This window comes from Streptomyces specialis (assembly GCF_001493375.1).
Lineage (GTDB): Bacteria > Actinomycetota > Actinomycetes > Streptomycetales > Streptomycetaceae > Streptomyces > Streptomyces specialis.
Genome location: NZ_LN929896.1, coordinates 826,168 through 882,543, shown reverse-complemented (window position 1 = coordinate 882,543; position 56,376 = coordinate 826,168). Strand labels below are relative to the sequence as shown.

Here is a 56,376-nt window from a genome sequence, read left to right as displayed (position 1 = left end):
GCGCGGTACGCGTGCTGCTCACAATTGTCATGGTCGCGTCAGCAGCGCTGGCCGGCACGGTCACCACCGCCGGGACGGCGCACGCCGACAGTTGCTACACCTGGACCCGCACCCTCAGCCAGGGCATGCAGGGCGAGGACGTGCGCCAGCTCCAGATCCGGGTCTCCGGCTACCCCGGCTACGGCAACGTGCTCACGATCGACGGCGCCTACGGCCCGGCCACGGCGGCGGCCGTCCAGCGGTTCCAGTCGGCGTACGGGCTCGCCGCCGACGGCGTCGCGGGCCCGCAGACGTTCGACAAGCTCTACGCCCTCCAGGACGGCGACTGCACGCCGATCCACTTCTCCTACGCGGAGATGAACCGCTGCAACTCCGACTGGTCGGGCGGCGCGGTCAGCGCCTCGCAGGCGCGGGCGAACGCCCTGGTCACCATGTGGAAGCTGGAGGCGCTGCGGCACGCGCTGGGCGACGTGCCGATCACCACCAGCAGCGGCTTCCGGTCGTACGCCTGCAACAGCGCGGCCGGCGGCTCCTCCACCAGCCGCCATCTGTACGGCGACGCCGTCGATCTGGTCGGCAGCCCGTCGCTGTGCACGCTGGCCCAGCGGGCGCGCTACCACGGCTTCCGCGAGATCCTCGGCCCCGGCTACTCGGGCCACAACGACCACACGCACCTGGCGCACAAGTCCTCGCAGACCTGGTCCGCCCCGACCTGCGGCGTCTGACCGCGCACCCGGCCGGGGTCCGCCCCCGCCGTCGCGAGCCGGCGGCGGGGGCGGACCGTCGCACGCGGGCTCAGAAGTCGTCGTCGAACGAGACGCTGCCCTCGACCGCGACCTGATAGGCGGAGGCGCGGCGTTCGAAGAAGTTCGTCAGCTCCTGCACGTTCTGCAACTCCATGAAGGAGAACGGGTTCTCCGAGCCGAACACCGGCTTCAGGCCGAGCCGGGCCAGCCGCTGGTCGGCCACGCACTCCAGATAGGCGCGCATCGACTCGGTGTTCATCCCGGGCAGTCCCTCGCCGCACAGGTCATGGGCGAACTGGAGCTCGGCCTCGACCGCCTCGCGCAGCATCGCGGTGACCTCCCGCTCCAACTCGTCGTCGAACAGGCCGGGTTCCTCGCGGCGGACGGTGTCCACCACGGAGAACGCGAAGTCCATGTGCATGGACTCGTCCCGGAACACCCAGTTGGTGCCGGTGGCCAGCCCGTGCAGCAGCCCGCGCGAGCGGAACCAGTACACGTAGGCGAAGGCTCCGTAGAAGAACAGGCCCTCGATGCAGGCGGCGAAGCAGATCAGGTTGAGCAGGAAACGCCGCCGCTCCGCCGCCGTCTCCAGCCGGGTGATCTTCTCCACCGAGTCCATCCAGCGGAAGCAGAACCTGGCCTTCTCCCGGATGGACGGAATGTTCTCCACGGCGGCGAAGGCCGCCGCCCGCTCGTCCGGGTCCGGGAGGTAGGTGTCGAGCAGCGTCAGGTAGAACTGGACGTGCACCGCCTCCTCGAAGAGCTGCCGCGACAGGTACAGCCGCGCCTCGGGGGAGTTGATGTGCTTGTACAGCGTCAGGACCAGGTTGTTGGCGACGATCGAGTCACCGGTCGCGAAGAACGCCACCAGGCGGCCGATCATGTGCCGCTCGCCCGGGGAGAGCTTCGCCAGGTCGGCGACGTCCGAGTGGAGATCGACCTCCTCCACCGTCCAGGTGTTCTTGATGGCGTCCCGGTACCGGTCGTAGAACTCGGGGTACCGCATCGGGCGCAGCGTCAGCTCGAAGCCGGGGTCGAGCAGGTTCCTGGCCGTCGACGCGGGAGTCGACGCGGCGGTTGTCGAAGGGGCTGTCGCGGGGGTTGTCACTGGCACGCCTCGCAGGACTCGGGGTTCTCCAGGGAGCAGGCCACGGCGGCCTCCTCCGGAACGGGCGCCGCGACCCGGGCGGACCGCGCGATCCGCGTCGCGGGGCGGGAGCGCAGGTAGTACGTCGTCTTCAGCCCGCGCTTCCAGGCGTAGGCGTACATCGAGCTGAGCTTGCCGATGGTGGGCGCGGCCATGAACAGGTTGAGCGACTGGCTCTGGTCCAGGTACGGGGTGCGGGCGGCGGCCATGTCGATCAGGGCGCGCTGCGGCAGCTCCCACGCCGTGCGGTACAACGCCCGTACGTCGTCGGGCAGTCCGGGCAGCCCGTCGACCGAGCCGTTCGCCTCGCGCAGCGCCTCGCGGGTCGCGGCGTCCCAGCGGCCGAGCCGCTTCAGCTCCGCCACCAGGTAGGTGTTGACCTGGAGGAACTCCCCGCTCAGCGTCTCGCGCTTGAACAGGTTCGACACCTGCGGCTCGACGCACTCGTAGACCCCGGCGATCGAGGCGATGGTGGCGGTCGGGGCGATGGCGAGCAGCAGCGCGTTGCGCAGGCCGGTGCGGGCGACGCGGGCGCGCAGGGCGAGCCAGCGCGCGGACCAGGCGGGTTCGGCGTCGGGGTAGTGGTCGGGGTGGAGCACGCCCCGCGCGGTGCGGGTGTCGTCCCAGGCGGGGAGCGGGCCGTGCCGCTCGGCGAGGTCGGCGGAGGTCTCGTAGGCGACGAGCATGATCCGCTCGGCGATGCGGGTGGACAGCTCGCGGGCCTCGGGGGAGTCGAACGGCAGCCGGAGCCGGAAGAAGACGTCCTGGAGGCCCATCACGCCCAGACCGACCGGCCGCCAGCGGGAGTTGGAGGCGGCGGCCTGCCCGGTCGGGTAGTAGTTGATGTCCACGACGCGGTCGAGGAACGTGACGGCGGTGCGGACGGTGGCGTCCAGCCGGTCCCAGTCCATCGCGTCGTCGGCGCCGAGGTGCGCGGCGAGGTTGACCGAGCCGAGGTTGCACACGGCGGTCTCGCCGTCGTCGGTGACCTCCAGGATCTCGGTGCAGAGGTTCGAGGAGTGCACGACCGAGCCGGGCCGGGCGGTCTGGTTGGCGGTGCGGTTGGCCGCGTCCTTGAACGTCATCCAGCCGTTGCCGGTCTGCGCCAGGGTCCGCATCATCCGGGCGTACAACTGCCGAGCGGGCACGGTCCGCAGGGCCAGCCCCTGGGCCTCGGCCCGGCGGTAGGCCGTGTCGAAGTCGTCGCCCCACAGGTCCACCAGCGCGGGCACGTCCACCGGGGAGAACAGCGACCAGTCGGCGTCCGCCTCGACCCGGCGCATGAACTCGTCGGGGATCCAGTGCGCGATGTTCAGGTTGTGGGTGCGGCGGGCCTCCTCCCCGGTGTTGTCCCGCAGTTCGAGGAACTCCTCGATGTCCGCGTGCCAGGTCTCCAGGTAGACGCAGGCCGCGCCCTTGCGCCGGCCGCCCTGGTTGACCGCGGCGACCGAGGAGTCGAGGGTGCGCAGGAACGGGACGATGCCGTTGGACGTGCCGTTGGTGCCGCGGATCAGCGAGCCCCGGGCCCTGATCCGCGACCAGGACAGGCCGATCCCGCCGGCGTGCTTCGACAGCCGGGCGATCTGGTGGTACCGCTCGTAGATCGAGTCCAGCTCGTCGTGGGGGGAGTCCAGCAGGTAGCAGGAGGACATCTGCGGGTGGCGCGTCCCGGAGTTGAACAGGGTGGGGGAGGACGGCAGGTAGGCCAGCGAGCTGATCAGCCGGTAGAACGCGGCGACTTCGGCGAGCGCCGGCTCGTCGTCGCCGGCGGCCAGCCCGCAGGCGACCCGGAGCAGGAAGTGCTGCGGGGTCTCGATGACCTTGCGGGTGACCGGGTGCCGCAGCACGTAGCGGGACTCGACGGTGCGCAGCCCGAAGTACTCGAACCGGTCGTCGGCGCCGTCCGCGATCGCCTCGGCCACCAGGGCGTCGAGCCGGTCCGCGTGCCGGGCGGCGAACGCCGCGGTGCGGTCGGCGATCAGCCCCTCGCGGTGACCGACCGCGACGGAGGCGGAGAACGACACCGCGCCCTGCCCGGCGGCCTCCTCGCGGATGGCGAGGGTCAGCAGCCGGGCCGCGAGCCGTGAGTACGCCGGGTCCTCCGCGATGAGCCCGGCGGCGGCCTCGATGGCCAGGGCCCGCGTCGCGGTCTCCCCGGAGCCGGGCTGGAGCCCCCGCGCGACGGCCCGGGCCACCCGGCCGGGGTCGGCGGCGGGAAGGTCGGCGGTCAACTCGGCCAGCGTGCGCGACAACGCGGCTGTGGCCGGCTCCACGGGTGCGACGGGTGCGATGGTCACTCGGTCTCTCCCTCGGTTCGCGGTGGCCGCACGGGCGGCGGCGGTGGGGAGCGCGCGAGGGCATGCGAGGGCATGCCGGAACCGCCGCTGTGGCACAGCAAAGGCTTCGTCGCGCGTCGTCCACCGGCCCGACCCGCGAGGCCCGGACTTGTCCCGTGCCGCCCGCGGCGGGCCGGACACACGGCGGGCAGCGCGGAACAACCCGCCGCGCACCGGTGGGGAACCGTCAGGACGTGCGCCGGATCCCCTGGGGCGACAGCGAGTTGAGCATACATCTTGTGCTGGCGGATGCGAGAGCCCCTATATGTTGTGCCGTTGGTCTCGTCGGGGTGCAAGGTCAGGTGCAAGGTCAACTGCGAACGCGTGAAGGGGGTCCCCCGGAAGGTGCTCCCAGTCGCGCTCCGGCGCCCTGACGAACCCCAGCCGCCCGTACAGCCGGTGTGCCGTGTGCATCTGCGACGCACTGGAAATGACCACGCGGCGCAGCCCCCGCGCCCGCGCGCGTCGCAGGCACTCGCGCACCAGCGCCTCGCCCACCCCCCGGCCGCGTGCCCCGGGCGACACGGCCAGCATCCGGAACTCGGCCTCGCCCTCCCCGGCGAGGTGCGCCAACTCCCCGCCGTCGCCCACAAAGGTGACCGACCCGAGCGGCACCCGCCCGGCCGCGGCGACCGCCACCAGCAGCTCGGCGTGGACCGCGCGCCGCGCGGCGTCCCGCAGCTCCGTCAGATACGGGTCGGCCTCCCCGAACGTGAGCAGCCCGTCCGCGAGAAAGGCCCGGGCGGTCAACTCGCCCACCGCCCCGTACTCCTCCGGGCGGGCGTCCCTGATCACGATGTCCATGCACGCAGTGTCACCGACGGCACTGACACTCCCAAGGGTTCACCTCAGCGGTCCGCGCGCAGCACGAAGAAGCCGGCCTCCTCGGCGACGACCGTGTACCGGGCCTCCGGGTAGAGCCCCTGGGCGTAGTCGACCATCGACGCGGGGGTCTGGTGCGCGTCGTAGTAGGCGATGTACCGCGGCGGCCCGTCGTCGCCCTGCCCGATCCAGAACACCCGGCAGCGTCCGGTGAGCCGGGAGATCGGCCGGACGTTGGCCGCGACCTCGGCGCCGTCCGGCACCGCCGCCAGCACCCGTTCGCCCGCCTCGGCGGCCGGTCCCGCCCGGTAGGTGGCGGCGTGGGTCAGGGTGGCCACCGGCAGCGCCGTGCTCAGCGCCAGCGCGGCGGTCACCGCCATGGCGGGCGCGGGGGGGGCGGAGGCGCGCAGCCAGGGCCGCGAGGAATGCCGGCCCCGGTGGACGGCGTCGGCCAGCGCCAGGGCGGCGACGGGCATCAGGACGGCGCTGTAGTGCCAGTCGGTGCCCCAGTAGTGCGGCTCCTGCGAGACGAACCGCCACGCGAGGGTCGGCGCCGCGACGAGCAGCAGGGGCGAACGCAGCGCCAGCAGCCCGGTGGTGGGCACCAGCACCCACAGCAGGGTGCGGAACTTCTCCTCGCCGCCGGTCAGCACCTGATCGAGGGGCCCGCCGCCGTCCTCGCCGAGCTTGGTCCAGTAGTCGTACTCGCCCCCGGAGTTGAACGCCGGTATGACCACGCTGATGATCAGGCCGCAGGCGATCACGCAGAACGCGGCCACGCCCAGCGCGGCGGGCGCGACGCGGGCGTCCCGCCCGTGCCGGGCCCGGACGGCGACGACCACGGCGATGGCCGCGGCCGTCGCGCCCAGGTCCTCCTTGACCAGCAGCAGCGGCAACGCCCAGTTCAGGGCCGCGCGCCACCGTTCGCGCAGGATCGCCTCCAGCGCGAACGCGATCAGCGGGACGGCGAAACAGATCTCGTGGAAGTCGAAGTCCACCGCGCGCTGCACGCCCCACGACAGCCCGTACGCCACGCCGATCGCCGCGCCCCTGGCGCGGCCGAGGAGGTGGGCGGCGGCCCGGGTCACCGGGACGACGGCGAGGGCGAACAGCGCGGCCTGGGCCACCAGAAGCGTCACCGGGGTGGGGAACAGCCGGTAGAACGGGGCGATCAGCGCGGTGACCGGGCTGAAGTGGTCGCCCAGGATGGGGAATCCGGGCCCCTTGAGGTCGGCGACCGGGGTCTGGAGGTGGGCGTAGGAGCGGACGACCTGCTCGAAGATGCCCAGGTCCCAGGAGCGGTTGTCGAGGCGGTGGTAACGGGTCACCGACAGCGCCGTGTAGACGGCGAAGAAGGCCACGGCCAGCAGGGAGGGGTCGCGCCGGGCGCGGCGGGCGGCGGCCGTGGGCGGGGATATTCGCGCGGCCGGGGCGTCGGTCGCGGTCGGGGAGGTCATCGTCATCTGGGCACCGGGGGAGGAGGCGGTCACCGGACGGGGGCCGGGATCTCTGCTCGGAATACGCTCCAGACCCCGCCGCCGGTTGACAACCCCCGGGCGGAAATACCCTCGCCGACCGTCCCGTCACGCGCGGTGACGGCCGCGGGCGGTGGGGGCGCGGGCCCCCACCGCCCGGGTGCGGTCAGCAGCAGCCGCGGTGGTGGCCGCCGCGGGGATCGGCGTACCGCTCGTCCACGCGGCGGTGCTCGAACTCGCGGCGGCTGAGGACCCGCGCCGCCGGGTCCGCGCGGCGGGCCCGTTCCACGTAGCGGTCGTAGGCGTTCTCGCCGGTGAACTCGGTGACGTACCAGCGCAGCCAGGCGGCGGCCCGGCGCGGTGCGGTGGTCAGCTTCACTCCCGTACCTCCTGTGTCGGTGGCCCGGCGGGCGGCTCCTCGGGGATGCCGCCGCCGGGGCCGAGACCGGCCGCGGCGAGCGCGGCGCGTTCCTCCCGGGTGGGGACGAGCCCGGCCGGGGCGATCAGCCGCGACGGCGTGTACGGCGCCTCGCGCAGCGCCGTGGCCCCGGGGTTCCGTACCGCCTTGACGCATACCCGCAGGGCGTCGGCGAAGACCACCAGGACCAGCAGCGCGAGCGCGGCGGACAGGGCGGCGTCCACCGTGGCGTTGTTCACGATGGTCCGCATGTCGCCCATGTCCTGGGCGCCGGTGAGCAGTTCGCCCCGGTCGATGCCGTCCTGGTAGAGGTCGCGGCGGGCGAGGAAGCCGACGGCCGGGTCGCCGGAGAAGACCTTCTGCCAGCTCGCGGTGAGCGTCACCAGCGAGACCCAGGCCAGCGGCAGCAGCGTGACCCAGACGTGGCGCAGCCGGCCCGACTTCACCAGCAGGACCGTGCAGATGGCCAGGGCGACGGCGGCCAGGAGCTGGTTGGAGATGCCGAAGACGGGATAGAGCGTGTTGATCCCGCCGAGCGGGTCGTTGACGCCGATCCACAGCAGCGAGCCCCAGAGCGCCACCACGATGCCGCTGGTCAGCCACACCCCGGGCAGCCAGGCCGAGGAGCGCAGCCGGCCGAGCCGGGGGTGCACGCTGGCCAGCGCGTCCTGGAGGATGAACCGGCCGACCCGGGTGCCCGCGTCGATCGCGGTCAGGATGAACAGCGCCTCAAACATGATCGCGAAGTGATACCAGAAGCTCATCATGCTGTCGCCGCCGATGATGTCGGCGAGGATCCCGGCCAGCCCGAGGGCCAGGGTCGGCGCCCCGCCGGTCCGGGACAGCAGCGACTGCTCCTCCACCGACTCGGCGGCGGCGGTGAGTTGCTCCGGGGTGAGGGTGAACCCCCAGGACGAGACGGTCTCCGCCGCCGCCTGCACGCTGTCGCCGATGACGGCGGGCGGCGCGTTCATCGCGAAGTAGACGCCGGGGTCGAGCACACAGGCCGCCGTGATCGCCATCAGCGCGACCGAGGACTCCATCAGCATCGCGCCGTAGCCGATGGTCCGGATCTGGCTCTCCTTCTGGATCATCTTCGGGGTGGTGCCCGAGGAGATCAGCGAGTGGAAGCCGGAGACGGCGCCGCAGGCGATGGTGATGAAGACGAACGGGAAGAGCGAGCCGGCGAAGACCGGCCCCTCGCCGTTGCCCGCGAAGTCGGTGACGGCCTCCATCCGCAGGTCGGGCAGGGTGACCAGGATGGCCAGGGCCAGCAGCCCGATGGTGCCGATCTTCATGAACGTCGACAGGTAGTCGCGCGGCACCAGCAGCAGCCACACCGGCATCACCGAGGCCGCGAAGCCGTAGAGCATCAGCCAGATCACCAGGGTCCTGGGATCGAGGGTGAACGCGTCGGCCAGGCCCGACTCCGCGACCCAGCGGCCCCCGGCGATGGCCAGCAGCAGCAGCGCCACGCCGATGACGGTGACCTCCGCGACCCGGCCCGGCCGCAGATGGCGCAGGTAGAAGCCCATGAAGAGGGCGATGGGAACGGTCATGCCGACCGAGAACGCGCCCCAGGGCGACTCGGCCAGCGCGCTCACCACGACCAGGGCCAGCACCGCCAGCAGGATGATCATGATGACGAAGATGGCGATCACCGCGGCGGCGCCGCCGACCGGGCCGATCTCCTCGCGGGCGATCTGGCCCAGGCTCTTGCCGTCGCGCCGGGTGGAGAAGAAGAGCACCACCATGTCCTGGACGGCCCCGGCGAAGATCACACCGGTGACGATCCACAGGGTGCCGGGCAGATAGCCCATCTGCGCCGCGAGCACCGGCCCGACCAGCGGCCCGGCGCCCGAGATGCCGGCGAAGTGGTGGCCGAGCAGCACCCGCCGGTCGGTCGGGTGGTAGTCCAGCCCGTCGTCCAGCCGCTCCGCCGGGGTGGCCCGGGTGGCGTCGGTTCTCAGCACGCGGTGCGCGATGTAGCGCGAGTAGAAGCGGTACCCGATGGCGTACGAGCCGAGCGCCGCCGCGATCATCCAGGCGGCGGAGACGTCCTCGCCCCTGGAGAGCGCCAGCATGGCCCAGCCGATCGCGCCGACGACGGCGACGGTCGTCCACAGGGCGACGGACCGCGCGCGGGGCGCGCGGACGAGGTGTGGGGGTGGGGGTCGCACGGTTTCCTCCGGCCTGTCCTCCTTGACTGACAGAGCCGGAATCTAGGCCAGGAAGCGGCCCGGTGACCATGGGGCCCCGAGGGCTACCCCGCCGGCTTCTCCGGATGGCCCGGGTGCGGCCGTTCCAGGGTCGCCACGAACTTGTACCGATCGCCCCGGTAGACCGAGCGCACCCACTCCACCGGCTCGCCCCTGGTGTCCCGCGAGTGCCGGGAGAGCAGGAGCATCGGCAGGCCCACGTCCGTGCCGAGCAACCCGGCCTCGCGCGGGCTGGCCAGGGAGGTCTCGATGGTCTCCTCGGCGCGGGCGAGATGGACGTCGTACACCTCGGCCAGCGCCGTGTACAGCGAGGCGTACCGCGCCAGGCTGCGGCGCAGCGCGGGGAAGCGCTCCTGCGACAGATGGGTCGTCTCGATCGCCATCGGCTCGCCGCTGGCCAGGCGCAGCCGCTCGATGCGCAGTACCCGGCCGCCCTCCGGCAGGCCGAGCAGCCGGCTGAGCTGCTCGTCGGCGGTGACGTAGCCGATCTCCAGCAACTGCGAGGCCGGTTCCAGACCCTGGGCGCGCATGTCCTCGGTGTAGGAGGTCAGGTGCAGCGCCTGGGAGACCTTCGGCTTGGCGACGAACGTGCCCTTGCCCTGGATGCGTTCCAGCCGCCCCTCCACCACCAGCTCCTGAAGGGCCTGGCGGACCGTGGTCCGGGAGGTGTCGAACTCGGTGGCCAGCGTCCGCTCCGGCGGCACGGGCGTGCCGGGCGCGAGCGTCTCGGTCATCCGCAGCAGATGGCGCTTGAGCCGGTAGTACTTCGGGACGCGGGCGGTGCGGGTGCGGTCCGTCCCCTCCGGTCCCCGGCCGGCCGGACCGTTCGCCGGCGCTTCCCCCTCCGCGGCCATGTCCCGCCTTCCCGACTCGTTCGGGTCTCCCGTCACCGGCTCCTCCGAGATTTCGCGGCTCACATCGTGACACGGGCCCCGAGCGGTGGCGTCGCCGGACAGATGTCGGTCCGGTAACGGACCTGCCGCCCCTCCTCGTGGGCCCTTGACACCCCCGCTTGGTCTAGTCCAAGCTCCGCTGCAACTGGTCTACACCTCTTGTCCCGGGCCAGGAGCATACCGGCCGTCCCCGGGCCACCAGTGAGGGGTCCGGCCCTGTGAGGAGGGTGCAATGAAGCGCAAGCTGATCGCCGCCGTCGGCGCGGCGACCCTGACGGCCACCGTGGCGGCGTGCGGCTCCGGCGGCAGCGGCGGTGGCGGAGGCGGCTCCCACTCCCTCACCGTCTGGCTGATGGACGGCTCCGCCCCGCAGGCGTGGCTCGACGAGCTCAACGCCGCGTTCGAGGCCGAGCACGGCGTCGAGGTCACCGTCGAGATCCAGCAGTGGGACGGCATCCAGGACCGGATCACCACCGCCCTCTCCGAGGACGGCACCGTGGACGTGCTGGAGATCGGCAACACCCAGACCGTCGGCTACGCCAACACCGGCGGCCTCGCCGACCTCGGCGAGTTCGCCGACCAGCCCTGGGCGGAGAACATGCTCGCCTCCGCCGAGGTGGACGGCACGCTCTACGCCCTGCCCTGGTACGGCGCCAGCCGCGCCGTCGTCTACGACAAGAGCGTCTGGGCCGAGGCCGGCGCCGAGGTGCCCACCACCCGCGAGGAGTGGATCGAGGCCCTGGAGCTGATCGAGGAGAACACCGACGCCGAGCCCATCTACCTGCCGGGCCAGAGCTACTACGTGCTGGGCGGCTTCATCGCCGACGAGGGCGGCGCCTTCGCCGTCGAGAACGGCGACGAATGGGCCGGGGCCCTGGCCACGCCGGAGGGCGAGGCCGGGATGGACTTCTACCGCGAACTCCAGTCGTTCTCCGACTCGCCGACCGACAACGACGAGGCGTCCCCGCAGCAGTCCACCGACATCGTGCCCAACCAGGACGTCGCCTCCTGGATCGGCCTGGGCTGGGAGGCCAACGCCGCCGTCGCCGCCATCGAGGAGCGGGGCGGCGAGGCCGACTTCGGCTACTTCCCGATCCCCGGCAAGACCGCGGACGAACTCGGCCACGTCTTCCTCGGCGGCTCCAACCTCGCCGTGAACGAGCGGGCCGGCGACAAGGAACTGGCCACGGAGTGGCTGCGGATGGCCACCTCCCAGGAGTGGGCCCAGAAGTACGTGGACGCCGGCAACGACGGCGTGGTGCCCAACCGGACGGACGTCACCGCCGAGCCCGAGGCCGGCAGCTTCGCCGAGGCCATGGTCCGATCCGCCGACACCGGCTTCCTGCCGCCGCTCACCACCGGCTGGGCCAACGTCGAGACGCAGCCCAACCCCATCAAGGAACTGATGACCAAGGCCCTCAACGGCGACGACTACCGGTCCGCCGCCGAGGAGGCCGACGCGGAGATCACCACCCGCATCAACCGCGAATAGCCCGCCCCCGGGGGAGTGCCGCCGGACCACCGTCCGGCGGCATCCCCGTTTCCCCGCCGGAGGAGACCACCCCGCATGACCGTGCCCTTCGAGGAAGCCCCACCCCGGGTGCCCGGCCCGCCGGCCGTCGGCCCGCCGGGACGCCCGGCGCGGCGCGGACGGCCGGGCGGCTGGGTGCCGTACCTGCTGCTCGCCCCGGCGGTCGCGGCCCTGCTCGCGGTCCTGGGCTACGCGCTCGTCCGCAACGTCCTCATCTCCTTCCAGGAGTTCGGCCGCCGCCAGCTCATCTCCCGGACCACCGAGTGGACCGGCCTCGACAACTACCGCGCGGTGGTGGAGGACCAGCGGTTCTGGGACTCGGTCGCGCGGACCTTCGCCTTCATGGCCGTCAACGTGGTGCTGATCATGGTCCTCGGCACCCTCACCGGACTGCTGCTGGGCGCCCTCGGCCGCCCGATGCGGCTGCTGCTGTCCATCGCGCTGGTCGCCGCCTGGGCGATGCCCGTCATCGCCAGCACCACCGTCTTCCAGTGGCTGTTCGACACCCAGTTCGGCGTCGCCAACTGGGCGATGCGCGGCCTCGGTTTCTCCGGCTACGACCAGCACAACTGGTTCGCCAGCGGCACCTCCACGCTCGCCATCGTCACCGTGCTGATCGTCTGGGCCTCCGTGCCGTTCGTCGCCCTCAACCTCTACGCCGGCCTGACCACCGTCAGCGGCGAGATCTACGAGGCGGCCCGCGTGGACGGCGCGTCCTCCTGGCGGATCTTCTGGTCCGTCACCGCGCCGATCATGCGCCCGTTCTTCCTCATCACCACGTTCCTGGAGATCATCTGGGTCTTCAAGGCGTTCACCCAGATCTACGCCATGAACGGCGGCGGCCCGGACCGCGAGTCCGAGACCCTGCCCGTGATGGCCTACATGGAGGGCATGGGCCAGAACCAGTACGGCACGGCCGCCGCGATCTCCGTGCTGACCCTGGTCATCCTGCTGATCGCCATGTCCTTCTACTTCCGCCTGATCCTCAAGCAGGAGAAGGAGCAGGAGCGTTGATGAAGACTTCGACCGCGCGCAGGATCTGGCTCAACGGAACGGCGCTGCTGCTCTCCGCGGTGTTCCTCTTCCCCGTGTACTGGATGTTCTCCACCTCGTTCAAGGACAACTCCGAGGTGCTGACGAAGGATCCGGTCTTCCTCTTCACGCCCACCTTCGAGCACTACTCCACCGCCACCGGCGTGGACCTCTTCTGGACCTTCGTCGGCAACAGCCTGCTGGTGACCGTCGGCGCCGTCCTGCTGGCCCTCACCGTGGCGCTGGCCGCGAGCTACGCCCTGGCCCGGATGCGGTTCCGTGGCCGCCGCGGCATGGTCCTGGCCGTGATGATGGCCCAGATGGCGCCGTGGGAGATCCTCATCATCGTCGTGTACCTCAACGCCCGCGACGCCGAGGCCCTCAACAGCCTGGGCTTCCTCACCCTCGTCTACTTCGTGATGGCACTGCCGTTCACCATCTGGACGCTGCGCGGCTTCATCGCCGCCGTGCCCAGGGAACTGGAGGAGTCCGCGATGATCGACGGCTGCAACCGCGCCCAGGCGTTCCTCCGCGTCATCTTCCCGCTGCTCGCCCCCGGCCTGATGGCGACCTCGCTGTTCGGCTTCATCCTGGCGTGGAACGAGTACGCCATGGTCCTGGTGCTCAACAAGGCGCCGGACAAGGCCACGCTCCCGCTGTGGCTCACCCAGTTCCAGACGAACTTCGGCAACGACTGGGGCGCGACCATGGCGGCCTCCTCCATGTTCACCGTTCCGGTGCTCCTCGTCTTCCTCATCCTCCAGCGACGGGTCACCGGCGGCATCGCCGCGGGTGCCGTGAAGGGATAGCGCCCGCCCATGACGACCGCCGCGCACGCCTCCGACACCCTCACCCGGGACGCGCTCGCCGTCCTCCAGCCCACGTTCACCGGCACCACCACCGCCCCCGTCTGGCTGCTGCGGCAGTTGGAGAACGGCATGACCGGCGTCGGCCTGTTCGGCAGGAACGTCGTCTCGCCCGACCAGCTCGCCGGGCTCACCGCCCAGTTGCGCCAGGCCAACCCCGACGTGCTGATCGCGATCGACGAGGAGGGCGGCGACGTCACCCGGCTGGAGGTCCACGGCGGGTCCTCGTTCCCCGGCAACCACGCGCTGGGCAGCGTGGACGACCCGGAACTGACCCGCACGGTCGCCGCCGCGCTCGGCCGGCGGCTCGCGGCGGCCGGTGTCACCCTCAACTGGGCGCCCTCCGCCGACATCAACACCGACCCGCGCAACCCCGTCATCGGCGTCCGCTCCTTCGGCGACGACCCGGCGCTGGTCGCCCGCCACACCGTCGCCTACGTCGAGGGCCTCCAGAGCGCGGGCGTCGCCGCCTGCGTCAAGCACTTCCCCGGCCACGGCAACACCAGCGTCGACTCCCACCTGGCGCTGCCCCGCGTCGACGTCGACCTCGAAACCCTGCGCGCCCGCGAACTGGTGCCGTTCCGGGCCGCCGTCGCGGCCGGCGTCCGGTCCGTGATGAGCGCCCACATCCTGCTGCCCGCCCTCGACCCCGACCGCCCCGGCACCCTCAGCCCGGCCGTCCTCACCGGCCTGCTCCGCGCCCCCGAGAGCGCCGGGGGCCTCGGCTTCGAGGGGCTGATCTTCTCCGACGCCATCGAGATGCGGGCCATCTCCGGCCGCCACGGCCTGGACCACGGCTGCGTCCTGGCCGTCGCCGCCGGGGCCGACGCCATCTGCGTCGGCGGCACCCCCTCCGACGAGGCCGAGGTGCTGCGCCTGCGCGACGCCCTGGTCGCCGCCGTCCGCACGGGCCACCTGCCCGAGGAACGGCTGGGGGACGCCGCCGAACGCGTCCGCGCCCTGGCCCGCTGGACCGCCGGCTGTCCCTTTTACACCTCTGACTCTGCCGCCGAAGACGATCGTGTAGCTCTCGGCGGGCTCCGCGTCATTCAGGCACAAACGCCGTTCCCGCTGCCAGCCTGTGTCTACCTTACTACACTCACCCAACCGCCCGTACGAGCCGCTGACCGTCCCGCCCTACGTCGCCGTCCTCACGCCCGCCGCCAACAACGCGGCCGGCGCCGCCACCCCGTGGGGCCTCGCCGCCGAACTGGACGCCCTGCTGCCCGGCACCCGCACCGACACCTTCGGCCGGACCGACGCCGAACGCGTCGGCACCGGCGCGCTCACCGCCCGCCTGCTGGACACCGCCGGGGACCGCCCGCTGGTCGTCGTCGTCCGGGACGTCCACCGCCACCCCTGGATGGCGGACGCGCTCCGCGCGCTGCTGACCGCCCGCCCCGGCGCCACCGTCGTCGAGATGGGCGTGCCCCACGCCCCGCCCGCCGGCGGCCTGCACATCGCGACCCACGGCGCCGCGCGGGTCTGCGGCCGGGCCGCCGCCGAGGTCATCACCGGACAGCTCACCACCCAGCCCTGACCGGCCCCAGGAGGCACCGAACCATGTCCGCCACACGGCCGGGACACCTGATGTCCGGCGAGATGGCCGAGCAGCCCGCGGTGCTCCGCCGCCTGCTCACCGAGGGCGCGCCCCGCGTCCGCGAGGTCGCCGCGCGGATCGCGGCCAGGAACCCGCGCTTCGTCCTGCTCACCGCGCGGGGCACCTCGGACAACGCGGCCCTGTACGCCAAGTACCTGATCGAGATCCTGCTCGGCAAACCGTGCGGCCTGACGTCGATGTCCACCACCACGGCGTACGGCGCCACCCCCGACCTCACCGACTGCCTCGTCGTCGCGGTCAGCCAGTCCGGCGGCTCGCCCGATCTGGTCGCCTCCACCACGGCCGCCCGCCGGGCCGGGGCCATCACCCTGGCCGTGACCAACAACGCGGACTCGCCGCTCGCCCACACCGCCGAGTTCCACATCGACATCCTCGCCGGACCGGAACGCGCGCTGCCGGCCACCAAGACGTACACGGCCGAGCTGCTCGCCCTGAACCTCCTGGTCGAGGGCCTGCGCGGCGGTGACGGGGCGCCCGCCGCGCGGGCCCTGCCCGGTCTGGCCGAGGCCGTCCTCGCCCGCCAGGAGGAGATCGGGCGGCTCGCCGCCCGCTACCGGTTCGCCGGGCGGATGGTCCTCACCTCGCGCGGCTACGGCTACCCGACCGCCAAGGAGGCCGCGCTGAAGCTGATGGAGACCAGCTACATCCCGGCCCTGGCGTACTCCGGCGCCGACCTGCTGCACGGCCCGCTGGCCATGGTGGACAACGTCTCGCCGGTGATCGCCGTCGTCCCGCGCGGTCGCGGCGGCGAGGCGCTGCGGCCGGTGCTGGACCGGCTGCGGGACCGGGGGGCGGACCTGGTGGTGATCGGGCCGCGAGCCGAGGTGGCCGCCGCCTCCGCCGGGTTCGCGCTGCCCACCGACGGCGTGCCGGAGGAACTCCAGCCGATCCTGGAGATCATCCCGCTCCAGCTTCTCGCCCACGAGGTGACCATCGCGCGGGGCCAGGACCCGGACGCGCCACGGGCGCTGGCGAAGGTGACCGAGACCCGCTGAGCGGGCCGCTCGGGCGGCGGGGGCCGCGGAACGCGGAAGGCCCCGGAAGCACCCACGGGCCGCGGCGCCGGAGAGGGACCCTCAACCCTCTCGGCACCGCAGCCCGGAGCGATTTGCGGGCCCGGGACGCCGTCAGGGCAGAGAGCGTCTCGGGACCTCGCTCTGCTCTCCAGTGCGGGGAGAGCAGAAGTCCTGCGTGCGCACTCCATTGTGGACCCGCCCCGCGCGATGTGTCCATGCTCTGAACGCGGTTCCCGACGTATTTACCCCTACGTCATCGACTCTTGTAGTGCGGGACCGCTGCCCTTGGCCCCCGGTAAGCTCGCGGGTGTGCCCTCCATGAACGACCTCGTCCGCCAGCACACCGACCTCGGGGAGAGCGACCTCGAGTGGCTCCACCTCCTGGTCTCCGAGTGGCAGCTCCTGTCGGATCTCTCCTTCGCGGACCTGGTGCTCTGGCTGCCGACCTCCGACGGCACCCGCTATGTCTCGGTGGCGCAGATGCGGCCCAACACGGGCCCCACGTCGTACCAGGACGACATGGTGGGCCACCTCGTCCCGCGCGGCCGGCGCCCGCTGCTCGACGTCGCCCTCGACGAGGGCCGCATCGTGCGCGAGGGCGACCCGGAGTGGCGCGAGGAGGTGCCGGTCCGGGTGGAGTCCATCCCGGTCCGCCGCGAGGGCCGGGTGCTCGGCGTCATCGCCCGCAACACCAACCTGCTGACCGTGCGCACCCCCAGCCGTCTGGAGCTGACCTACCTCCAGAGCGCCGCCGACCTGGCGCAGATGATCGCCGGCGGCGCCTTCCCGTTCCCCGGCCAGCAGGTCGGGATGGACCGGGCGCCCCGGGTGGGCGACGGCTTCATCCGGCTCGACGCCGAGGGCGTGGTGCAGTACGCCAGCCCCAACGCCCTGTCCGCGTACCACCGGCTCGGGCTGGCGACCGACCTGGTGGGACTGCCGCTGGGCCCCACCACCGCCGACCTGGCCCCCACGCGCGGCCCGGTGGACGAGTCGCTGGTGAAGCTCGCCAGCGGTTACGCCCCCAGGGAGGCGGAGATCGAGGGCCAGGACTGCGTCATCCAGTTGCGCGCGATCCCGCTCAAGCCCCGGGGCGAGCGCATCGGTTCGCTGATCCTGCTCCGGGACGTCACCGAGCTGCGGCGCCGCGAGCGGGAGTTGATGACGAAGGACGCCACCATCCGGGAGATCCACCACCGGGTGAAGAACAACCTCCAGACCGTGGCCGCCCTGCTGCGCCTCCAGTCCCGCCGCATCGGCGCGACCGGGGACAGCCGGGCCAGGGCCGCGCTGGACGAGGCGGTCCGCCGGGTCGGCTCGATCGCCATCGTGCACGAGACGCTCTCGCAGAACCTGGACGAGCGCGTGGAGTTCGACGAGATCGCGGACCGGGTGATCGCCATGGTGGGCGAACTCTCCCCGGACGGCCGGGGCGTCGGGCGCCGCACCGGACGGTTCGGGATTCTCGACGCGGAGACCGCGACCCCGCTCTCCATGGTGCTGACGGAAGTTCTCCAGAACGCCTTGGAACACGCGTTCCCGGCGGGGGAGCGGGGCTCGATCGAGGTGGGCGCCCAGCGCCCGGAGAACCGGAAGGACCCGGACCGGCTGTTGGTCACCGTGCAGGACAACGGGCGCGGCCTGCCGGAGGGTTTCGACCCGCGCAGCGACGGCAATCTGGGGCTCCAGATCGTCCGGACGCTGGTGGAGGGCGAGTTGGGCGGCCGGTTCGACATGCTGGCGGCCGAGGACGGCGGCACCCGCGTGGTGATCGACCTGCCGCTGGAACAGCAGAAGAGCTGAGAGCGCCGGCCGTGCCCGGAAAGCGGTGAACCCCGTCCCGCGATGACAGGGTTCGCGGGACGGGGCTCATCGCTGAATCGCGATATGCACCGGGGGTGCTGCGCGTGCTACGGCTCGGGGCAGCAAATGGGGGTCAGGCGCTCGCCTTGCGCGCCCGGTTGCGAGCGGCGCGACGCTTCATGGCGCGGCGCTCGTCCTCGCTCATTCCGCCCCAGACACCGGAGTCCTGGCCGGACTCCAGGGCCCACTGCAGGCACTGCTCCATGACGGGGCAGCGGCGACAGACGGCCTTGGCTTCCTCGATCTGCAGCAGCGCAGGACCGGTGTTGCCGATGGGGAAGAAGAGCTCGGGGTCCTCCTCGCGGCAAACGGCGCTGTGACGCCAGTCCATGTCTGCTCCATCTCCTGCACGTTGCAGTTACATTGCTTGTGAATGTGAACGCTTTCACGAATCCCCCCACAAATACGAGCCGTTACTCAAGCGTCTTCAAAAGGAGACCCTCGCGCTGCGGACCCGCAGAGTGGAGAAGTGGATTCGGGCTCTCAAGGGGGCCGATGCTTCGGCCGTCCCGATCGCCATGAAGAGGTTCGCAAACCTCGGGCGTCGGCACAACCCCTTCCAGAAAGTTTTTTTTGAATCCTCGGTGTCGCCTAGCTCACAGCCCTACTTCCCTCGGGTGGAGACTGCGCTAAACGTTCGAGTGTAAGGACTTTTGGTCGTTCCGCTCACACAATCACACGCAGTGCACGGTGCACGCCTGTGAACGAGACGCTTGTGCGGACCCCCAGGTGGTCCCCGTCGAGCTGAAACGGGAGTGGCACCTGCGATCGCAAGGTGAAGTCCGATTCGTCGTGCAGCGACACCACATGCTTGCCGTGCGGCCCGCGCTCGGGTGACGAACGCAACAACTGCGTCCCGTACCGCGTCAGCGCGGCGGACGACAGGCGCGACAGCGCCAGCACGTCCAGCCCGGTGTCGAACGACGCCCGCGGCGCCGCGAAAACCGGGCGGTTGCCCAGGAACGTCCACGGAGCCGTGTTGCACACTATCGACAACGCGAGTCTCTCAACAGGGTCCTGGCCCGGTCGGATCAAAGAGATCGTGCCCTTGGTGCGCCGGGGATCCCCGAAGAACTGCCGCATCGCCTGCCGCAGATACAGAGAGTGCGTGGACCGTTTCCCGCGCTCGCGCTGGGATTCGACCCGGCCCACCACTCCCGCGTCGAAGCCGTACCCCGCGCAGAACGTGAACCAGCGGGCCGGCGCCTCCGCGTCCGCGGTACCCGGCGTCCCGGTGGCCAGGCCCAGGCCGATCGCCCGCTCGGAGCCGGCGTGCAGCGCGGACAGCAGCGCCCCGGTGGCCTCCACCGCGTGGTTGGGGTAACCGAGCGCGCGGGCGAAGACGTTGGTGGAGCCGCCCGGGACCACCGCCAGGCGCGGCAGGTCCCCGTCGTCGGGCCCGTGGTGGAGCAGCCCGTTGACCACCTCGTTCACCGTGCCGTCGCCGCCGAGGGCGATGACCACGTCCGCGGTCCCCTGCTCGGCGGCCTGCCGGGCCAGCTCCCTGGCGTGCCCCCGGTACTCCGTCTCCGCCACCTCCAGCTTCAGATCACTGGCGAGCGCGTGGGTGAGAACGTCACGGGTCCGCGCACTGGTGGTGGTGGCGACCGGGTTGACCACGAGGAGTGCGCGCATGAAAGGCAGAGTACCCAGGCCAGGGCGGGGGTGGCGCTCTCTTATCCACCTAGTACGCCGCCGACGCCGCCGGGTCGCCGCCCCCCGCGGGGGGGGGGGCGGTGGGCGGGGGGGCGCGGGGGGGGGGGCGGCGGGGGGGCGGGGGCGGGGGGGGGGGCGGGGCGGGGGGGGGGGGGGGCGGGGGGGGGGGGGGGGGGGGGGGCCCGGGGGGGGGGGGGGGTGGGGCGGCCGGTGGGGGATACGCTTGCCGGGTGAGCGAAAACAGCGCCGAAGAGAGCGGACGGTCCGTCCCCGAGCGCCCGCGCAGAGTGAGCGTGGCCGCCGCGCTGAACGCCGCGCAGGGGCTGGTGCTCGCCGCGCTCGGCCTCGCGATGCTCGCCGACGCCGTCACCGGCGACCCGGAGGACCGCGCCCAGGCCGTGACGGGCGCGCTCACGCTGCTCGCCCTGGCCGCGCTGCCGCTGGCCGCCGGCCGCGGGCTGTGGCTGCTGCGGCGCTGGAGCCGGGGCCCGGCCGTGATCATGCAGCTTCTCGCGCTGCCCATCGCCTTCACCCTGCTGGGCAGCGGCGGCCTGTGGCCGCTGGCCGCGGTCGCCCTGGCGGCGTCCGCGCTCGCGGTGCTGGCATGCCTGATGAACCCCACGGCGACCGAGGCCCTCGGCATCGGCCCCCGGGAGGCGTGAGGTTCCGCGCCCCGCCCGGGCTACTCCTCGACCAGCAGCTTCTCGCGCAACTGGGCCAGCGTGCGGGCCAGCAGCCGGGAGACGTGCATCTGCGAGATGCCGACCTCCTGCGCGATCTGCGACTGGGTCATGTTCCCGAAGAAGCGCAGCAGCAGGATCTTCTTCTCGCGCGGCGGCAGCTCCTCCAGCAGCGGCTTGAGCGACTCCCGGTACTCCACGCCCTCCAGGGCGTCGTCCTCCGCGCCGAGGGTGTCCGCCACCGCCGGGGACTCGTCGTCGGTGTCCGGCACGTCCAGCGACAGCGTGCTGTACGCGTTCGCCGACTCCAGGCCCTCCAGCACGTCCTCTTCCGAGATGCTCAGCCGCTCGGCCAGCTCGTGGACCGTGGGCGCGCGGCCGTGCTGCTGGGACAGCTCGGCGGTCGCCTGGCTCAGCGACAGCCGCAGCTCCTGGAGGCGGCGCGGCACCCGCACCGCCCAGCCCTTGTCGCGGAAGTGCCGCTTGATCTCGCCGACGACGGTCGGGGTGGCGTAGGTGGAGAACTCCACACCGCGGTCCGGGTCGAACCGGTCCACGGACTTGATCAGCCCGATCGTGGCGACCTGGGTGAGGTCGTCCAGCGGCTCCCCGCGGTTCCTGAAGCGCCGGGCCAGGTGCTCCACCAGCGGCAGGTGCATCCTGACCAGCCGGTTGCGCAACTCGGCGCGCTCCGGGGAGCCGTCGGGCAGCTTGCGCAGCTCGATGAACAGGTCGCGCGCCGCGCTCCTGTCGTGCGCCTCGGAGGGCGAGCGCCGCCGCGCCGGCCGCGCGGGCTCGGTCTGCCCTGAGCGCTCGGTCTGTTCCGGGCGTTCCGTCGGTCCTGAGCGCTCGGTCGGTCCTGACCGCTCCGTCTGTCCTGGGATGGCAGCGCCGGTCAAGTCCCGCCCGGCCGTCGCCGCCGTCTGATCCACTTCGTTCACCTCGGCCCCCTCGTCCCCTGGCGGCCCCTGCGCGCCGGTCACGGCGCTCCGGGGGCGGCGCCGCGCTTCTTGTGCAGGCTGATGCTGACCGTCTTGTCCTCACCGACCGCCGACTCGACCTCGCCCGCGAGCGCCGTCAGAACCGTCCAGGCGAAGGTGTCCCGCTCGGGCGCGTGCCCCTCCGTGGTGGGTGCCGACACCGTGACCCGCAGGGAGTCCCCGACCAGGGTGAAGACGCAGTCGAGCACACTGCCGGGAATCGCCTGCTGAAGCAGGATGGCGCAGGCTTCGTCGACCGCGATGCGGAGATCCTCGATCTCGTCGAGGGTGAAGTCCAGCCGGGCCGCGAGCCCGGCCGTGGCCGTGCGCAGAACCGACAGATAGGCACCCGCCGCCGGCAGCCGGACTTCCACGAAGTCCTGCGATCCGGGCTCACCTGGGATTGGGGACACCCTCACCTCCACAGAGACTCTCAACCGTTGAGCGCGCTCCCGGCACCGCCTTCGGTGGTCCGGCGCGCCCTGCGACGCTATCGCGATCCATGGCGCCCTGTCGCCTGCGTCTCAGGGGGCCGATCATCCTGACCACCTCGGCGGTATTACTCATCGTAACGCATCCAGTGCTGACTGTGGCCGGGCCGGAAGCGTCAATTCCGCTGATTGTCCCTGGTGTTGCGGGCCGGTCCCACGTCCGGGGCCGGCCGTGATCGCCGATCGTACTGGCCCGGGCGGCGGGTGCGGCCCGGTCAGGGCCAGCCGTGCAGGGTGATCCCGGGCTCGCCGCCGCCGAGGCAGTGCCGGATGACGCGGTCGGCCGAGAGCACGATCCGCTCGGGGATCTCGTCCGTTCCCACCCAGGCCACCCGGGAGTGCTTGTGCGGCTCGGCGTTGACCAGCGTCCCGCTCCACCGGTGGGTCACGAAGACGACGGTCAGGAACCCGTTCGGCGACTCGACGCCGTGCGCCGCGTGGACCACGTGCGCCAGCCGCAGATCGGCCGGATCGGTCAGCAGCCCGGTCTCCTCCCTCAGCTCGCGGACCGCCGCGGCCGTCACCGGCTCGCCCGGATCGCACTTGCCGACGGGCAGATCCCACAGGCCCTGCCCGAACTTGGCCCGCGGGCCACGCTGGAGAAGCACGACGCGGTCCGTCTCCCGGTCGTGCACGACGACCGCCGCGACGAGCAGGGTCATGGACGCGATGGCGGGCGGCACGGCCTCGCCGGACACGGTGGACATGCGGCAACCCTAGGCGCCGCCCCGGCAGAAGGGCACGCGCGTAAAAGAGGAAGCCCCCGCCGCATCCTGGCGGCGGGGTGAGATCCGCTCCGGGTCACCGGATGTGGCGCGGCGCGCTGAGAGCCGGTCACATCCCTTTCCCCGGAGGGGGTTTCCCCGGAACCCACCGCGAACCTGAGCAGGTGACCCGGGCTGTGCGCGGCGGCGTGCCGTACCAGGGGTTCGGCGAAGGCCGGCTCAGGGCGCCAGGACGTCCAGTTCGCGCAGGGCGCCGAGGGTGATGTCGCGGGTCAGGGATTCGGCGCGGGCCGCGTCGCCGGCGCGGATGGCTTCGGCGACCCGGACGTGGAGGGTGACGGCGGCCGGGTCGGGGTCCTCGAACATCACGTGGTGCCGCGTCCGGCCGGCCAGCACGGCGGCGACCACGTCCCCTATCGGCGTGAACATCTCGTTCCCCGACGCCCGCAGCACCACGCGGTGGAACGCCACGTCGTGCACGAGATACGCCTCCAACTGCCCGCCCCGCGAGGTGGCGACCATGCCGAGGGCGTGCTCGGTCAGCTCCGCGCACTGCTCGGGTGTCGCGTTGCGGGCGGCGAGACCGGCCGCCACCGGTTCGACGGCCGACCGCAGGACCGTGAGCGACCGCAACTGCCGCGGCCGGTCGGCGCCGGAGAGGCGCCAGCGGATGACGCGCGGGTCGTAGACGTTCCACTCCTCGGCCGGGAGCACCGTGACGCCGACGCGGCGGCGGGACTCCACCAGGCGCATCGACTCCAGCACCCGGATCACCTCGCGGACGACCGTGCGCGAGACCTCGTGCCGCCGGGCCAGCTCCTCGGTGCGCAGCACGCTGCCAGGGGGGTACTCGCCGGCCGTGATCGCGGGACCGAGGGTGTCCAGCACGCGGGCGTGCTGTCCGCTCATGGGGCACAGCCTACGCACCCTCCCGGCCCCGCTAAAAAGTACTACTTATTGGTCACAGGCTCTTGAACAAGTCGTACCTCATCGGTTTCAGTGAGGTGACGGGCAGAAGAGAGAGCCACGGATCGGAAGCGGTCGACGAGGACAGCGAGGTGTACGCGTCATGGCACATCCGCCGGTGGTCGTGGTCATGGGAGTGACGGGGACCGGGAAGACCACGATCGGGGTGCGGCTCGCCGCCGCGCTCGGCGTCCCGTTCGCCGAGGGCGACGACTTCCACTCGCCCGCCAACGTCGCCAAGATGTCCGGCGGTGTCCCGCTGGACGACGCCGACCGGTGGCCGTGGCTGGACGCCATCGGGCACTGGGCCGCCGCCCGGGCGGGGCAGGGCGGCGTGGTGAGCTGCTCGGCGCTCAAACGGGTCTACCGCGACCGGCTGCGCGCCGCCGCGCCCGGGATGTTCTTCCTCCACCTCACCGGCGACCGGGACCTGATCCACGCCCGCATGGTGGAGCGCAAGGGCCACTACATGCCGCCGTCACTGCTGGACTCCCAGCTCGCCGCCCTGGAACCGCTCGGCCCTGACGAGGCCGGCGCGGACATCGACGTCTCCGGCCCGCCGGAGGCGACCGCCGACCACGCGCTCACCGCCGTCCGCGCCGCGTCGCACCCCCGTTCCCCCTGATCCGGACGATCCCGCCGATCACGTAGACCCGAGGACCACCGCACCATGAACAGTCGTCTCAGCGTCGAGACCCTGGCGGCGAACGCCGTCGAGCCGATCACCTCCGCCGGTGACGCCCGCCTCGGCATCGCTGTCCTGGCGGGCATCGCCGTCATCGTCCTGCTCATCACCAAGCTGCGGACGCACGCGTTCCTCGCGCTGACGATCGGCTCGCTCGCGCTGGGCGCGTTCGCCGGGGCGCCGCTGGACAAGGTGATCACCAGCTTCACGACCGGTCTCGGTTCGACGGTCGCGGGCGTCGGCGTGCTCATCGCGCTCGGCGCGATCCTCGGCAAGCTGCTCGCCGACTCCGGCGGCGCCGACCAGATCGTCGACACCATCCTCGACCGAGCGGGCGGCCGGGCGATGCCGTGGGCGATGGTGCTGATCGCCAGCATCATCGGGCTGCCGCTCTTCTTCGAGGTCGGCATCGTGCTGCTGATCCCCGTGGTGCTGCTCGTCGCCAAGCGCGGCGACTACTCGCTGATGCGCATCGGCGCCCCCGCCCTGGCCGGGCTGTCCGTGATGCACGGGCTGGTCCCGCCGCACCCCGGGCCGCTGGCGGCGATCGACGCCGTGGACGCCAACCTCGGCGTCACCCTCGCCCTCGGCGTGCTGATCGCCGTCCCGACGGTCGTCATCGCCGGGCCGGTCTTCTCCCGTTTCGCCGCCCGCTGGGTCGACGTGCCGGTGCCGGAACGTCTCGTCCCGCAGCGCCCGTCCGAGGAGCTGGAGACCCGCCCGGGCTTCGGCGCGACCGTGGCCACCGTGCTGCTGCCCGTGGTGCTGATGCTCTCCCACGCGCTGGTGGAGATCGTCGTGGACGACCCCGAGGCGCGGATCCAGCGGATCACGGCCGTGATCGGCGCGCCGCTGGTCGCGCTGCTGGCGGCGGTGCTCGTCGGCATGGTCACCCTCGGCCGGGCGGCCGGCTTCACCCGCGAGCGCCTCTCGGCCACGGTCGAACGCTCGCTGGCCCCCATCGCGGGTGTCCTGCTGATCGTCGGCGCGGGCGGCGGGTTCAAGCAGACGCTGATCGACGCGGGCGTCGGGAACATGATCCTCGACCTGTCCGAGGACTGGTCGATCCCGGCGCTGCTGCTGGGCTGGCTGATCGCGGTCGCCATCCGCCTGGCCACCGGCTCCGCCACCGTCGCCACGATCTCCGCCGCCGGTCTGGTGGCCCCTCTCGCGGCCGACATGTCCACCACCCACACGGCCTTGCTGGTCCTGGCGATCGGCGCCGGTTCGCTCTTCTTCAGCCATGTCAACGACGCCGGGTTCTGGCTGGTGAAGGAGTACTTCGGGATGACCGTGGGCCAGACGATCAAGACGTGGTCGGTGATGGAGAGCGTGATCTCGGTCGTCGCCGTGTCGCTCGTCCTGCTGCTGTCCCTCGTCGTCTAGCCGGGCGCCGGGCGCCGGGCGCTCGGCGCGGCGGGCGTGCGCCGTGGTGAGCCGCTCGACCTGGCGGAGCACCGGCGCGCTCTCGACGTGCAGCACGCCGTCCAGGCGGCCGAGCCGTCCGCTGAGGTAGGCGTACATCCCGGCGGTGTCGCGGCAGATGATGGTGGCGAACAGGTTCGACGGCCCGGCCGTCGCCCAGGCGCTCGTGACCTCCGGGTGCCCGGCCAGCGCGCGGCCGACCGCGTCGAGGGCGGCGGGCGCGGCGGTGATCCACAGCAGGAAACGGGCCCGGTGACCGAGCACCGCCGTCACGTCGAACCGCGCGTCGATGAGGAGCGCGCCGGAGTCGAGGAGCTGACCGAGGCGGCGGCGCACGGCCGACCCCGACTGGCCCGTGGCCCGTTCCAGCTCGGCGAACGTCGCCCGGCCGTCCCGTTCCAGCGCCGTCACCAGCGGCTCGTCCCCGGGCTCCAGGCGGGCCCGCGCCCTGGGCGGCGGCGGCCCGGGGCGAAGCGCCGCCATCTGCCCGGCGGTCAGCGTGCCGCTCCTGATCAGCCAGCCCCGCGGGCCGCCGAAGTAGCGGTGCAGGATCTGGTGCGCCCGGATCTCCACGATGCCGGGCGTACACGGCAGCTTGCCGAGCACCGGCTCCTCGTACCTGCCGGGCCCGCGCGGCCCGACCGTGCAGCTGACCTCCGTCCCGCCCGACAGCAGCCCGATCCACGACGTGTCGGGACGGCGGGCCAGCGCCCCCGCGACGGCGTCCGCCGCGTCGGGCGCGCAGCGCAGCCGCAGCGCCCACCGGTCCTGGCCCGGCCCGTCCTCGTCGCGGACCGCGACCACCCGCAGGCCGCCGTGGGCGCGCAGCCGCCGGTAGCGGCGGGCGACGGTCTGGTCGGAGACGCCCAGCACGGCGCCGATCCGGCTGAACGGCGCCCGGCCGTCGATCTCCAGCGCGTGCAGCAGCGCGTGGTCCAGCTCGTCGAACGCGTGGGATTCCCCCACCCTGTCCTCTTCTCCGTCGGATTCCGGCACCGTACGCGCCGAGGAGGGCGGAACGCGGAACGCCGGGCCCGGCCGGGTTCCGCGCGCGGCGGCCCGGCGGTGGCGGCGGCGGGCGGCTCCGGTGCACGGCACAGGCACGTCACGAAGGCGCCGCCGATCTCCCGTGTCACCGGTCCCGCCGGGCAAACTCCTCCCCGAAGATCAGCACTTGAGGGGGACATCCATGCGTTTCCGTGCCGTGACCGCCACCGTCGCCGCCGTTCTGGCCGCCGCGCTCACCGTCAGCGCCTGCGGCGACGGCGGGGGCAAGAAGCGGAGCCGGATCGGCGACGACGACGATTCCGGGAGCAGCAGCAGCGGCGGATTCGACGCCGACGACGACGCCGGCACCGACGGTCCCGGCGACGAGCCCGAGGGCCCGGGGACCACCGAGCTGACCCCGGGCCAGTCCTACACCTGGGAGGAGCAGGGCCTGACCGTCACGGTCGGCCCGGCGTCCCGGTACACCGGCACCGACCCGGCGGACTTCCTGGTCGAGGGCGAGACGGCGTTCACCGTGGACGTCACCATCGTCAACGAGGGCTCCGCGCCGGCCGATCTGGCGGACCTCCGCTTCACCGCCGAGACCCCGGACGGGACGCCCGCCTCGACCGCGAGCGTCGCGGGCGCCGGGTTCCTCACCGGCACGCTGGCGCCGGGCGACACCGAGGAGGCGGTGCAGGCGTGGAGCCTGGACACCGCCGCCCACGGCAGTGACGTGGTGATCGTCGGCTCCTGGTTCGCCGACATCGACACGGCCCGCTGGCTCACCGCCATCCCGTAGGCACCGCCGCGTCAGGCCCGCCGCCAGCCGCTGAGCCGGTCGCGCGGGCCGACGTCCGCGAGCAGCCGCATCCCCGGCAGCTCCGCCGGGGACACCCCCACGGCGGCGGCGATCTCGCCGGCGGGGTACCAGACGGGCTCGATCGGATCCGGCGCGTCGGCCACGATCTCCGCCCGGTCCCCGAAGAGCAGCAGCACCCGCACCCGTGCCGTCTCTGGATCGGTCATGTGGGTCCGTCCCCTCCCGCGCGACGTCGTCCCCGTCCAGTATCCGTCCCGTGACCGCTCTGCGGTGGGCCGGGAGAATGCTGTATATAGTCGTTCAAGATGGTTTGTCTGTTCTGTCGGATATCCGGACGGGGACAGCGTGAGCGGCAGTGATGGCGGTGGCCCCGGGGGTGTGCGGGCGGAGCGGCTGCGGCTGCTCGCAGCCGTGGACACCGCGCAGGGCGACGTCGCCGTCCTCACGGTCGCGCTCCAGCACGCGGCGGCCGACCTCGGCGCCCTCGGCGCCATGGCCCACGTCCGGGCGGGCGGAGCCTCCCGGATCATGTACCTGGTGGCCAGCACCGGCCTGCCCCGGTCGTTCACCCGGTTCTGGGAGAACATCCAGGGCGACGGCTCGTCGCCCCCCGCCCGCGCCGTGCGGGAGGACCGCCAGGTGTGGGTGCCCGAGGTCGTCGCCCCCGAGCCGCCGGTCCACCACCACCCGCCACCGGCGCCCCCGGAGCCGCGGCCGGAGCCCGGCGCCGACACCGAACCCTTCCGGGTGCCCGCAGGCGCCGGCGTGATGACGATGCCGCTGTCCGGAACCGGCGGACCGCTCGGGGCCCTGTCCGTGGTGACCCGGCCGGACCGGCGGCCGGACGAGGCGGAGGTCGCGTTCCTCGCCGAGGTGGCCCGGCTGACCGGCGAGCGGCTGCGGCTGGTCTCGCCCGCCCCGGAGAACCTCTCCCCGGACCTGCTGCTCGCCCTCCAGACCGGCCCCGGACCGCGCGAGGCGCTCAAGGGCGTGCCCGTCGCGTCCTTCGAGTGGGACCTGCGGACCGGCGAACTCGCGGCCAGCGACTCGATGCGGGACATGCTCGACGACATGGACCCGGACGCGCTCGAAGGCCGAATAGAGGCATGGGTCGCCACCATCCACCCCGACGACCTGCCCTGGGTGCTGACCGAGGTGGACCGCGGCATCCGCGCCGACGGCGCCTACGAGGTCGAGCACCGGGTACGCCGCCGGGACGGAAGCTACCGGTGGGTCCGCATCCGCGGCCGGGTGGCCGACTACGAGGACGGCCGGCCCGTACGGGTGGTCGGCACCACCACCGACACCGACGAGACGCACGCCGCGCTGGAACCCGTGGGCCGGGCGCTGCGCCACATGAGCGACGGATTCCTCTCCCTGGACCGGGACTGGCGCGTCGGCTTCGTCAACCTCACCGCCGAACGGCTGCTCGAATCCGCGCAGGCCCTGACCGGCCGGTCGCTGTGGGACATCCCCGTGATGCGCCGGCTGGACGACGGCCTGGAGCAGCGGTGCCGCCGGGCCGCCGCCGAGGGGGACCCCGCCGGGTTCGACGTGCGGTGGCCCGGCACCGACCGGTGGTACCACCTGCGGCTGGTGCCCGTGCCGGACGGCCTCACCGTCTACATCATCGACATCACCGAACGGCGCCTGCGCGAGGCCGCCCAGAAAGCCGCCGCCGAACGGGACGCCGTCATCGGCGACGTCACCCGCGCCCTCGCGGAGGCCGTCACCGCGCGGCAGGTCGTGCGCGCGGTGGCCGGCAGCGTGCTGCCCCCGTTCGGCGCCACCGGACTGGTCGTCCTCACCCTGGACGCCGACCGGCTGCACCTCGTGGACGCCGTCGGCTACCCGCCCGCCTTCCGGGAACGCCTCCACGGCAGCCCGGCCCTCGGCGACACCCCCGTGGACGAGGTGCTGCGCACCCGCGCCCCGCGCTTCGTCGAGTCCCCCGAGGCCCTCGTCGAGCGCTACCCGCGGATGGCGGAGTACACCGAACTCGGCGGGAAGAAGGCGTGGGCGTACCTCCCGCTGGTCGCCTCCGGCGACTCCCTGGGCGCGGCCGTGGTGTCGTTCGACCGGCCCCGCCGCCTCACCGAGGACGAGCGGGCCCTGCTGGCGGCGCTCAGCGGGCTGATCGCGCAGGCGCTGGAACGGGCGAGCCTGTACGACGAGGCGTCCACCCGCGCGCGGGAACTCCAGCGCGGCCTGCTGCCCCGGGCGCTGCCCTCGCTGCCCGCCGTCACCACGGCCGCCCGGTATCTGCCGGCCGGTCAGGGGACGGAGGTGGGCGGCGACTGGTACGACGTCATCCCGCTCTCCGCCGACCGGGTCGCGCTGGTCATCGGGGACGTGATGGGCCACGGCATGTCGGAGGCCGCCACCATGGGCCGGCTGCGCACCGCCGTCCGCGCCCTCTCCGACCTCGAACTGCCGCCCGACGAGATCCTCGCCCACCTCAACGACATCGTCGCCGACCTCGGCGAGGACTACTTCGCCACCTGCCTGTACGGCGTCTACGACCCCGTCACCCGCGACTTCTCGTACGCCCGGCCTCTCCTACACATCTGTCGCAGCCGACGATGAGGACCGTCGCCCATCCGGGGTACGCCGCATGCTGTAAACACGAATATTTCCACCCTGACGTATCTACGCGCCTGACCACCGACCTCGACGCGCTCTGCGAAACGGTCACCTCCGCCCTGCTCCCCGCCGACCACGGCACCAGTGACGACGCCGCCCTGCTGATCGCCCGCACCCACCGGCTCGCGCCCGAGGACGTCGCCACCTGGCCGCTGCCCCACGACCCGGTCGCCGCAGGCCAGGCCCGCGACCACGTCCGCGCCCAGCTCCGGGCGTGGGACCTCGGCGAGGACGTGGCCCTGACGACCGAGCTGATCGTCAGCGAACTGGTCGGCAACGTCGTCCGCCACGCCAAGGGCCCGGTCACCCTCCGCGTGCTGCGCAGCCGCACCCTCATCTGCGAGGTGTCCGACGGCAGCCTCACCACCCCCCACATCCGCCACAGCTCCGCCACCGACGAGGGCGGCCGGGGCCTGCAACTCGTCGCCGCCATGGCCCAGCGCTGGGGCACCCGCTACACCCGCGAGGGCAAGTGCATCTGGACCGAGCAGCCCCTTCCCGAGCAGCGGCATTCCCCGGACCGGGAGGAGCGGCCATGACCGGGGAACGGAAGAAGCGCGGGCGTCAGGAGCGAGGACACGGCCGGGCCGCCGCCGCCCGGCTCAACATGCTGCTCTCCCTCGACCCGGACCGAGGCGACACCGACGTGCTGCTCGCCGCCCTCCAGCACGTGACGGCCGAACTGGGCGGCCTCGGCGGCATGGCGCACCTGCGGGTGGCGGGCATCCGGCGCAGCGCCCTGCGGCTGGTGGTGAGCAGCGGGCTGCCCGGCGGGTTCGTCCGCCCGTGGGAGACGATCTCCGACGCCGGGGCCTCCGCGCCGGCCAGGACCATCAGGGACGGCGGAGCCCTGTGGCTGCCCTCCGTCGACGTCCCCGAGCAGGTCTCCGGCAAGCCGCCGGTCTCCCCGCACCTCTCCGGCGTCCCGGCGGACTGCGGAATCGCGGCGGTGGCGCTGCCCGGCCGGGAGGAGGCGCTCGGGGTGATCTCCCTGCTCACCCTCCCGGCGGCCGGGGAGCCGACCGCCGCGCAGTGGGGGTTCCTCCGCGAAGTGGCCCGGTGGGCGGCCGGGCGGCTGCGGCTCACCACCCCCAGGCCCGAAGGGCTGTCCCCCGCCCTGCTGGACGAGACGGCACCCCCGGCCGGACGGGAGACCGCCGCCGCGCCGGGCGAGCCCGCGGAACCCGGGGAGCCGGACCGGGCCGGTGAGGCGGAGGAAGGGCTCTGGTTCTGGGACTGGGACCTGAGCACCGGCGAGTTCGAGGTGGACACCCGCCTGCTCGAAACGCTGTCCGTCGAGCGGGACGCCGTCGACTGGGTCGAGACGTGGGCCGACCTCATCCACCCCGACGACCAGCCCTACGTGGTGCACAACGTGGAGGAGTCGATCCGCACCCACAGCCCCTACGCGGCGGAGTACCGCGTGCGGCGCGCCGACGGCACCTACGCGTGGGTCCGCTCCCACGGCCGGGTGATCCTCGACGAGAGCGGCGCCCCGGTCCGGCTGAACGGCACCTTCGAGGACACCACCGGGGCCCACGCCGCGCTGGCCCCCGTCGCCCGCGCGCTGCGGCACATGACGGACGGCTTCCTCGCCGTCGGCCGGGACTGGCGGATCGAGTTCGTCAACGCGACGGGCGAGACCCTGCTCGGCTCCCCGGGCAGCCTGGTCGGCCGGCTGCTGTGGGACATCCCGGTGGTGCGCGAGGTGCCGGATCTGGAGGAGCGGGGCCGGCGGGCCGTCGAGGAGGGGCAGCCGGGCGGGTTCGACGTGCGGTGGCCCGGCACCGACCGGTGGTACCACCTGCGGCTGGTGCCCGTGCCGGACGGCCTGACCCTGTACATCACGGACATCACCGAACGGCGCCTGCGCGAGGCCGCCCAGAAGGCCGCCGCCGAACGGGCCGCGCTGGTCGCCCAGTTGACCCGGCACCTGGCCGAGGCGGTCACCGTCCAGGACGTGGTGAACGCCGTCGCCCGCAGCGTGCTGCCCACGTTCGGCGCCTCGGGACTGGTCGTGTTCGCGCTGGAGAACGACCGCCTGAACGTCGTCGGCATCACCGGCTATCCGCCCGGCTTCCCCGACCGGATCCACGGCCAGCCGGCCGCCGGGACCACCCCCCTCAGCGAGGCCCTGCGGACCCGGACCCCGCTGTTCATCGAATCGGCGGAGGCGTACGCCGCGCGCTATCCCGAAACGGTCGACCTGGCCGCCGCGGGAGGCAAACAGGCGTGGGCGTTCCTGCCGTTGTCGCTCTCCGGCCGCGACATCGGCGGCGCCGTCGTCTCGTTCGACCGGCCCCACCGCCTGGAGGACGACGAGCGGACCCTGTTGACGGCGCTCAGCGGGCTGATCGCGCAGGCGCTGGAACGGGCGAGCCTGTACGAGGATGCGACCAAACGCGCCCGCGCGCTGCAACGGGCGCTGCTGCCCCGGGCGTTGCCCTCGCTGCCCGCCGTCACCTCCGCCGCCCGGTATCTGCCGGCCGGTCAGGGGACGGAGGTGGGCGGCGACTGGTACGACGTCATCCCGCTGTCCGCCGACCGGGTCGCCCTGGTCATCGGAGACGTGATGGGCCACGGCATGTCGGAGGCCGCCACCATGGGCCGGCTGCGCACCGCCGTCCGCACCCTCTCCGACCTCGAACTGACCCCCGAGGAAGTCCTCGCCCACCTCAACGACATCGTCGCCGACCTCGGCGAGGACCGGTTCGCCACCTGCCTGTACGGCGTCTACGACCCGGTCGACGGCCACTTCTGCTACGCCAGCGCCGGCCACCCGCCCCCGGCCGTCGCCCACGCCGACGGCACGGTCGCCTACCCCGAGCTGATCCCCAACCCCCCGCTGGGCGTCGCGGCGCCGCCGTTCGACATCACCGCCACCCGCGTCCCCGACGGCGGCCTCCTCGTCCTGTACACCGACGGCCTGGTCGAGTCCCCCGAACGGGACATCGACGACGGCATGAGCGCCCTCGCCGGCATCCTGCGCACCGGGCGGACCACCGACCTCGACGCGCTCTGCGAAACGGTCACCTCCGCCCTGCTCCCCGCCGACCACGGCACCAGCGACGACGCCGCCCTGCTGATCGCCCGCACCCACCGGCTCGCGCCCGAGGACGTCGCCTCCTGGCCGCTGCCCGACGACCCGGTCGCCGCCGGGCCGGCCCGCGACCACATCCGCGCCCAGCTCGCCGCCCGGCACCTGGAGGACCTGGAGATGACCACCGAACTGCTCGCCAGCGAACTGGTCGGCAACGTGGTCCGCCACGCCAAGGGCCCCATCCGGCTTCGCCTGCTGCGCAGCCGCACCCTCATCTGCGAGGTGTCCGACGGCAGCCTCACCACGCCCCACATCCGCCACACCTCGACCGTCGACGAGGGCGGCCGGGGTTTGCAGCTCGTCGCCGCCATGGCCCAGCGCTGGGGCACCCGCCACACGCCCGAGGGCAAGTGCATCTGGACCGAGCAGCAGATCCCCGGCTGACCGGCCGACCGGCCCGGACGGGCACGCCGGCGCACCCGTCCGGACACCCCCCCGCGAACCCGCCGGGCCGCCGCCCCGCCGGGCCGCCGGTCGCACGGTCGCCCGGGCGTTACTCCCCGCCGACCTCCGGCGGGACGCAGTCGACATCGAGCAGCTTGATCGGCTGGCTCGCGTCCAGGCCCACGTACGCAGTGAACACGGACACCTCCTCGCCCTCGCCCCAGCTCAGCCAGATCGGCGCCCAGCCGACCCCGGCCGACTGGGCGGTGGTGACCTCGCCGACCTCGATGTCCAGCGGCGCGTTCTGCGAGCACAGCAGCAAATCGTGCGTTTCCAGCTCGGCGGCGCGCTCCTTCAGGTCGTCGGCGACGAGGTTCTCCCGTTCCCAGTCGCGAGGGCCGGTGTTGCCGTAGAAGCCCTCCAGGAAGTGGTGGATCTCCTCGGCGCTGTACCGGCCCGCGGCGGCGGTCGCGGAGGCCGAAGGAGCGGCCGAAGCCGAGGACACGGCGGTGAAGGCGATCCCCAGGGCCGCCACCCCACCGGCGACGGCGAGCAGGGATCGTGACGCGGAACGAACCATGATATGTACCCCGTTTCTGTTCACCTGCCCATGTGCTGGGCCGTGCACAGAGGAAGACCCGCGTGGCCGGGCGCGGGTTGTGGCCGGGTGACGCGCCGTTACCGTTCCATGACATTCGCCCGAGCGAACGCGGGGGAGCGCGTCCGTTCCCCCTCATCGCCCCCCAACGACCGCACCCGGCCCCTCGGGGCCGGGTGCGGCGGTGCGGTGACGAATCGGACCGGATGAGGTCCGCAGGCTCACGCCTTCTTCGTCTCCCAGAAGATCTTGTCGATCTGGGCGATGTAGTCCAGCGCCTGCTGGCCCGTGGCCGGGTCGGTGGAGGCCTTGGCGGCGCTGAGGGCCTTGAGGGTGTCGTTCACGAGCTGGTGGAGCTCGGGGTACTTCTCGAAGTGCGGGGGCTTGAAGTAGTCGCTCCACAGCACGGAAACGTGGTGCTTGGCCAGCTCGGCCCGCTGCTCCTTGATGGTCGTGGCGCGGGCGCGGTAGTGCGGGTCGTCGTTGGCCAGGTACTTCTCCTGGATGGCCTTGACGGATTCCGCCTCGATCCGGGCCTGAGCGGGGTCGTAGACGCCGCAGGGGAGGTCGCAGTGGGCGCTGACCTTCACCTTGGGGGCAAACAGGCGGGAGAGCATGAAAGCTGTCCTTCCTCGTGATCGTCTTCTCAGGGGGGAGATTACTCCGTGCAGGTCGGCTTTTCGCGGCCGACCCGGGCCGGGCGGCCCCGCTTAGGTCAAAAGTCCAATGGTTGACTGGTGCGGAAGTCGGACCACGGCCGCGGACGGCCGGAGGGTGGAGGAGTGCGATGAGGCTCGGGCTCGCCGAGGTCTACAACCCTTCGATGCTGCCCACGCTGCGGCCCGGGGATCAGCTCGTGCTCAGTTACGGGGCCCGTGTGCGGCCGGGGCACGTGGTGGTGATGCGGCATCCGTTCCAGCACGATCTGCTGATCGTCAAGCGCGTGGTCGAACGCCGTTCCGGCGGCTGGTGGGTGGTCGGGGACAACCCCGAGGTGACCAACGACAGCCGGGAGTTCGGCGTCGTGCCCGACGGCCTCGTCGTGGCGCGGGCGATGGTGCGGCTGCGGTCGCCGAAGGGCGCTCAGGTGCTGAGCTGGCTGCCGTCCGCGGTCCGGCCGCTCACCGCCCGCTCGCGGCGCTTGCGGGCGCGGTAGGCGGCGACGTTCGCCCGGGTGGCGCAGCGGTCCGAGCAGTACCGCTTGGAGCGGTTCGTCGACGTGTCGATATACGCGTTCCGGCACGGTGTGGCCTCGCAGACGCCGAGGCGGTCCACGCCCAGGTCGGTGAGCTGGAACGCCAGCCCCATGCAGGCGATCGCGGCGTACCCGGCGGTCGCGCTGGAGGGGTGCTCCGCCAGGTGCAGGTGCCAGCGGGGCCGGCCGGCCTCGTCGAGGTGGTCGTGGCCGGAGATCTGGGGGCTCGCCGGGAATTCGAGCAGCAGCGCGTTGAGCAGATCGACGGCCCGGACCTCGTCGCCCTCGGCGGCGGCGGTGAAGACGGCGCGCAGCCGGCCCCGCACGCCGCGCAGCCGGGTCACGTCCGCCTCGCCCGCGCGGCGGGCGGCGTGCCGCGCCTCGCCGAACAGCGCGCGGACGGCCTCCACCGAGGTGAGGCTGTCCGCGCCGCGCAGCGGCTCCTCGGTGTTGACCAGGCGGACGGCGAAGTCCGAGTAATAGGTCAGTTCCACTTGTGTTCCTTACGAGGGCGACCCTAGGGTGTCAGCGTACTAGTAATGGGCGGCGGTGCGGGGTGCCGCTTACTTGGTCTGCCGCCGTCCACGGGCCGAAAGGGGACCGAAGTGACCGACTGGCAGGCGTGGCAGGAGAGTTGGGACCGGCAGCAGGAGTGGTATCTCCCGGACCGCGAGGAGCGGTTCCGCGTCATGCTGGACATGGTCGAGGCGCTGACCGGTGACAAGCCGCGCGTGCTGGACCTGGCCTGCGGCACCGGCAGCATCACCGCCCGCCTGCTGCGGCGGTTCCCGGGCGCGGTGAGCACCGGCGTGGACCTGGACCCGGCGCTGCTGACGATCGCGCGCGGCACGTTCGAGGGCGATGACCGGGTGGAGTTCGTGACGGCCGACCTGACGGACCCGGAGTGGCCGGCGCGGCTGCCGTACGACACGTACGACGCGGTGCTCACGGCGACGGCGCTGCACTGGCTCTCGGCGGACGAACTCCGCGCGCTCTACGGGCGGCTCGCGGGCGTCGTGCGGCCCGGCGGCGTGGTGATGAACGCCGACCACATGCCGGGTGAGGGAACACCCCGCGTCCACGCCGCCGAACGCGCCTGGACCGAGGCGCGGCGCGAGCGGGCGAAGGCGGCGGGCGCGCTGGACTGGGAGGAGTGGTGGCGCGTGGTCTCGGCGGCGCCCGAGCTGGCGGAGCAGGCGCGGCAGCGGTTCGAGATCTTCGGCAGCCACCGGGACGGCGAGATCCTCCCGGCCTCCTGGCACCTGGACACCCTGCGCGCGGCCGGCTTCGAGGAGACCACGATCGCCTGGGCCTCCCTCACGGACGCCCTGGTCCTCGCACTCCGCTGACGATCACCCCGGCCCAGACCCCGGCGGACACGAGCCCCCGGCCGCCGGCACGGTGGGTGCGGGCCTGTGGGCGTCGGCACGGTGGGTGCGGGCCGCCCGGCGCGGGCCTGTGGGTGCAAGCCTGTGGGTGCGGGCCTGGCGGCGCGGGCCTTCGGGTGGCGGCATGGTGGACCCGTGGCGGGTGCGAGCCGCCACGCGGGCCGCCGGTACGAGCTGCCGGGCGCGGACCTGTGGGATACGAGCCCGGCAGGCGCGGGCCCTGGGGTGCGCGCTGCCGGATGCCGACCCGCCGGGCGGGATTCAGGGCCCGGGGGTGTCCCGTTCCCCCCGGGGCCTGGTGGCGGACGTCAGACGCGGGCGACGCCTTCCGCGCGGGCGGCCTCCGCCACCGCCGCGGCCACCGTCGGGGCGACGCGCTCGTCGAAGGGGGAGGGGATGACGCGGGACGGGGACAGCTCGTCGGCGACCACCGCGGCGAGTGCCTCGGCGGCGGCCAGCTTCATGCCTTCGGTGATCCGGGAGGCCCGGACGGCGAGCGCGCCCGAGAAGATGCCGGGGAACGCCAGCACGTTGTTGATCTGGTTCGGGTAGTCGCTGCGCCCGGTCGCGACGACGGAGGCGTAACGGGCGGCGACGACCGGGTGGATCTCCGGGTCCGGGTTGGCCATGGCGAAGATGAACGCGCCCGGCGCCATCTTGGCGACCGCCGGCTCCGGGACCGTTCCGCCGCTGACGCCGACGAACACGTCCGCGCCGTCGAGGGCGGAGGCGAGCGAGCCGGTCAGGCCGGTGCGGTTGGTGAGGGCGGCCAGCTCCCGCTTGACGTCCGTGAGGTCCTCGCGGTCGCCGGAGACGACACCCTTGCGGTCGCAGACCACCACGTCACCGACGCCCGCGCCCAGCAGGATCTTGGCGATGGCGACACCGGCCGCGCCCGCGCCGGAGATCACCACGCGCAGCGAGTCCATCGAACGGCCGGTCAGGCGGGCGGCGTTGCGCAGCGCGGCCAGGGTGACCACGGCGGTGCCGTGCTGGTCGTCGTGGAACACCGGGATGTTCACGCGCTCCTGGAGCTTCCGCTCGATCTCGAAGCAGCGCGGGGCGGAGATGTCCTCCAGGTTGATGCCGCCGAAGGAGGGCGCCATCCGTGCGATGGTCTCCACCAGTTCGTCGGGGTCGCGGCAGTCGAGCGCGACCGGGACCGCGTCCACGCCGCCGAAGTGCTTGAAGAGAACGGCCTTGCCCTCCATGACGGGCAGCGACGCCTCGGGACCGATGTCCCCGAGGCCGAGCACCGCGCTGCCGTCCGTCACGACCGCGACGACCTGCGACTTCCAGGTGTAGTCATGGACCAGCTCCGGCTGCTCCGCGATCGCGCTGCACACCCGGGCGACCCCGGGCGTGTACGCCAGGGAGAGGTCGTCCGCGTCACGCAGCGGCACCGTCATGCGGATGGCCATCTTTCCGCCGCGGTGCAGCGCGAACGCCGGATCGACCCCGGTATCCGGGAGATCATTTCGGGGATTGACAATCTCGGAAGCCACTGGAAGAACCCCTTTGCTGCATCACTGTTTCGGTGGCCGCTTCCCGGTCGGGAAACGGGCGGGCACCACGTCCGCGAGGGTGTGCAGCGGACGCCGGGCGCGTCGCACACGAGCCCAGGTCCCCGGGTGAGGGGTGTATCGGGTTGTTTTACCTGATCGATCAGCCCGGTACGAGTTGATAAGGCATCGCGACGATGAACGCCCGCTCTCCGCGGACGCGGAAAACGGGCAGCTTGTGGCCGAGGAGGTATTACCCGCGCGGGATAACGGTTACTGGAGTGCCGCCCCACGCGTGATGCATCTCTCACGCCGCGCGCCCCCGGGACACTTCCGATCAAGAGGCCCACGCCCCCCGGAGGTTGCTCACTCCCGGTGACCGGTACCGGGTGTCCGTTATGCGATCTTGACGTTCCGGGGGGCCGAACGGAGGGTGACGGGTGGCAGTATGCGCACATCGAAAATCCATATCCCGCACGACCGCACACCGTCGAGACACCCGAAGACGCGTGCCCGACCTCTCGGACCATCCGCCACCCCAGGAGGACCAGGCCATGACTCCCAGTTCCACCCGACGCTCCCGGCGCCTCGCCGCGGCCGGGGCCATCGTGGCGGCGGGCACGCTGCTGCTCGGCGCGTGCGGCGACCAGACCGACGACGCGGGAGACGGGGACAGCTCGGGGACGGGCGCCTCCGAGGAACCGGCCGGGGCGGACGCGCCGCTGTTCGACCTGCTGCCCGCGGACATCCAGCGGGCCGGCGAGATCAACGTCGGCTCGGACATCGCCTACCCGCCGATCGAGTACCGCGACGAGGATGACCGGATTACGGGCATTGATCCCGCCATCGGCGCCGCGCTGGGCGAGGTGCTGGGCGTGGAGTTCACCTTCGAGAACGGCACCTTCGCCGGCCTCATCCTCGGCATGAACAACGGCCGTCACGACATCGTCATGTCCGCGATGACCGACACGCGGGAGCGCCAGCAGGGCGCCAGCGAGGACGCCGAGGGCGGCGCCGACTTCGTGAACTACTTCCGGGCGGGCTCCGCCCTCCTCGTCCCCGCCGGCAACCCCGAGGGCATCGAGACGCTGGACGACCTGTGCGGCCGGACCGTCGCCGCGCAGCAGGGCACGGCCAACGCGGATCTGGTCGCCGCGCAGCAGGAGGAGTGCGACGACCCGATCGAGCCCCTCATCAGCGAGGTCGACACCGACTCGATCACCGCGCTCCAGACCGGCCGCGCCGCCGCCGTCGTCACCGACTACCCGGTGGCGCTGTACAACGCGCGGGAGGCGGGCGGCGGCGACCTGTTCGAGGTCGCGGGCGACCAGATCGACGCCGCGCCCTACGGGATCGCCGTCCCCACGGGGGAAACCGAGCTGCGCGACGCTCTCCAGGCGGCTCTCCAGGAGATCATCGACAACGGCACCTACGCCGACATCCTGGCGGAGTGGGACGCCGAGGCCGGTGCCGTGGAAGAGGCGACCATCAACGCGGGTGGGTGACCCGTGTCCGACCTCACCAAGACCCCCGGGAACGAGGGCGGCGGGGCCGGCGCGGCCGAGGTGCCGCCCGAGTTGATCAAGGCCGTCCCGGTGCGCCACTACGGGCGCTGGCTGGGCGCCGTCGTCGTGCTCGCGCTGCTGGCCATGCTGGTCGTCGCGTTCGCCGGCGCGGACATCGACTGGTCGGTCGTCGGCTCGTATCTGGACGACGACACCATCGTGGCCGGTGCCCGCCGGACGCTGTGGATCACTCTGCTGTCGATGCTGATCGGCGTGGGCCTCGGCGTCACGCTCGCCGTGATGCGGCTGTCGAAGAACCCGGTCCTGTCGGGCGTCGCCTGGGGCTACATCTGGTTCTTCCGCGGCACGCCCGTCCTGGTGCAGCTCGTGCTGTGGTTCAACCTGTCGTACGTCTTCGACACCCTGAACCTGGGCTTCTACAAGGACGAGATGAACGACGTCATGACGCCGTTCCTCGCCGCCCTCCTCGGACTCGGCCTCAACGAGGCCGCCTACATGGCGGAGATCGCCCGCGCGGGCATCCTCTCGGTGGACCAGGGCCAGACCGAGGCGGCACACGCCCTCGGCATGAGCCGCGCCAGGACCACGCGCCGGATCGTGCTGCCGCAGGCGATGCGGGTGATCATCCCGCCGACGGGCAACGAGTTCATCAACATGCTCAAGACGTCGTCGCTGGCGTATGTCATCTACTACGAGGAGCTGTTCCGGGCCGCGGACACCATCAGCTCGCGGAACCTCGCGGTGATGGAGCTGCTGTTCGTCGCGACCGTGTGGTACCTGATCCTGACCACGGTCTTCAGCATCGGGCAGTTCTACCTGGAGCGTTACTACGCCAAGGGGTCGAGCCGGCAGCTCCCGCCGACGCCGTGGCAGCGGATCCGGGCGCAGCTCACGTCGTTCCGTCCCAAGAACACGGTGGGAGGCGTCACCGTATGACCGGCCATCCCATGGTCAAGGCCGAGCGGGTGCACAAGTCGTTCGGGCTGATCCCGGTGTTGCGCGGCATCGACCTGGAGGTGCGGGCGGGCGAGGTGTTCTGCGTCGTCGGTCCTTCCGGGTCCGGCAAGTCGACCTTTCTGCGCTGCATCAACCACCTGGAGAAGATCAACGGCGGACGCCTCTACGTGGACGGGCAGTTGGTCGGGTACCGGCAGAAGGGCGACAAGCTCTACGAGATGAGGGAGCGCGAAGTCGCCGCCCAGCGCCGTGACATCGGCATGGTCTTCCAGCGCTTCAACCTCTTCCCCCACATGACGGCCGCGCAGAACGTCATGGAGGCGCCCATGCAGGTCAAGGGCCTGCGCCGGGCGGAGGCGCGGGAGCGCGCCGAACAGCTCCTGGCCCGGGTCGGGCTGGCCGACCGCATGGACACCTACCCGTCCCAGCTCTCCGGCGGCCAGCAGCAGCGCGTCGCCATCGCGCGGGCGCTGGCGATGGACCCGAAGCTGATGCTGTTCGACGAGCCGACGTCCGCCCTCGACCCGGAACTGGTCGGCGAGGTCCTCGACGTGATGCGCGGCCTGGCCGAGGAGGGGATGACCATGATCGTCGTCACCCACGAGATGGGCTTCGCCCGGGAGGTCGGGGACTCGCTGGTGTTCATGGACGAGGGCGTGGTCGTGGAGTCGGGCCGGCCCCGGGACGTGCTCGGCTCCCCGCGCCACGAGCGGACGCGGGCGTTCCTGTCGAAGGTGCTGTAGGCCGGTCGGCCGGGCTTGGGTCAGGTGGTGTAGTCCGCGTTGACCCGGATGTATCCGGCGGACAGGTCGCAGCCGTAGACCGTGGCGGCGGCCTGTCCGAGGCCCAGGCCGACGACGATGTCCACCTCGTCCTTCCGCATGGCGGCGGTGAGGTCGGCGAGGGTGCCGGGGCCGGGCTCGTCCGGGTAGACCTCGGTGGTGCCGAAGCGGACGGTGACCTTGTCGGGGGAGATCGAGGTCTCGTCGGTGTTCTTGCCGATGGCCATCAGCACCCGGCCCCAGTTGGGGTCGGCGCCGTGCACGGCGGTCTTGACCAGTGGTGAGTTCACCACGCTCTTGGCGACGCGCCTGGCCTGCGCGGGGTCGGCGGCGTGCTCGACCGTGACGCGCAGCAGCTTGGTGGCGCCCTCGCCGTCGCGCGCGAGCTGGAGGGTGAGGTCGAGGCAGAGATCGGCCAGCGCGGCGGCGAACTCCCCCGGATCGACGGGCCCGGCCGCGCCGTTGGCGATGACGGCCACGGTGTCGGAGGTGGAGGTGTCGGTGTCCACGCTCAGGCAGTGGAACGAACGGTCCACCGCCGCCCGCAGCGCGGTGTCCAGCTCGGCGGGGGAGAGGGCGGCGTCGGTGAGGACGTAGGCCAGCATCGTGGCCATGTCCGGCTCCAGCATGCCGACGCCCTTGGCCACCCCGACGAGCCGGGCGCCGCCGACCGCGCGTTCGGCGGTCTTGGGCCGGGTGTCGGTGGTCATCATGGCGCGCGCCACGTCCAGCGGCCCGGCCGTGAACGCGGCGGGCCCCCGGTCCGCCGCCGCGTCGAAGTGCGCGCGGATGGTGTCCATCGGCAACGGGCGCCCGATGACGCCGGTGGAGCCGATGAGCACCTCGCCGACGGGGATGCCGAGCACGGCGGCGACCCGGCCCGCGACCTCGGCGGCGTTCTCCTCGCCCTGCCGCCCGGTGGCGACGTTGGCGTTCTGCGCGAGCGTCACCACCGCTCGCAGCCGCCGCCCGGCGGCGTGTGTCCGGCTGAGCGTGACGGCGGGCCCGGCGAAGAGACTCCGGGTGAACATGGCGGCGCTGACGGCGGGCCGGTCGGAGACGACGACCGAGATGTCGTCCCCGCTGTCCCGCAGCCCGCCGTGCCCGGTGTAGCCGGCGAAACCGGTCGGCCAGGCTGGATGGATATGCGACATGGCGCATATCTTTGCATCGAGGGTGTGGCGCTGTACAGCCCGGGGCCTGTCTCTTCTACCCCTCTGGGGCTCCGTCAGAGCCTCCCGCTTCCCTCTGCGTCGGCGGCGTCGGAGGTGTATAAGAGGCGGGGCGTCCAGGGGAGTGGTGCCGCCGGGCGGGGTGAGCTGGCCGGCCTTGATCCAGCCCCAGGACTGGAACGCCGCGCGGGCCGGGGTGTCGCCCGGCTCCAGCAGGGCCACGGCGAGGGCCGCGCCCGTGCGGGACAGCAACTCCTTCAGCATGCGCGTCGCCACGCCCTGGCCGCGCCGCCGAGGGGCCACCATCAGGCCGGCGACGACGAACACCCCGCCACCGCCCGCCAGTTCCGCCAGGCCGGGCGGTGTCTCCGCCGCCAGGTAGCCAAAGGCGCAGCCCACCGGCCGCGGGTCGCCCGCCACCACCATGTCGAACCCCGGCTGCCCCAGGTCGTGATCGACGAACGCGCGGACGAACTCCTCACGCGTCGGCACCCGCGCGCCGGGCGCCTCGTCATGGGACTCGACATACAGCGCGGCGACCTGCTCCCGCTCGGTCTCGGCCTGCCATCTGCTCAGCCGTCGCAGGAAAACGGTGCTCATGCCCACCCCCTCCCCGTGTGTGTCAATCGTCGCACCTCAGCGCCGGTTCTGGAATGGAGTGGCCCGTTATGGCTAGCGTGAGGGCATGTTTGCTGCCTATGCCGCGCGATTCGACCGGGACGAGCCGCTCAACGGCCTTGAGCTCGGCGACCGTCCCGCTCCCGAGGCCCGACCCGACTGGACGGTGGTCGACGTCAAGGCCGCCTCCCTCAACCACCACGATCTGTGGTCGCTGCGCGGTGTCGGCCTGGGCGAGGAGGCGCTGCCGATGATCCTCGGCTGCGACGCGGCCGGGATCGACGCCGACGGCAACGAGGTCGTGGTGCACTCCGTCATCGGCGGGAGCGGGCACGGCGTCGGGCCGGACGAGCGCCGCAGCCTGCTCACCGAGAAGTACCAGGGGACGTTCGCCGAGCGGGTCGCCGTCCCGGCGTGGAACGTGCTGCCCAAGCCCAAGGAGCTGTCGTTCGAGGAGGCGTGCTGCCTGCCGACCGCGTGGCTGACGGCCTACCGGATGCTGTTCACCAACGCGGGCGTGCGGCCCGGTGACAGCGTCCTCGTGCAGGGCGCGGGCGGCGGCGTCGCCACGGCCGCGATCGTGCTGGGCGCGGCGGCCGGGCTGCGGGTCTTCGTCACCAGCCGGGACGAGGCCAAGGGCAAGCGGGCGGTCGAGCTGGGCGCGGAGGCCGCGTTCGCGGCGGGGGAGCGGCTGCCGCACCGGATGGACGCGGTGATCGAGACGGTCGGCGCGGCCACCTGGTCCCACTCCGTCAAGTCCCTGCGGCCCGGCGGGACTCTGGTGATCTCCGGCGCCACCTCCGGTCAGGCGCCGCCGTCCGCCGAGCTCAACCGCATCTTCTTCCTCGAACTGAAGGTCGTCGGCTCCACGATGGGCAGCAAGGAGGAGCTGGCCTCCCTGCTGAGCTTCTGCGCGGCCAAGGGCGTCCGCCCCACGATCGACTCGGTGCTCCCGCTGGACCGGGCCCGCGAGGGCTTCGAACGGATGGCGCGCGGCGACCTGTTCGGCAAGATCGTGCTCACCGTCTGAGCCCTGGGGTGCCGGGGCCGCCCGTGCTCCGCTCAGCCCTGGGAGGCGGTGCGGAGCAGCGCGACCACATGCGCGGTGGTGGTGGACAGGTGGCGGCGCGCCTCCCGCAGCGTCTCCTGCGTGACACCGTGGTCGCGGGCCGCGTCGCGGATGTCGTCGCGGAGCTTGTCGAGCAGGCGCTCCAGCTCGCGGGCCGGGTCCTCCACCGGGTCGCCCGGCTCCGCGGCCCACCCCGGCCGGGGGGCCGCGGGGTGCTCCACGAACCGCGCCCAGCCGCCGATCTCGTGACTCAGCCCGTCCAGGCTCTCGCGCACCGCGCCCGGCCAGTCGCCGCTGGCCGCGCGGGACTGCACGCGATCGTGGATGCGGCGGGCCGCCTCCTCGAACCGGTGCCGGGTGGCCTCGCTGCCCTCGCGGCGGGCACGGGCCCTGCCCCCGGCCGCGCCCGGGGGGACGCGGGTGGCGGCCGTCGCCTGCCGTATCTCCTCGCGCAGGTCCTGCGCCGAGCCGCTGACGTCCTCCCTGATGTCGGCGGCGAGCGCGGCCAGCGAGTCGCGGATCTCCCGCTCCAGCTCGGTCAGCTCCTCGCCCCGGGTCAGCAGCTCGCGCCGGCCCTCGGGCGTCAGGGAGTACACCTTCCGGCCGCCCTCCTCGGTGTGGGTGACCAGACCCTCGGCGGCCAGCTTCGCCAGCCGGGGGTAGACCGTGCCGGCGGAGGGCGCGTACAGCCCCTGGAAGCGCTCCTCCAGCAGCCGGATCACCTCGTACCCGTGCCGGGGGGCCTCGCCCAGCAGCTTCAGCAGATAGAGGCGGAGACGGCCATGGCCGAAGACGGGAGCCATGTCAGACGTCCTTACGCGAGGAGGAGGCGGGGGCCGGGTCCGCCTCGGTGGGCGGGGTCTCTTTTATACATCTCTCGCGCCCCCCGCCGAGGAGCGTGTGGGTTTTCTCGGGGGCCGCCTCCTTGAAACAAAAAAAAGGACCGAGAGATGTGGACGACGAACACGGGCCGCCCCCGCGCCCCTTCTGCGGCGGCGTCAGGTGTGTATAAGGGACAGGGCGGGCGGCGCAGCAGCGCGACCGCGCCGGAGACCGTGGTGCAGCGGACCGACCCCGCGCCGGTGCCCAGCTCGCCCGAGAGCTGCTTCGACCCCCAGCCGCCGGTGACGCGCAGCCCGGGGAAGGCGGAGGACACGGGCCCGGCGGCGGAGCCGGCCGTGACACGGGCGCTGAACGTCTCGGGCAGGCGCAGCGCCAGCTCGCCCGAGACCGAGCTGAGCCGGATGTCGGGCGGGAGGGCGGCGGGCGCCAGGTCCAGCAGCATGTCCCCGCTGACCGACTCGCCGCGCACGTCGTGGCCCTGACTGTCCACCACCGTCAGGCTCCCCGAGACGGAGGCGAACCGCAGCTCGCCGCCGAGCCCCTGGGCCTCGACGTCCCCGGAGACCGTGTCGGCCCTGACCGCGCCGCCGAGGCCGACCAGCGTGGTGTCGCCGCTGACGCCCCTGACATCCGTGCGGCCCGCGATACCGCTGACGACCGCCGAGGCGCCCACCACACCGACGGTGAGCCGGGCGCCGGCGGGCACCGACACGGAGACGACGGCGGAGCGGCTCCGGGCCTTGCGGTCCAGCCACGTGAGGAAGCTCTGCCAGGGCAGGTCGTCATAGGCGACGGTGAGCCGGCCGCCCCGGAGCCGCACGCGCAGGGGCGGGCCCTCGATCTCGGAGATCTCGACCCGGGCCACCGGATCGTCCGTGCCCACCACGTTCACCAAGCCGTCGACGACGCGGACGCTCAGCTCCTCGACACGACGGCCGTCGAAGGTCAGCGTCCGGGGCTCGGTGACGGACCATTCGCCACTCGCCGCCTTTTCCGCCATGGCAACCCTCCCCGGAGAAACAGGACACGACGCTATATCGCGTCCACGGGGAACACGATATATCGCGTCAGTCGCCACTGGCAAGCGGCTGTCCCCCGAAAGAGTTCAGATGCCCGCCGGCCCCGCCCCCCGCCTGGCCCCCGCCCCTAGGCGTCCTCGGCATCGTCGTCGTCGTCATCGAGCCGGGCCAGCCACGTCGCGAGCCGCTCGACCGGGATCTCGAAGTCCGGGTGGAGATCGACGAATACGCGGAGCTGCTCAGCCAGCCACTCCAGCGTGACCTCCTCCTCGCCCCGCCGCCGGGCGAGTTCCTCGATTCCGCGATCGGTGAAGTACACGACGTGCTCCTGAAAGGACGAAACAGTGCGGAAAGCCAGGATAGGCAGCGGACGGTAGCGGCGGATAACCTGCACGCACACAGCGGCGACGGGGGGGCGTTATGAGCAGTGGAATCACGCGGATCAGCCTTCCGGATGGGACCCCGGTCTGGGCGAGGATCTCGGGCGCCGAGCAGGCCGAGCAGGTCCCGGTGCCGGGCGTGCCCGGCCCGGCCGCGCCGCCCAGCGGCCTGGGGGACGCCGACACCGGCCTCGCCGACCGCACCGCGGCCCGGATGGAGAGCCTGCGCGGCCTGATCACCGGCGTCGCCGCCTCCGTCGCGGACGGGCTGCGCGCCGCCCGGCCCGACGAGGTCAGCGTCACCTTCGGTATCGAACTCACCGCCCGCGCCGGGAAGATCGTCGGACTGCTGGCGGACGGCGACGCCAAGGGCGCCATCAGCGTCACCCTCACCTGGCACGGCGGGCCGCCCGAGGACCTGGGCAGCGGCGGCGCCGTATGACCTGGGGTGACACCGGGGGCGCGCAGCCGCTCGACGTGGACCCCTTCGAGACCCTGGCGCCGCTCGCCGCCGCCGCGACGGTACGCATCCATGAGCCGCCGACCGGGTATGACGGGACCGGGGACGGACCGGTGTCACGGCCCTGGGGCAGCGGCTTCTTCATCGCTCCCGACTGGGTGCTCACCTGCGCCCACGTGGCACTTCGCGGGGGAGGCGGGGGAAGCCGGGAAAGGGGCGAGGGAGGAAGGCGCGAAGTGGGGCTGACCGTCCGAGGAGTCGAGCGTGCCGTGCGGGGCCTGGTGGAGTGGGCCCAGCCGGAGGAGCACCCCGGCGGTGGCCTGTGGCCCGCGCCCGACCTCGCGCTCATCCGCCTGCTGGAGCCCGTCCCGCACTCCTGCGCCTGGCTCACCGAGCGCACCGCGAAGGTCTTCACCCGCAGCGAGGTCGCGTTCTTCGGCTGCGCCGAGGCCGGTGACGGCCTGGTCGAGGACATCAGCGGCCGGTGCAGCATCCGCGGCGAGCTGGGCTCCGAGGGCCTGCTGAAGCTGGGGAACGAGGACGAGGTGCCCGAGGGCGCCTCCGGCGGCCCGGTCGTGGACCTGCGGCGCGGCGAGGTCATCGGCGTGCTCAAGGCCCGCCGCTCGGTCGGCCGCGACGGCGGACTGGCCTCCTCCATCGTGCAGTTGCGGCGCCTGCCCTCGCCCGTCGGCCAGGTCCTCGACGAGCACGACGACCTGTACCAGAGCGTCCTGCACGCCCACGACCGCCACCACGCCGAGCGGCACCGCGACGCGCAGGTCACCGACCGCACCTGGACCGACGCCCAGATCGAGGTGCGCGCCACCGCCGGCCGCGCCCTCACCCCCGGCCAGCGCGTCGAACTGCTCGGTCTGCTCGCCGAGTTGCCGCCACCGGTCTCGACCAGGCGGCTGGACGAGATGCTGACCGCGCTGCGCAGCAGGCCGTACGAGGGCACGCTGCCCGCGCCGCGCGGCTGGCGGGACGGACTCGGCCTGCTGTACGACCTGCGGCAGGGCGTCACCGAGCTGGAGGCCGTGCTGCGGTACGCGATGTACGCGGCCACCGCCGAACGGCCGTTCCCCGCCTCGCCCGAGGTCGAGTCCCGGCTGCTGGACTGGGTGAACAGCACGGCCGCCGCCAGCGCCGAGCTGCCCCGCTGGTTCCGCCACAACCTCCGCGCCGAGCAGGACGCCAGGCTGTGGGAGCGGGACGACGCCGTGTCCGACCCCCTCACCCGCGTCGACCCGGCGATCACCGGCGGCGCGCTGTGGGAGCTGGGCTCCCTCTTCGAGGACACCGGCTCCGCCGACGGCCCGGCGGAGCACGAGGGCCGGCCGTACGTGCTGCTGGAGATCACCCCGCGCGCCTGGGAGCACGGCCGGTACGACTGGCGGGTGTGCGCCGCCCGCACCACGGGCGAACTGACCTCGGTCGACGAGGACTTCCGCGCCATCGGCCCCGACGAGCCGCCCGAGCGGCTGCGGGTGGCGCTCGCCGAGGCGTTCCGCCGGGGTGACGAGCCGGAGCAGCCGGTGGCGCTGCACGTCGCGCTGCCGTACGCGCTGCTCGGCTTCCCCGTCGAGGAGTGGCGTCTGGCGCCGGACGCCGGCCGGCTCGGCGAGCAGCGGCCCGTCGTGGTCCGCTGCACCAACCCCGTGCCGGACGCCGAGGACAACGAGGAGCTGCGCGCGCTGCGCCTGTCCCGCTGGGCCAAGATCCACGCCGGCCGCATGGAGCCGGACATCCTCGACTGCGTGGACACCCGGGCGCGTCCGCTGCCCCAGCCCGCCGGGCTGCTCGGGCGCGACCCGGCGGCCGTTCCCGTCATGTGCCACACCCCGGCGACCGGGGGCGAGCCGGCCGCCCTGCATCGTGTGATGGCGAGTGGGTACAACGTCATCCTGTGGCGCCGCGACACCACCGACCGCGAGCGGAACTGCGAGGACTTCCACCGGGGCGTGACCCGCACGGTGGACACGGCCGGCGAGGCCGGGTTCCTGCCCGCCGCCCTCTGGCGGCTGCGCGCGGCCCACGGGCTCGGCGTTCCCGACGTGTCGTGGTCGAGGGGCCTCTCGCTGCTCTACGACGACCCGGCCCGGCCCCTGCCAGGGGCGGACGATCCCCTGGAGACCCCGTGAGGCCCCTGGGGAGCGTGCCGGGCACGGCCCGTGCGCGTGTTCCGGGAAGTCGGAGAAGTCGGACAACTATCCCCTGTGCGTGGCCTTTTGATCCGGCTACGGTCGGGGACGGGGCGGCGGTCCGGACGGCGAACGAGCGACGAGGAGCATGCTGTGGCACTTGCTGACGAGACTCCGGAAGGCCCCGGCGGCGCCCCGGGAAGCTCCGCCCCCGGCGAATGGCTCATCTACCGGGGCGCCGGGGAGCCCCACGACGGCATCCGGTCGCTGCCCAAGCCCCCGCCGTGGCGCGACTTCGCCGGCCGGCCCCTCGTCGCGCCGGGCCCCGCCGCGGACAGCGCCTCCACGCGCCGCCTCGGCGCCTACCGGCACCTGGCCGCGATGCACCGGCCCAGCGCCGAGGAGCTGGAGATCATCAACGCCGCGCTCTACCTGCGCCGCCCGCTGCTGGTCACCGGCAGCCCCGGCACCGGCAAGAGCACCCTGGCCCACTCCGTGGCGTACGAGCTGGGCCTCGGGCGGGTGCTGCACTGGCCGATCGTCAGCCGCACCACCCTCGGCGACGGGCTGTACCACTACGACGCGATAGCCCGGCTCCAGGACACCCAGATCGCCGCCGGTGGCCGCGCCGCGGGCACGCCCGTGCCCGGCGGCATCGGCAGCTATCTGCGCCTCGGCCCGCTGGGCACGGCCCTGCTGCCCACCGCCACCCCGCGGGTGCTGCTCGTCGACGAGCTGGACAAGAGCGACATCGACCTGCCCAACGACCTGCTGAACGTGCTGGAGGAGGGCGAGTTCGCCATCCCCGAGCTGGAGCGGATCGCCGAGCGCGAGCCGGAGGTCGAGGTGCTGACGAACGACGGCGCCAAGGTCACGGTCCGGGACGGGAGGATCCGCTGCCACGCCTTCCCGTTCGTCGTCCTCACCAGCAACGGCGAGCGGGACTTCCCGGCGCCGCTGCTGCGCCGCTGCGTCCATCTGGAGCTGACCCGGCCCGACCACGAGCGGCTCGCCACCGTCGTACGCGCCCACCTGGGTGACGAACTGGCGCGTGTCGGTGACGACCTGATCACCCGTTTCCTGGAACGCTCCCGGACAGAGCAGCTCGCGACCGATCAACTGCTCAACGCCATCTACCTCACCCACCACGCCGAGCCGCCGACCCGCGACAGACTGGCCGACATGCTGATCCAGCGCCTCGACCGGCCGAGGTAGGCCGCCATGGACGATGTGCCCGCCCCCGGTCCCGCCCCCCGGCGGGACAATCTGGCGACCCTGATCCGCGCCCTGCGCGGCGCCGGTCTCGACCCCGACTGGGCCGAGCTGGCCGACGCGCTGTGGCTCGCGCAGTTCTCCCGGCCGTCCCGCCCCGGCGCGGAGGTCGGGTCCGGCGCGGCCGAGGGGACGGACGGGACCGGACGGCCCGGCGCTGACGACTCCTCCGTCCCCCACACGGACCACCAGGACCACGGCGACGCCCGCGCGTCGGTGCCCGGCGCGGCGGACGACGCCGGCCGCACGCCCCCCGGGCCGGGACCGGCCGGCCGGCGGTATCCCCGTCCGGGGGACGAGACGGTCCGGATCTACCCCGACCCGGCCGGGTCGGGCGGTCAGGCCGCCGGGCTGCCGGACGACGCGCTGCGGATCGGCGTGCCCGAGGCCAGGGCGCTGCCCGGCCTGCTGGAGCTGGAACGGGCGCTGCGTCCGTTGCAGCGGTACCGACCGCCGGGCCGGCCGCCCCGCCGCACGGCGGCCACCGGCCTGGACGAGCCGGCGACCGTCGAACGCACCGCGCGGGCCGGCGGGCTCCTCATGCCCGCCTTCCGGGAGGAGCCCCGTTCCCCCACCGAGTTGCAGCTCCTGATGGACGCCGCGCCCGCCATGCGGGTGTGGCAGCGGATGCTGGGCGAGCTGGCCGAGGTGTTCGGGCGGCTCGGCGCGTTCCGCGACGTCCAGGTCCACTACCTGCACGCCTCCCCGGACGGCAGCCCCGCCGTCAGCCGCCGCTTCGACCCGGCCGGGGCGCCGCTGCGCCCCGCCAGCCAGCTCAGCGATCCGACCGGGCGCCGGCTGACGGTCGTCGTCAGCGACTGCGCCGGGCCGCTGTGGCGCGACGGCGCGGCCCACCGGCTGCTGCACACGCTCTCCCGGTACGCGCCGGTCGCCGTCGTGCAGCCGCTGCCGGAGCGGCTGTGGCCGCGTACCCGGCTGCCGGTCGAGCACGGCGTGCTGCACCGCGAGGAGGGCTCGCCCGGCACGGCCAGGCTCCGTTTCACCGCCGCGCCGAACGGCTACCCCGCGCGCCCGGCGCCGCCCGGCGCGGTGCCCGTGCCGGTGCTGCCGCCGGACGCCGGATCGCTGGGCGCCTGGGCCCGGCTGCTGTCCGGTCCCGGCGCCGGGTCGGTGCCGGCCGCCGTCGGCTGGGTGCGGCCCGACCAGCCGCCGGCGCCCGCGCGGCGGCAGGACGGGCCGCCCCGCTCCTCGGCCGCACTGGTCGCCCGCTTCCGCGCCACCGCCTCCCCGGTCGCCGGCCGGCTCGCCGTGTACCTGTCGGCGGCGCCGCTGTTCCTGCCCGTGATGCAGCTCATCCAGCGGACGATGCTCCCCGACTCGGGCCCGGGCGAGCTGTCCGAGGTGATGCTCAGCGGCCTGCTGCGGCGCCAGGAGGGCTCGGCGGGCGACGGCCGCTGGTACGAGTTCGTGGACGGCGTCCACGACGAGCTGCTCGGGGAGCTGGGCCACGACGAGGCGCTGCTGGTGCTGAAGCACTGCTCGGGCTACGTCGAGCAGCGGTTCGGCCGCACCGGGCCGAACTTCCCGGCGCTCGCGCTGGCCCAGCTCGCCGGGGACGGCGGGCAGCCGGAGGCGCCCCGGGCGGGCGAGGAGGACGCCAAGGACCGGCTGCCGCAGCCGTTCGCCGAGGTCGCCGCGAAGGTGCTGCGCCGTTTCCTGCCCGAGGCGCCGCTCGTCTCCGCGCCCGGCGACGACGCGCCGCCGCCGTCGCTCGCGGTCGGGCAGGCCCGCGCGCTGTCCGAGCGGTTCGCCGCCGAGGGCAAGGTGCAGCACCAGCTCGACGCCGTCCGCACGCTGCGCCAGGCCGCCGCGAGCCAGCGGGCGGCGGGCCAGGGCACCGACCCGGAGCTGTGGAGCGAGCTGGCCGAGCAGTTGCTGACCCTGTGGCGGGTCCAGCGCGAGACGGAGCTGCTGACGGAGGCGCAGAACGCGGCGCGCACCGCCGCCGCGCACCCCGGCTCGCTCCGGGCCAGGACCGCGCTGGCCCGGGTGCTGCACGTGGCGGCGGGGGAGCGGCGGGCGGCCGGTGACCCGCACGCGGCGCTGGAGCTGTGGCGGCGCGCGGACCGGGAGTTCGCCGCCGTCTGCGCCACCCCCGGCCTGGACCGGCGCGCCGCGCTCGATTTGACGCTGGAACGGGTGCGGGTGCTGGAGGAGCAGTGGCTGCTGGGCGGCGACACCGCGCTGCTCCAGGAGAGCGTGGGCATGGTCGAGGCCATCGCGGACGCCTGGCCGGCCGGCGAGCCCCGGCCGAGCGGGCTGCCGCTGGCGCACGGCCGGGCGCTGCTGCGGCTGGCGGGCGCGGCGCCGGACCCGGAGCGGGCCGGGGTGTACGCCGGGCAGGCGGCGGCGTCGCTGCGCGACGGCTGCTGGGCGCTGGAGGCGGAGAACGCGCCGGTCGTGGCGCGGGCCAGGGCGCTGCTGGACCTGGCGGACGCGCTGCTGCTGACGGAACGGGACTGGCCGGCCGCGTCCGAGGCCGTCGGGCAGGCGCGGCGGCTGACGGAGGAACCGGCGCTGGTGGCGGCCTGCCTGACGCGGTCCGGGCGGCTGAGCGTCCGCCGGTACGCGGCCGGGGGCCCGCCGGCGCACCTGGAGGAGGCGGCGGACTGGTTCCGGCAGGCCGGCCGCCGGGTGTCCCGGGACCGGCCGGAGTACAGCGACCTGATCGAGGAGTGGGGGGCCGCCCTGCTGCGGCGCGCCTCGCTGCCCGACGGCGGCCCGTTCGTCTCGCAGGCGGTCCGGGTGCTGCGGGACTGCCGGATGGAGACCCCGGCCGGTGATCCCCGGCTGCCGGAGCGGCTGCTGATGCTGGGCCGGGCCCTGATGACGCGGTACCAGGAGGCGGTGGACCTGGTCGATCTGCGCGAGGCGGAGCACCTGTTCGGCCGGGCGGCGGCCGACGCGGGAACGGAGCTGACGCGGGCGCGGGCCTGGTTCGAGCTGGGCGAGACGCACCGCAGGGCCTACCGGCACACCCGCCGCCCGGAGCGGCTCGACCAGGCGGCCGACGCCTACCGCCGGGCCGCCACGGCGGCGAAGGCGGCCGTGCCCGACCCGGCGGACCCGGCCGAGCCGGCCCGGCTGGCGGCCCGCGCCCTGCACCAGCGCGGCTCGGGGTTCGAGGTGGCCCGCCGCCCCCTGGCGGCGGCCGAGGCGTACCGGGCGGCGCTCCAGATGTGGCGCCGCCTCCCCCCGGACGCGCAGTCCGCCGCCACGACCGCGCGCCTGGAAGCGCTCACGGGAAACCGTTAGGCCGTCGCGCACCCCGTGCGCCCGGCGACGCGCCCGGTGGGGGACGCCGGGGGTGTTTCCGGTGTGTGGCGGGCGGGGATATCCGCTGGGCCCGCTCGGGGGGGAGGAGACGTGACGACGCGTCCACCACAGGACACGGCCGGGGCCGGGCCGCTGCCGGATCTGCTCGCGCTCAGCCTCGGAGAGCTGCGCAGACTGGAGCACCCCGTGCTCAGTGAGGTGCTCGACGAGCTGAGGGAACGGATGGTGCGCCCGGGGGAGACGCTCTGGGACTTCAACCAGGCGCTCGGGGACGACCGCGACCGGTGATACGGCGAACGCTTTCGGTCCTTCTCTGCGCATAACCGGACAGGAGTAGCCGATCGTTGTTTGGTACGACACCGGGGTGGGACACCCGGGAAGTGGCCGTTCCGTTCCGGCAGTTCGTCGTCAAGGTCAACAGCCGCTGCAATCTGGCCTGCCGCTACTGCTACATGTACTTCGCCGCCGACCCCGGCTGGCGCCGCCAGCCCGTGGCCGCCGCGCCGCGTGTCCTGCGCCGCACCGCCCGCCGCATCGGCGAGCACGCCGAGGCCCACCGCCTGCCCGCCGTCTCCCTGGTGCTGCACGGCGGCGAGCCGCTGCTGACCGACCCGGCGGTCCTGGGGGCCTTCGCCGCCGACGTCCGGGACCGCGTGCCGCCCGGCTGCTCCGTCCGCGTCACCGCGCAGACCAACGGCGTCCTCCTCGACGAGGCGCGGCTGACCGCGCTCGCCGCGCACGGCATCACCGTCGGCCTCAGCCTCGACGGCGGCCTGGCGCGGCACAACCGGCAGCGCGTGGACCACGCGGGCCGCCCGGCCTGGCCCGCCGCCGAACGGGCCGCCAGGCTGCTGGCGTCGCCCCGCCACCGCGCCGCCCACGCCGGGATCCTGTGCGTCGTGGACGCGGCCACCGACCCCGCCGAGGTCTACGACTCGCTCCTCGCCCTCGACCCGCCCGCCCTCCTAGTGTGCGGCGACGCCCCGCAATGTCTACCCTCCCCTTTGCGTCGGCAGGGCCGGAGGCGTATACGAGCCGCCACGCCACCTGGCCCCCCCCGCCGCCCGGCCTGCCGGACCGCGGCACCCCGTACGGCGACTGGCTCGCCGCCGTGTTCGACCGCTGGTGGCACGCCGGCCGGCGCCGGACGCGGGTCAGGATCTTCCAGGAGTGCATCGCGCTGCTCCTCGGACTGCCCGCCGCCACCGAGCAGTTCGGGCTCCAGCCGTTCACCGCCGCCGTCGTGGAGACCGACGGCACCATCGAGCAGGTCGACTCGCTCAAGACCGCCTACCCCGGCGCCGCGGCCACCGGCCTCGACGTCTTCGCCCACAGCTTCGACGACGCCCTCGCCCACCCCGGCGTCGCCGCCCGCCAAGCCGGACTCGCCGCGCTCGCCCCGGACTGCGTGGCCTGCCCGCTGGTCACCGTCTGCGGCGGCGGCCACTACGCCCACCGCTACCGGGAGGGGCACGGCTTCCGCAACCCCTCGGTGTACTGCGCGGACCTCCAGCGGCTCATCCGGCACATCGCCGCCGCCGTCACCGGTGAGTTCGGCGGGGGAGCCGTCGCATGACCGCCGCGCCCACCGAGGCCCAGCTCCGCGAACTCGGCCGCACCGAGGGCGAGGCGCCCGTCCTGGCCGTCCTCGCCCACGGCCAGCACACCCGGCGGCTGCTCCTGATCCGCATGCTCTTCGACGCGCTCGCCGCCGCCCCCGACCCGGCCGCCGGGCTCGCCCGCGAGCACGCCGCCCTGCTGGAGCCCGCCGAGCGCGCCGCCCCCGGCGCCGCCCGCCGCGTCCTGTTCTACCCCCTCACCGGCCCCTGGGCCGAACGCTGCGTCCGCCGCCTCGAACAGGGCGACCACGCGGCCGCCGCCCGCGACCTGGCCCCCCTCGGCTCGCTCGCCGCCGCCGCGGCCGTCCGGTCCGGTGTCGCCTTCACCACCCGCGCCACCGTCCGCGACGGGCGCGTCGCGCTGCCCACCCTCGGCGCCCTGCGCGACACAGGACCCGACGGTTCCCCCGCCGAACTCACCGGTGACGGCGACCGGTTGGTCATGCGCGCCGCGGGCCGGCCGCCCGTCGAGGTGTACCGCGACGCGGCCGGCGCCTGGCGTTCCGACGATCCGCGCTGGCTGCCGCTGCACACTCTCGACGGCGGGCCCAGGCCCGTTCTCCTGGACGACCTCGACCCCGGCCGGCACGCCGGGCGCGGCGCGGCGCCGTTCGGCATCGGCGCCCGCGACAGCCTCGCGCCCGAGGAACGCGCCCGCTGGGCCGAGCTGTGGCGCGGCGCGCTGCCGCTGCTGCGCCTCGGCGGCGCCGCCCGCTCCGCCGAACTCGCCCTGCTGGAGTGCATCGTGCCGATGATGGGCCCGCCCGCCGCCCGGCCGGGCGCGGGCGCGCACTCCAGCGGCACCAGCCCCACCGCGTTCGGCGCCGTCCTCGCCAGCCCGCCGCCCGGCCCGGCCGATCTCGCGGCCGGCCTCACCCACGAGCTCCAGCACGCCAAGCTGGCCGCGCGATCGGCCGGGCCCGTCCGCCGTCATTTATACACTACTCACAGCCCACGTATCAGGCACCAAACCCGCCAGCCGCGCTATGCTGGACAGAACAATACCGA

Annotated in this window: 48 protein-coding genes and 5 pseudogenes (1 of these 53 only partly in view); 28 read left to right on the top strand and 25 right to left on the bottom strand. The window is 73.3% G+C overall.

Going from position 1 to position 56,376, the window contains the following annotated elements:
• Nucleotides 1–725: the 3' portion of a D-Ala-D-Ala carboxypeptidase family metallohydrolase gene (locus BN2279_RS22135; RefSeq protein ID WP_079032383.1), read on the top strand. It extends 10 nt beyond the left edge of the window; only the last 725 of its 735 coding nucleotides appear in the window; its start codon lies off the left edge, out of view; it ends in the stop codon at nt 723–725.
• A gap of 70 nt (nt 726–795) precedes the next feature.
• Here the strand turns inward: BN2279_RS22135 and BN2279_RS22130 are convergent, their stop codons facing one another.
• The 7 genes from BN2279_RS22130 to BN2279_RS22100 form a co-directional block, all read right to left on the bottom strand.
• Nucleotides 796–1,854 carry a ribonucleotide-diphosphate reductase subunit beta gene (locus BN2279_RS22130; RefSeq protein WP_059012267.1) on the bottom strand — a complete coding sequence of 353 codons (1,059 nt, stop codon included), beginning with the start codon at nt 1,852–1,854 and terminating at the stop codon, nt 796–798.
• Nucleotides 1,851–4,190, bottom strand: coding sequence for a ribonucleoside-diphosphate reductase subunit alpha (locus tag BN2279_RS22125; protein ID WP_059012265.1), 2,340 nt, complete (start codon nt 4,188–4,190; stop codon nt 1,851–1,853). Before BN2279_RS22125 ends, BN2279_RS22130 begins: the two co-directional genes overlap by 4 nt.
• 300 nt (nt 4,191–4,490) lie before the next feature.
• Nucleotides 4,491–5,033, bottom strand: coding sequence for a GNAT family N-acetyltransferase (locus BN2279_RS22120; RefSeq protein WP_059012262.1), 543 nt, complete (start codon nt 5,031–5,033; stop codon nt 4,491–4,493).
• Nucleotides 5,034–5,077: 44 nt separating this feature from the next.
• Nucleotides 5,078–6,514: a DUF2079 domain-containing protein gene (locus tag BN2279_RS22115; protein ID WP_079032423.1), complete on the bottom strand. Its 1,437-nt coding sequence runs from the start codon at nt 6,512–6,514 to the stop codon at nt 5,078–5,080.
• Between the two features lie 178 nt (nt 6,515–6,692).
• A complete protein-coding gene (locus BN2279_RS22110) occupies nt 6,693–6,905 on the bottom strand; it encodes a YbdD/YjiX family protein (protein ID WP_079032382.1) in 213 nt (70 codons plus the stop codon).
• Nucleotides 6,902–9,028: a carbon starvation CstA family protein gene (locus BN2279_RS22105; RefSeq protein ID WP_199827779.1), complete on the bottom strand. Its 2,127-nt coding sequence runs from the start codon at nt 9,026–9,028 to the stop codon at nt 6,902–6,904. The genes BN2279_RS22110 and BN2279_RS22105 overlap by 4 nt, the downstream gene beginning before the upstream one ends.
• A 179-nt stretch (nt 9,029–9,207) precedes the next feature.
• Nucleotides 9,208–10,017, bottom strand: a complete 810-nt coding sequence (locus BN2279_RS22100; RefSeq protein ID WP_059012258.1) for a GntR family transcriptional regulator — start codon at nt 10,015–10,017, stop codon at nt 9,208–9,210.
• Between the two features lie 271 nt (nt 10,018–10,288).
• Here BN2279_RS22100 and BN2279_RS22095 point away from each other — a divergent pair, with 271 nt between their 5' ends.
• The 6 genes and pseudogenes from BN2279_RS22095 to BN2279_RS22070 all read left to right on the top strand — a co-directional run bounded on the left by BN2279_RS22095 (nt 10,289) and on the right by BN2279_RS22070 (nt 17,925).
• Nucleotides 10,289–11,548 (top strand): extracellular solute-binding protein, encoded by a 1,260-nt coding sequence (locus tag BN2279_RS22095; RefSeq protein ID WP_059012255.1) that lies wholly within the window; start codon nt 10,289–10,291, stop codon nt 11,546–11,548.
• A gap of 75 nt (nt 11,549–11,623) precedes the next feature.
• The gene (locus tag BN2279_RS22090; RefSeq protein WP_059012253.1) at nt 11,624–12,601 is read left to right on the top strand and encodes a carbohydrate ABC transporter permease; all 978 of its coding nucleotides are present in this window, start codon (nt 11,624–11,626) and stop codon (nt 12,599–12,601) included.
• Nucleotides 12,601–13,428 carry a carbohydrate ABC transporter permease gene (locus BN2279_RS22085; protein WP_059012251.1) on the top strand — a complete coding sequence of 276 codons (828 nt, stop codon included), beginning with the start codon at nt 12,601–12,603 and terminating at the stop codon, nt 13,426–13,428. Before BN2279_RS22090 ends, BN2279_RS22085 begins: the two co-directional genes overlap by 1 nt.
• Nucleotides 13,429–13,437: 9 nt before the next feature.
• Nucleotides 13,438–15,025: pseudogene (locus tag BN2279_RS22080) on the top strand (glycoside hydrolase family 3 protein).
• Nucleotides 15,026–15,048: 23 nt separating this feature from the next.
• On the top strand, nt 15,049–16,101 hold the full coding sequence (locus BN2279_RS22075; protein WP_059012249.1) for an SIS domain-containing protein: 1,053 nt from the start codon (nt 15,049–15,051) through the stop codon (nt 16,099–16,101).
• 339 nt (nt 16,102–16,440) lie between these two features.
• On the top strand, nt 16,441–17,925 hold the full coding sequence (locus BN2279_RS22070) for a sensor histidine kinase (protein WP_059012247.1): 1,485 nt from the start codon (nt 16,441–16,443) through the stop codon (nt 17,923–17,925).
• A 133-nt stretch (nt 17,926–18,058) separates the two neighbouring features.
• Here the strand turns inward: BN2279_RS22070 and BN2279_RS22065 are convergent, their stop codons facing one another.
• A complete protein-coding gene (locus BN2279_RS22065) occupies nt 18,059–18,316 on the bottom strand; it encodes a WhiB family transcriptional regulator (RefSeq protein WP_059012246.1) in 258 nt (85 codons plus the stop codon).
• A 335-nt stretch (nt 18,317–18,651) separates the two neighbouring features.
• Entirely contained in the window at nt 18,652–19,620 is a 969-nt protein-coding gene (locus BN2279_RS22060) for a diacylglycerol/lipid kinase family protein (RefSeq protein ID WP_059012244.1), read from the bottom strand.
• Between the two features lie 251 nt (nt 19,621–19,871).
• On the opposite strand from BN2279_RS22060, the gene BN2279_RS22055 reads away from it, so the two are divergent.
• A complete protein-coding gene (locus BN2279_RS22055; protein ID WP_059012242.1) occupies nt 19,872–20,303 on the top strand; it encodes a hypothetical protein in 432 nt (143 codons plus the stop codon).
• A gap of 20 nt (nt 20,304–20,323) precedes the next feature.
• On the opposite strand, the gene BN2279_RS22050 is transcribed toward BN2279_RS22055, so the two are convergent.
• The 4 genes from BN2279_RS22050 to BN2279_RS22035 form a co-directional block, all read right to left on the bottom strand.
• Nucleotides 20,324–21,262, bottom strand: a complete 939-nt coding sequence (locus BN2279_RS22050) for an RNA polymerase sigma factor SigF (protein ID WP_059012669.1) — start codon at nt 21,260–21,262, stop codon at nt 20,324–20,326.
• Nucleotides 21,263–21,300: 38 nt separating this feature from the next.
• Nucleotides 21,301–21,714 carry an ATP-binding protein gene (locus BN2279_RS22045; RefSeq protein WP_059012240.1) on the bottom strand — a complete coding sequence of 138 codons (414 nt, stop codon included), beginning with the start codon at nt 21,712–21,714 and terminating at the stop codon, nt 21,301–21,303.
• A 293-nt stretch (nt 21,715–22,007) separates the two neighbouring features.
• Nucleotides 22,008–22,499 carry an NUDIX domain-containing protein gene (locus tag BN2279_RS22040; RefSeq protein ID WP_059012238.1) on the bottom strand — a complete coding sequence of 164 codons (492 nt, stop codon included), beginning with the start codon at nt 22,497–22,499 and terminating at the stop codon, nt 22,008–22,010.
• A gap of 237 nt (nt 22,500–22,736) precedes the next feature.
• On the bottom strand, nt 22,737–23,426 hold the full coding sequence (locus BN2279_RS22035) for a FadR/GntR family transcriptional regulator (protein ID WP_059012237.1): 690 nt from the start codon (nt 23,424–23,426) through the stop codon (nt 22,737–22,739).
• Between the two features lie 160 nt (nt 23,427–23,586).
• On the opposite strand from BN2279_RS22035, the gene BN2279_RS22030 reads away from it, so the two are divergent.
• Together BN2279_RS22030 and BN2279_RS22025 are read left to right on the top strand one after the other, a co-directional pair.
• Nucleotides 23,587–24,108, top strand: coding sequence for a gluconokinase (locus BN2279_RS22030; protein ID WP_059012235.1), 522 nt, complete (start codon nt 23,587–23,589; stop codon nt 24,106–24,108).
• 45 nt (nt 24,109–24,153) lie between these two features.
• Entirely contained in the window at nt 24,154–25,554 is a 1,401-nt protein-coding gene (locus BN2279_RS22025) for a GntP family permease (RefSeq protein ID WP_059012233.1), read from the top strand.
• A gap of 120 nt (nt 25,555–25,674) precedes the next feature.
• Here BN2279_RS22025 and BN2279_RS31245 read toward each other — a convergent pair.
• Nucleotides 25,675–26,265: pseudogene (locus tag BN2279_RS31245) on the bottom strand (Lrp/AsnC family transcriptional regulator); the annotation flags it as partial.
• Between BN2279_RS31245 and BN2279_RS31240 the strand changes: the two are divergent.
• Nucleotides 26,168–26,431: a hypothetical protein gene (locus tag BN2279_RS31240; protein WP_059012230.1), complete on the top strand. Its 264-nt coding sequence runs from the start codon at nt 26,168–26,170 to the stop codon at nt 26,429–26,431. The pseudogene BN2279_RS31245 and the gene BN2279_RS31240 overlap by 98 nt on opposite strands.
• Before the next feature lie 41 nt (nt 26,432–26,472).
• Here BN2279_RS31240 and BN2279_RS31235 read toward each other — a convergent pair.
• Nucleotides 26,473–26,559, bottom strand: a pseudogene (locus BN2279_RS31235) (AsnC family protein); the annotation flags it as partial.
• 223 nt (nt 26,560–26,782) lie between these two features.
• On the opposite strand from BN2279_RS31235, the gene BN2279_RS22010 reads away from it, so the two are divergent.
• Nucleotides 26,783–27,382, top strand: a complete 600-nt coding sequence (locus BN2279_RS22010) for a DUF4352 domain-containing protein (RefSeq protein WP_059012228.1) — start codon at nt 26,783–26,785, stop codon at nt 27,380–27,382.
• A gap of 11 nt (nt 27,383–27,393) precedes the next feature.
• On the opposite strand, the gene BN2279_RS22005 is transcribed toward BN2279_RS22010, so the two are convergent.
• Nucleotides 27,394–27,609 carry a hypothetical protein gene (locus tag BN2279_RS22005; RefSeq protein ID WP_059012226.1) on the bottom strand — a complete coding sequence of 72 codons (216 nt, stop codon included), beginning with the start codon at nt 27,607–27,609 and terminating at the stop codon, nt 27,394–27,396.
• A 139-nt stretch (nt 27,610–27,748) separates the two neighbouring features.
• On the opposite strand from BN2279_RS22005, the gene BN2279_RS31605 reads away from it, so the two are divergent.
• Genes BN2279_RS31605 through BN2279_RS21990 form a run of 3 tightly spaced genes read left to right on the top strand, consistent with a single transcriptional unit; the run spans nt 27,749 to nt 33,530 of the window.
• On the top strand, nt 27,749–29,989 hold the full coding sequence (locus tag BN2279_RS31605) for a SpoIIE family protein phosphatase (RefSeq protein ID WP_159037309.1): 2,241 nt from the start codon (nt 27,749–27,751) through the stop codon (nt 29,987–29,989).
• Nucleotides 29,986–30,585 (top strand): ATP-binding protein, encoded by a 600-nt coding sequence (locus BN2279_RS31600; protein WP_059012223.1) that lies wholly within the window; start codon nt 29,986–29,988, stop codon nt 30,583–30,585. The genes BN2279_RS31605 and BN2279_RS31600 overlap by 4 nt, the downstream gene beginning before the upstream one ends.
• Nucleotides 30,582–33,530: a SpoIIE family protein phosphatase gene (locus BN2279_RS21990; protein ID WP_104531082.1), complete on the top strand. Its 2,949-nt coding sequence runs from the start codon at nt 30,582–30,584 to the stop codon at nt 33,528–33,530. Before BN2279_RS31600 ends, BN2279_RS21990 begins: the two co-directional genes overlap by 4 nt.
• A gap of 109 nt (nt 33,531–33,639) precedes the next feature.
• Here the strand turns inward: BN2279_RS21990 and BN2279_RS21985 are convergent, their stop codons facing one another.
• Complete coding sequence (locus BN2279_RS21985) at nt 33,640–34,110, bottom strand: hypothetical protein (protein WP_059012221.1); 471 nt, start codon at nt 34,108–34,110, stop codon at nt 33,640–33,642.
• Between the two features lie 239 nt (nt 34,111–34,349).
• Nucleotides 34,350–34,745, bottom strand: a complete 396-nt coding sequence (gene sodN / locus BN2279_RS21980) for a superoxide dismutase, Ni (protein WP_059012219.1) — start codon at nt 34,743–34,745, stop codon at nt 34,350–34,352.
• 170 nt (nt 34,746–34,915) lie between these two features.
• Here sodN and sodX point away from each other — a divergent pair, with 170 nt between their 5' ends.
• Nucleotides 34,916–35,284 carry a nickel-type superoxide dismutase maturation protease gene (gene sodX, locus BN2279_RS21975; RefSeq protein WP_079032381.1) on the top strand — a complete coding sequence of 123 codons (369 nt, stop codon included), beginning with the start codon at nt 34,916–34,918 and terminating at the stop codon, nt 35,282–35,284.
• On the opposite strand, the gene BN2279_RS21970 is transcribed toward sodX, so the two are convergent.
• A complete protein-coding gene (locus BN2279_RS21970) occupies nt 35,212–35,817 on the bottom strand; it encodes a CGNR zinc finger domain-containing protein (protein WP_059012216.1) in 606 nt (201 codons plus the stop codon). The two genes, sodX and BN2279_RS21970, sit on opposite strands and share 73 nt — an antisense overlap.
• A 78-nt stretch (nt 35,818–35,895) precedes the next feature.
• Here BN2279_RS21970 and BN2279_RS21965 point away from each other — a divergent pair, with 78 nt between their 5' ends.
• Complete coding sequence (locus BN2279_RS21965) at nt 35,896–36,672, top strand: class I SAM-dependent methyltransferase (RefSeq protein ID WP_407702295.1); 777 nt, start codon at nt 35,896–35,898, stop codon at nt 36,670–36,672.
• Nucleotides 36,673–37,019: 347 nt separating this feature from the next.
• On the opposite strand, the gene BN2279_RS21960 is transcribed toward BN2279_RS21965, so the two are convergent.
• On the bottom strand, nt 37,020–38,216 hold the full coding sequence (locus BN2279_RS21960; RefSeq protein WP_059012211.1) for an NAD(P)-dependent malic enzyme: 1,197 nt from the start codon (nt 38,214–38,216) through the stop codon (nt 37,020–37,022).
• A gap of 551 nt (nt 38,217–38,767) precedes the next feature.
• On the opposite strand from BN2279_RS21960, the gene BN2279_RS21955 reads away from it, so the two are divergent.
• The 3 genes from BN2279_RS21955 to BN2279_RS21945 are packed head-to-tail and all read left to right on the top strand — an operon-like array spanning nt 38,768 to nt 41,439.
• On the top strand, nt 38,768–39,718 hold the full coding sequence (locus BN2279_RS21955; RefSeq protein WP_059012209.1) for an ABC transporter substrate-binding protein: 951 nt from the start codon (nt 38,768–38,770) through the stop codon (nt 39,716–39,718).
• Between the two features lie 3 nt (nt 39,719–39,721).
• Nucleotides 39,722–40,675: an amino acid ABC transporter permease gene (locus tag BN2279_RS21950; protein WP_059012207.1), complete on the top strand. Its 954-nt coding sequence runs from the start codon at nt 39,722–39,724 to the stop codon at nt 40,673–40,675.
• A gap of 11 nt (nt 40,676–40,686) precedes the next feature.
• On the top strand, nt 40,687–41,439 hold the full coding sequence (locus BN2279_RS21945; protein ID WP_104531098.1) for an amino acid ABC transporter ATP-binding protein: 753 nt from the start codon (nt 40,687–40,689) through the stop codon (nt 41,437–41,439).
• A gap of 20 nt (nt 41,440–41,459) precedes the next feature.
• On the opposite strand, the gene argJ is transcribed toward BN2279_RS21945, so the two are convergent.
• Nucleotides 41,460–42,632, bottom strand: coding sequence for a bifunctional glutamate N-acetyltransferase/amino-acid acetyltransferase ArgJ (argJ, locus tag BN2279_RS21940; protein ID WP_059012665.1), 1,173 nt, complete (start codon nt 42,630–42,632; stop codon nt 41,460–41,462).
• 195 nt (nt 42,633–42,827) lie between these two features.
• Nucleotides 42,828–43,250: pseudogene (locus BN2279_RS31100) on the bottom strand (GNAT family N-acetyltransferase); the annotation flags it as partial.
• Nucleotides 43,251–43,335: 85 nt separating this feature from the next.
• Here BN2279_RS31100 and BN2279_RS21935 point away from each other — a divergent pair.
• Nucleotides 43,336–44,298 carry a zinc-binding dehydrogenase gene (locus BN2279_RS21935; RefSeq protein ID WP_059012203.1) on the top strand — a complete coding sequence of 321 codons (963 nt, stop codon included), beginning with the start codon at nt 43,336–43,338 and terminating at the stop codon, nt 44,296–44,298.
• 32 nt (nt 44,299–44,330) lie between these two features.
• On the opposite strand, the gene BN2279_RS21930 is transcribed toward BN2279_RS21935, so the two are convergent.
• From BN2279_RS21930 to BN2279_RS21920, 3 genes are all read right to left on the bottom strand, one after another.
• Entirely contained in the window at nt 44,331–45,140 is an 810-nt protein-coding gene (locus BN2279_RS21930; RefSeq protein ID WP_059012201.1) for a PadR family transcriptional regulator, read from the bottom strand.
• Nucleotides 45,141–45,151: 11 nt separating this feature from the next.
• Nucleotides 45,152–46,180 (bottom strand): DUF4097 family beta strand repeat-containing protein, encoded by a 1,029-nt coding sequence (locus tag BN2279_RS21925; RefSeq protein WP_234348036.1) that lies wholly within the window; start codon nt 46,178–46,180, stop codon nt 45,152–45,154.
• 146 nt (nt 46,181–46,326) lie between these two features.
• Nucleotides 46,327–46,518: a DUF6104 family protein gene (locus BN2279_RS21920; protein ID WP_059012199.1), complete on the bottom strand. Its 192-nt coding sequence runs from the start codon at nt 46,516–46,518 to the stop codon at nt 46,327–46,329.
• 101 nt (nt 46,519–46,619) lie between these two features.
• On the opposite strand from BN2279_RS21920, the gene BN2279_RS21915 reads away from it, so the two are divergent.
• From BN2279_RS21915 to BN2279_RS21885, 7 genes and pseudogenes are all read left to right on the top strand, one after another.
• Nucleotides 46,620–47,021: a CU044_2847 family protein gene (locus BN2279_RS21915; protein WP_059012198.1), complete on the top strand. Its 402-nt coding sequence runs from the start codon at nt 46,620–46,622 to the stop codon at nt 47,019–47,021.
• Nucleotides 47,018–49,180, top strand: a complete 2,163-nt coding sequence (locus BN2279_RS21910; protein WP_059012196.1) for a VMAP-C domain-containing protein — start codon at nt 47,018–47,020, stop codon at nt 49,178–49,180. The genes BN2279_RS21915 and BN2279_RS21910 overlap by 4 nt, the downstream gene beginning before the upstream one ends.
• Before the next feature lie 153 nt (nt 49,181–49,333).
• On the top strand, nt 49,334–50,395 hold the full coding sequence (locus BN2279_RS21905; RefSeq protein ID WP_079032378.1) for an AAA family ATPase: 1,062 nt from the start codon (nt 49,334–49,336) through the stop codon (nt 50,393–50,395).
• 6 nt (nt 50,396–50,401) lie between these two features.
• Entirely contained in the window at nt 50,402–53,728 is a 3,327-nt protein-coding gene (locus BN2279_RS21900) for an SAV_2336 N-terminal domain-related protein (protein WP_059012194.1), read from the top strand.
• A gap of 111 nt (nt 53,729–53,839) precedes the next feature.
• Nucleotides 53,840–54,037, top strand: a complete 198-nt coding sequence (locus tag BN2279_RS21895; protein ID WP_059012192.1) for a hypothetical protein — start codon at nt 53,840–53,842, stop codon at nt 54,035–54,037.
• A 56-nt stretch (nt 54,038–54,093) separates the two neighbouring features.
• Nucleotides 54,094–55,325, top strand: a pseudogene (locus BN2279_RS21890) (FxsB family cyclophane-forming radical SAM/SPASM peptide maturase).
• A partial coding sequence (locus BN2279_RS21885; RefSeq protein ID WP_059012189.1) for an aKG-HExxH-type peptide beta-hydroxylase occupies nt 55,322–56,376 on the top strand: 1,055 nt, incomplete at its 3' end. The pseudogene BN2279_RS21890 and the gene BN2279_RS21885, both read left to right, overlap by 4 nt.

Excerpts from the sequence above, each read along its gene's own strand:
- BN2279_RS22120 (WP_059012262.1), bottom strand. The coding sequence starts at position 5,033 with ATGGACATCGTGATCAGGGACGCCCGCCCGGAGGAGTACGGGGCGGTG.
- BN2279_RS22115 (WP_079032423.1), bottom strand. The coding sequence starts at position 6,514 with ATGACGATGACCTCCCCGACCGCGACCGACGCCCCGGCCGCGCGAATA.
- BN2279_RS22105 (WP_199827779.1), bottom strand. The coding sequence starts at position 9,028 with ATGCTGGCGCTCTCCAGGGGCGAGGACGTCTCCGCCGCCTGGATGATC.
- BN2279_RS22100 (WP_059012258.1), bottom strand. The coding sequence starts at position 10,017 with ATGGCCGCGGAGGGGGAAGCGCCGGCGAACGGTCCGGCCGGCCGGGGA.
- BN2279_RS22095 (WP_059012255.1), top strand. The coding sequence starts at position 10,289 with ATGAAGCGCAAGCTGATCGCCGCCGTCGGCGCGGCGACCCTGACGGCC.
- BN2279_RS22090 (WP_059012253.1), top strand. The coding sequence starts at position 11,624 with ATGACCGTGCCCTTCGAGGAAGCCCCACCCCGGGTGCCCGGCCCGCCG.
- BN2279_RS22085 (WP_059012251.1), top strand. The coding sequence starts at position 12,601 with ATGAAGACTTCGACCGCGCGCAGGATCTGGCTCAACGGAACGGCGCTG.
- BN2279_RS22075 (WP_059012249.1), top strand. The coding sequence starts at position 15,049 with ATGTCCGCCACACGGCCGGGACACCTGATGTCCGGCGAGATGGCCGAG.
- BN2279_RS22070 (WP_059012247.1), top strand. The coding sequence starts at position 16,441 with ATGAACGACCTCGTCCGCCAGCACACCGACCTCGGGGAGAGCGACCTC.
- BN2279_RS22065 (WP_059012246.1), bottom strand. The coding sequence starts at position 18,316 with ATGGACTGGCGTCACAGCGCCGTTTGCCGCGAGGAGGACCCCGAGCTC.
- BN2279_RS22060 (WP_059012244.1), bottom strand. The coding sequence starts at position 19,620 with ATGCGCGCACTCCTCGTGGTCAACCCGGTCGCCACCACCACCAGTGCG.
- BN2279_RS22040 (WP_059012238.1), bottom strand. The coding sequence starts at position 22,499 with ATGTCCACCGTGTCCGGCGAGGCCGTGCCGCCCGCCATCGCGTCCATG.
- BN2279_RS22035 (WP_059012237.1), bottom strand. The coding sequence starts at position 23,426 with ATGAGCGGACAGCACGCCCGCGTGCTGGACACCCTCGGTCCCGCGATC.
- BN2279_RS22030 (WP_059012235.1), top strand. The coding sequence starts at position 23,587 with ATGGCACATCCGCCGGTGGTCGTGGTCATGGGAGTGACGGGGACCGGG.
- BN2279_RS22025 (WP_059012233.1), top strand. The coding sequence starts at position 24,154 with ATGAACAGTCGTCTCAGCGTCGAGACCCTGGCGGCGAACGCCGTCGAG.
- BN2279_RS31240 (WP_059012230.1), top strand. The coding sequence starts at position 26,168 with ATGCCGGGCGTACACGGCAGCTTGCCGAGCACCGGCTCCTCGTACCTG.
- BN2279_RS22010 (WP_059012228.1), top strand. The coding sequence starts at position 26,783 with ATGCGTTTCCGTGCCGTGACCGCCACCGTCGCCGCCGTTCTGGCCGCC.
- BN2279_RS22005 (WP_059012226.1), bottom strand. The coding sequence starts at position 27,609 with ATGACCGATCCAGAGACGGCACGGGTGCGGGTGCTGCTGCTCTTCGGG.
- BN2279_RS31600 (WP_059012223.1), top strand. The coding sequence starts at position 29,986 with ATGAGGACCGTCGCCCATCCGGGGTACGCCGCATGCTGTAAACACGAA.
- BN2279_RS21990 (WP_104531082.1), top strand. The coding sequence starts at position 30,582 with ATGACCGGGGAACGGAAGAAGCGCGGGCGTCAGGAGCGAGGACACGGC.
- BN2279_RS21985 (WP_059012221.1), bottom strand. The coding sequence starts at position 34,110 with ATGGTTCGTTCCGCGTCACGATCCCTGCTCGCCGTCGCCGGTGGGGTG.
- sodN (WP_059012219.1), bottom strand. The coding sequence starts at position 34,745 with ATGCTCTCCCGCCTGTTTGCCCCCAAGGTGAAGGTCAGCGCCCACTGC.
- sodX (WP_079032381.1), top strand. The coding sequence starts at position 34,916 with ATGAGGCTCGGGCTCGCCGAGGTCTACAACCCTTCGATGCTGCCCACG.
- BN2279_RS21955 (WP_059012209.1), top strand. The coding sequence starts at position 38,768 with ATGACTCCCAGTTCCACCCGACGCTCCCGGCGCCTCGCCGCGGCCGGG.
- BN2279_RS21945 (WP_104531098.1), top strand. The coding sequence starts at position 40,687 with ATGGTCAAGGCCGAGCGGGTGCACAAGTCGTTCGGGCTGATCCCGGTG.
- argJ (WP_059012665.1), bottom strand. The coding sequence starts at position 42,632 with ATGTCGCATATCCATCCAGCCTGGCCGACCGGTTTCGCCGGCTACACC.
- BN2279_RS21935 (WP_059012203.1), top strand. The coding sequence starts at position 43,336 with ATGTTTGCTGCCTATGCCGCGCGATTCGACCGGGACGAGCCGCTCAAC.
- BN2279_RS21930 (WP_059012201.1), bottom strand. The coding sequence starts at position 45,140 with ATGGCTCCCGTCTTCGGCCATGGCCGTCTCCGCCTCTATCTGCTGAAG.
- BN2279_RS21925 (WP_234348036.1), bottom strand. The coding sequence starts at position 46,180 with ATGGCGGAAAAGGCGGCGAGTGGCGAATGGTCCGTCACCGAGCCCCGG.
- BN2279_RS21915 (WP_059012198.1), top strand. The coding sequence starts at position 46,620 with ATGAGCAGTGGAATCACGCGGATCAGCCTTCCGGATGGGACCCCGGTC.
- BN2279_RS21910 (WP_059012196.1), top strand. The coding sequence starts at position 47,018 with ATGACCTGGGGTGACACCGGGGGCGCGCAGCCGCTCGACGTGGACCCC.
- BN2279_RS21900 (WP_059012194.1), top strand. The coding sequence starts at position 50,402 with ATGGACGATGTGCCCGCCCCCGGTCCCGCCCCCCGGCGGGACAATCTG.